The organism is Bhargavaea ginsengi, assembly GCF_900109165.1.
Classification (GTDB): domain Bacteria; phylum Bacillota; class Bacilli; order Bacillales_A; family Planococcaceae; genus Bhargavaea; species Bhargavaea ginsengi.
In genome coordinates, this window is sequence record NZ_FNZF01000002.1 from 57,672 (window position 1) to 115,342 (window position 57,671).

A 57,671-nucleotide genomic window follows, 5' to 3' on the forward strand; every position below is an offset into this window, starting at 1 on the left:
ATGACGACTTCCCGCCATCCCTTGAGTTCCGAAACCATCTCCCTCCTGGCTTTCTCACTTCCTGCGTCCAGGCTGCCCATCTGCTTAAGGATGGCATCCCTGCCGTGATTGTCTGAAGTGGTGAACTGCATGACTTTGACGATAAAGAGCCGTTCCTTGGGATCAGCGGGGTTGAAGCCGTAGCACATGGCAATGTCCTGGAGAGTCTTGAGCTGTAATCCGAGAAGGACCGGAATATCCAGGGAAAGGGTGAAGATGCCGCCGAATCCGGTGGATGCCCCCTGTACGGTCGCGATGTTCGTTCTTGTGCCGGCGACGCGGTCCGCGGCTTCATCCATTGCTGAGACCGGCATCATCGCCGCATCGTCGATTGTACGGACCTGCTTGTTATTGAAGTAGTTGGCAACCGCTTTTTCAGAGCTTAAGTAGCCGCCCCCTGTCTGGACAAACTTCCCAAGCTCATCCAGGGCTTTTCCGAGCTTGTCCTGGATAAAGTCCGGAGTCACTTTGTCCAGCAGGGCGAAGGGGATCCGTCCGATCCGGTCCCAAATCCTCACCTTTCCCTGGGAACGCTCCCATTTATGAATCTGCTCCAGTTCCTGTTCGAGCCATTGTCTTGATTCCATAAGCATCCTCCCCGTACGGTTTGTCTGTTCCTGTATACGTCCTATATACCCGAAATGTTTCATGGAAAGCGGAGCCGGGGGTTGGACGGCTTGCCTGTGTCTGCCATTCGGATACAATAGGAGAGGAATCCAAACAGAAATCAGGTGTCAGTCTAATGAAACATGTCATTATTATCGGCGGAGGAATCCTGGGAGCATCCGCCGCCTACCATCTTGCAAAGTCCGGCCTGCGGGTGACGGTCATTGACCGCCATGAGCCCGGCCAGGCGACCGGAGCCGCGGCAGGCATCATCTGTCCATGGCTGTCACAGCGGAGAAACAAGGCATGGTATGCGCTAGCCAAAGGCGGAGCTGCCTATTATCCGGAACTTATCGCCTCTTTGGAGCAGGATGGTGAGGAAGATACCGGCTATCGCCGTGTCGGGGCAATCAGTGTCCATCCGGATTCTGCAGTGCTCGACCTCGCGGAAGAACGCGCGTTACTGCGTCGGGAAGAAGCCCCGGAAATCGGGGAGATCCGCAGACTCAGCGAAGAAGAGACCCGAAAATTCGTCCCGATGCTGGGCGAGGGATTTGCTTCGGTCTGGATCAGCGGTGCAGCACGGGTAAACGGCGGTCAGCTTCGAGATGCCATGCTGTCTGCGGCACAAAAGCACGGAGCGGAGCTGCTTAGCGGTTCGGCAACAGTTTCGGCCGCAGAAGGTAAGGTAAATGGTGCCCTGGTCGGCGATAAATTGGTGACTGCGGATGCTGTGCTCGTTACAGCGGGCGCATGGGCACGGGAGGCGGTAGCACCGCTAGGGGTTAACTTGGATGTCCACGCACAGAAAGCCCAAATCCTGCACCTCCGCCTGGAAGGCGAACCGACCGGGGAGTGGCCGGTCATCATGCCGCCACGCAGGCACTATATCGTGCCTACCGATGGGGGGAAGGTCATTGTCGGAACAACCCACGAGGACGAGCATGAGTTTGAGACAACGCCGACTGCCGGGGCGATCCATGAAATGCTTGATAAGGCGTTTGTCACAGCACCTGCACTAAAAGAAGCGGTGTTTGAGGAAGTGAATGTGGGTTACCGGCCGTTCACTGCGGATAATCTGCCTGTAGCCGGCCTGCTCGGCGGAATCGATGGGCTGTACTTTGCGAATGGCCTTGGTTCTTCGGGGCTTACCGTAGGTCCCTATCTGGGCGTCCAACTCGCCAAGATGGTGACTGGTGAGCCGCTTTCGATCGATCCGTCATTGTACAGTCCTGACAAGGCGATTACCGGGGAATAAGGGGGAATTCCATGACGGCCAAAGCCGCTACCATAAAACGGGCGCCGGATCCCGTTTATCCGGTCATGTTCGCTATCGGCGGCTGCCATCTGCTAAATGATGCCATCTCGGCTGTTGTGCCTGCGATGTATCCGATTCTTCAGGCAGAAAACGCTTATAGCTACTTCCAGTTGGGACTCATCACTTTTGTTTTGCAGATGCTTTCGTCGGTCATGCAGCCTGTCGTCGGGATTATCAGCGACAAAAAGCCCAGGCCATGGATGCTGCCGGCAGCAATGGGGTTAGCGTTTATCGGCGTTCTGCTTCTGGCGTTTTCCCCGCAATACTGGATGCTGCTCGTCGCGGCGATGTTCCTCGGTCTTGGATCGGCAATCTTCCACCCTGAGGGATCCCGCGTGGCATTCATGGCGGGAGGGTCGAAGCGGGGAATGTCGCAGTCAATTTTCCAGGTCGGCGGAAACAGCGGACAGGCCCTGGCTCCGGTCATCACCGCACTGATCCTGATCCCATTGGGACAGACAGGGGCTGCCTGGTTCCTGATCCTCGCTGGGGCAGGAGTGGTGATCCTTGGCAGGGTTGCCCGCTGGATGAATGCCAGACTCAGTGAAGAAAACGCATTAAAGGGCAAGAAACGCCAGATTTCAGGTATTTCCGGGCTGACACCGGGCAGAGTCAAAGCCGGTCTCACGCTGCTCATGTTGGTTATTTTCGTGCGATCGTTTTATGTGGTGAATATGCAGGGGTATTATGTCTTCCATCTGACCGGAGAATATGGACTGACTGTGCGGCAGGCACAGTATTTCATCTTCATGTTCCTGGCTCTTGGTGCAGCGGGGACATTTTTCGGAGGGCCCTTCGCTGACAGATACGGCCGGAAAAGAGTCATTGCTGCCTCTGCGCTCATTCCGATCCCGCTCGCTGCGGTACTGCCCCACCTGCCAATTTGGCTGGTCGGGCCGGTATTGGGCATAATCGGATTCGTCCTAATGTCGAGCTTCTCAGTGGCGGTCGTCTATGCCCAGGAACTTGTCCCGGGCAAGATTGGAACGATGGCCGGGCTGACCGTCGGTTTCGCATTCGGCATGGGGGCAATCGGCTCGGTCGCAATCGGTGCATTCATGGATTATGCCGGAGTCTATACGACGATGATCGTCATCAGCCTCCTGCCTATTCTTGGTTTAGTCTCTCTATATCTTCCGGATGAACGTCTTTCTGCACCGGCATAATATGGATGAGAGTCTTCCTTTTGGCAGAAAACAATAAAGGAAAACGTTTACCGTAGTCGCGAAATTTCGTCTATTTATGACTTGCTTGAAAACTTCCGATGCCATGATATACTTAGCCCAATCAATATCAGACGCTCATATAATCGCAGGAATATGGCCTGCAAGTTTCTACCGGCCCGCCGTAAACGGGCCGACTATGAGAGGCAGCGGAAAACAGGGATGGGGGCGTGCCCCCGTCTTGTTTCCTTTTCCACCGGAGTCAGATCTGCCGGCGGCTGTGCCCCTCAAGAGGGGGGCGGCCGCCGGTTTTTTTGTTCCATGCCGGATTGAGCGCCGTGGTAAACAAACGGAGGAATCGTTTTGAAACAACTTCGCGAAAAGATTGCTTCGGAAGGCCGTGTGCTTTCCGGGGAAGTGCTGAAAGTAGACTCTTTCCTGAACCACCAGATCGACCCCAAGCTCATGCAGGCGATCGGGGAAGAATTCTCCCGGCGGTTTAAGAATGACGGCGTTACAAAAATCCTTACAATCGAGTCATCAGGAATTGCACCTGCGGCCATGGCCGGTCTTACGATGGGAATTCCTGTCGTCTTTGCCCGAAAGCGCGCATCCCTGACGCTCACTGAAGGGCTGATCAGCTCGGAAGTCAAGTCGTTCACCAAACAGACCGTGAACACCATCTCCGTCTCCGGAGATTATGTGACTGCTGACGACACACTCCTTATTATTGACGACTTTCTTGCAAACGGGCAGGCTGCGTTAGGATTGCTCGATATCTCCGGACAGGCTGGTGCCAAGGTGGCCGGTATCGGGATCGTCATTGAAAAAGGATTCCAGAACGGCGGTAAACTGCTTCGTGAACAGGGCGTGCGTGTTGAATCGCTCGCCATCATCGAGTCGCTCGCAGACGGGAAAGTAGCTTTCCGAGAGGAGAGTGAAGTCCGTTGAAACAGGGAATCCGCGAGACTACATTAGGCATCCAGCATCTTCTCGCTATGTACGCAGGGGCGGTTCTCGTTCCGCTCATCGTCGGCGGCGCAATCGGCCTGAACGCCGAGCAGCTGACATACCTCGTCGCGGTCGACATCTGCCTCAGCGGTGTGGCCACGCTTATGCAGCTTGCTTCCAACCGTTTCTTCGGCATCGGGTTGCCAATCGTGCTCGGTTGCACCTTTACTGCAGTGGGGCCGATGATCGCCATCAGCGGCGAATACGGGATTTCCGCACTTTACGGATCGATTATCCTGTCCGGTTTGTTCATTGTACTGATCAGTCCATTTTTCAGTATGCTGAGTAAGTTCTTCCCGCCGATTGTCACAGGCACGGTCGTTACGATCATCGGTCTGACACTGATTCCTGTCGCGATCAATAATATGGGCGGTGGGCAGGGGTCTGCGGACTTCGGTTCCGCCACTAACATCACCCTTGCATTCGCGACACTGATGATCATCATCCTGATCTATAAATTCTCGACAGGCTTTGTCCGCGCCATTTCAATCCTTCTCGGTCTTATAGCCGGAACGCTCATGGCGGCTGCAATGGGAATGGTCAGTTTCACAAATGTCCGTGAAGCATCCGTGTTCCATATGATCGAACCCTTCTACTTCGGCACACCATCCGTTGTCTGGCCTGCGGTCATCACGATGTGTCTTGTCAATATCGTATCTCTCGTCGAATCGACCGGCGTCTATTATGCGCTGAGCGATATCACCGGCAAAAAGATCACGAGGAAAGACCTGTCTCGCGGATACCGGGCGGAAGGGCTTGCCGTCATGCTTGGCGGTTTCTTCAACGCCTTCCCTTATACGGCGTTTTCGCAGAACGTCGGCCTGGTACAGATGACAGGCGTCAAGACGCGCCGTGTGATCGTGATCACCGGCATCATGTTGATCGCGCTCGGTTTCCTGCCGAAAATCGCGGCACTCACGACAGTTATTCCAACCTCCGTTCTTGGCGGGGCGATGCTGGCCATGTTCGGCATGGTCGCGACCCAAGGCATCAAGATGCTGAGCAAATGCATGGGCGAATCGCAAGAAAATGCGCTGATCGTGGCTTGCTCGGTCGGTCTCGGCCTTGGAGTGTCCGTCGTACCGGATCTGTTCAGCTCGCTGCCGCAGGGCGTGCAGCTGCTGACAAGCAACGGGATCGTCGCCGGAAGCTTTACAGCCATTTTGCTGAACATTGTCTTTAATATGTTACCCTCTAAAGCAACTTTGCCGACGGTACAAAAAGACACGGCTCCTGTGAAGGAAAGCCCTCAGGAAGCATCCTGATACAGCAACAAACCGCACTGCCATTCCGGTAGTGCGGTTTGTTGTATTGAAGGGCCTCACAGTCTGTTATCTCATCAGATTACTAAAGGAATTCAGAACTTCCAAACATATTGGGACTGATAAAATAGAGGAAGTGCAACAGGGGGGATCTGACTTGAAGAAAGCTATATCCAATGACTATCTGCTGATCATCTTCGGTTCGGTACTGGTGGGACTGAGTTATAATCTGTTCCTGCTTCCGGCCAGGCTTGCGGCCGGAGGCGTGTCCGGAATCAGTACCATCACTTATGAGCTCTATGGCTTCAACCCTGCCTATATCCAGTGGCTGGTGAACATTCCGCTGTTTATCCTTGCGATCATTCTTGCCGGGAAAGATTTCAGCATGAAGTCACTTGTAGGCACCATGTTTGTCCCATTTACTATCTGGCTGACAGGCGGTCTTGAACTTGGAGTACAAGACCCTCTTCTGTCATCCATTTATGGAGGCATCATCCTCGGAGTTGGCCTGGGAATCGTCTATAGGGGAAATGGTTCAACAGGAGGAACAGCGCTGATCGCGCAGATTTTGAGAAAGTTCACAGGGATATCCAGTGGCTTTGCCCAACTGATCGTTGACGGGGCCGTCGTACTGACATCTGCGCTTGTATTTGATTTTGAACTTGCCTTATTTGCCCTCATGTCCATCTATGTGACAAGTAAGGTCATCGACTTTGTCCAGCTCCGGACCTCCCCGCAGAAACTGATTCTGATCATTACTGAAAGGGAAGAGGAGGTCAGGACGATCATACGGGATGAAATAGATCGTGGTCTTACTAAATTGCGGGTGACAGGCGGCCACTCCAACAAGGAACGGACAATGATCCTTTGTGTAGCGGAACAGGCTGAAGCGGTGTATCTGAAAAAGATGCTGAATGAAAAAGAACCATCGTCTTTTGTCATTTTCGTGAACGCTTCCGAAATTTTGGGCCATGGTTTTTCAAAGGAACGGATTTACGAATAAAGCCGGCAGATGGGCTTCCCAAAAGGAAACCGGACTGTCGGCTTTTCCTGTTTATGGGGCTCTTAGGAAGGGAATGTTGAAGTTGTCATACTTTCCGATGGTTTGCGCAATTGCGGAAATGAATTAGTAGGACATTAAGCATTTACAATCGTATGGCCTATTTGATACCTTTAATAACGAAAATGTCTGAGGTCAGACAACAATAATCGATCCGCCTTCCATCCCGCGATTGCCGGATCTGAAATGATAGGGGATTAGCCATGAATATTTTGTGGGGCCTGTTGGGTATGGCTGTCGTGCTCGGTATCGCTTTTCTGCTGTCGACAGGGAAAAAGTCGATCAACCCGCGGACAATCTTCGGCGGGCTGGCACTTCAGCTGTTGTTTGCATTTATCGTTCTTAAGTCGGAAATCGGGCGGAAGGTACTTCTTAATGTAACCGATGCCGTCAACAATGTGATCGGCTATGCAGGGGAAGGGATATCGTTCCTGTTCGGGCCGCTCGCCGACGGCAATGGAGAATTGGGTGTCATATTTGCATTCCAGGTACTGACCATCATCATCTTCTTCTCGTCTTTGATTTCGGTTCTGTATTACCTGGGGATCATGCAGTGGATCATCAAACTGCTGGGCGGAGGCCTTTCGAAGCTGCTCGGTACGAGCAAGACGGAGTCCACGTCCGCCGCGGCGAACATCTTTGTCGGTCAGACGGAAGCACCATTAGTGGTCCGGCCGTTCCTGAAGAACATGACCAACTCGGAACTTTTCGCGGTCATGACCGGCGGGTTGGCTTCCGTAGCCGGCTCCACGCTGGCGGGCTATGCGCTTCTGGGTGTTCCACTTGAATATCTGATCGCTGCAAGCTTCATGGCTGCTCCCGCCGGCCTGATCATGGCGAAAATCATCATGCCGGAAAAAGAAAAGCCGAAAGATGATGAATTCGTTATGGAAAAAGACACCGGCGCAACCAACGTCATCGATGCTGCAGCAAAAGGGGCAGGGGACGGAATGAGCCTCGCGCTCAATGTCGGCGCAATGCTCCTTGCATTCATCGCACTTATCGCGCTTCTGAACGGTCTTCTGGGCGGAATCGGGTCCTGGTTCGGAGCGGAAGATCTTACGATCCAGAGCATTTTGGGCTATGTGTTCGCACCTCTGGCATTCGCCATCGGTGTTCCTTGGCAGGAAGCGGTGCATGCGGGAAGCTTCATCGGTCAAAAGCTTGTGCTGAATGAATTTGTTGCTTATGCTTCGTTCGCACCCCAAATTGGTGAGCTTTCCGACAAGACAGCCATGGTCGTCAGCTTTGCGCTCTGCGGCTTTGCAAACTTGAGCTCGCTAGCAATCCTACTCGGCGGCCTCGGCGGCATGGCGCCTGAACGCCGTCCGGACATCGCTCGCATGGGAATGCGTGCAGTAGCGGCGGGTATGCTTGCTTCATTGCTCAGTGCATCGATCGCCGGCATGTTCATTTAATCGTGTATAGGAAATGGAAAAGGGATGCGTCCGCACTAGCGGAGCATCCCTTTTTTTAAATAGGCAATGTTCAGTTGAAGCCAATCGTTTCCGTTTTTCTCCCCCGTTTTGCTCTGGGGGTTCTTTGCCGCGGTATGAATCCACTCACATGCTAACCCAAGCAACGCAATCCCTACCTGCTATTGCGTCCTTGCGGCCCTATAGCCGCGCCAGCGTGAATGAGTGTCCTCCGCATCATGCGAATGGACGCCAGTTCAAACCGATTCCGTTCAAAATGAATCATCACAAGTATTAATATTAACAGATATAGGAAGTGTAGTCAAGAGATTGATTTCAGATCAACTGTTGCTCTGCGTATTCCCTATAGACCGGGTGAGTTTCATATAATTCCTGATGGGTACCGCTCCCGGTCACACGGCCGCCTTCGATAAAAACGATGCGATCTGCATCGACAATCGTAGACAGGCGGTGGGCAATTGCGAATGTCGTGCGTCCGGACATGAGCCGCTGCAGGGCTTCCTGGACAACACCTTCGGAATGGCTGTCAAGGCTTGCCGTGGCTTCGTCCATCATGAGTATCTTAGGATCCCTGAGAAATGCCCGGGCGATGGCAATACGCTGTCGCTGACCGCCGGACAGCCGAATGCCACGCTCGCCGATTTCGGTCTCCATACCTTGAGGGAAGCCTTTGATGAATTCTGATGCAAACGCCATGTCGGCCGCCTTCCACAATTTCTCATCAGGAATTTCATTCTGTTCTATTCCGTATAGCAGGTTGTCACGGATGGTACCGGACATCATTGCGCTTTCCTGTGGAACATAACCGATCTGGCTCCGCCAATTCTCAAGCGACAGGGCGGAAATCGGTGTATCTCCGACACGGATCGTGCCGTTCTCAGGCTCATAAAATCGTTCAAGCAAAGCGAACATTGTGGATTTACCGCCTCCGCTCGGACCGGCGAAAGCAATCATTTCACCGGGATTTGCCCGGAAGGAGACGCTATTCAGTACAGGTTCTCCAGGCTGATAGGAGAAACTGACGCTTTCCACTGTGATGGGAAGACCGGAAACATCCATCGTATCTCCCTGTTGTCCCGGTTCCGGATCGAGGCTAAGGATTTCGATAATCCGTTCTGTCGCGCCTTTCGCTTTCTGCAGCTGGGTAAAGAACATGGCAAATGTCGTGACGGGAAAGACAATCTGAAAAAGATACAACAGAAAGGCGACAAGTGTCCCGGTGGACATTGATCCATCCGCCACCCTGACACCGCCATACACGATGATGAAGGCAATGACTGCCCACATGATCAAACCCATCAGCGGCCCGATGATGGCATTGATGCGCGCTTCCCGAAGTCCGAAGTTAAACAGCCGCCGGATGCCGTCCATGCCTTTCTGTTCTTCTTCTCCCTCTGCGTTTGACGCCTTCATCAGACGGATCTCACTGATGGTCTGCTGGATGCTGCCGCTGAAAGCGGCAGTCTCATCTTGCATCCCCCGGGAGATTTTGGCCATCCTGCGCCCGAGAGGGATCATGAGTGCCATCGTGACAGGGATCGAGACCAGCATGACAAGAGTCATCTGCCAATCGAGGATCAGTAAAAGAATGATCGCCCCGATGATGGATATCAAGCCGCTGATGAATTGCGGCACATGGTTCGAGATGAGTTCCTTCACGATGCCTGTATCATTGACGACACGGCTGACTGTACCGCCGCTTGCCTCCGTTTCAAAGTGCGAGACCGGAAGCCGGAGCAGCTTGCGCCACATGTTCCCGCGCAGATCCGCCACCAGTTTCTGGCCGGTGTAACTGAGCAAGTAAGTCGAAAAGCCATCAATGACAGTTTGTATAAGGAAAGCAGCGACAATGGCCGCAACAAGCAGTGGGCTTAAAGACTCTAAGGAGAACCCGTCCACCAATTCTTTAGTGAGAAGCGGGATGACGAGACCGACAAGCGTTGTGATGAGGAATCCTGCAATGCCAAAGCTGAGTGCGGCTTTTGGAATGCCGGTCGTTCGCAATAGGCGGATGAACGGCTTTAGTCCGTCCTGTTTTGATGGTTTCGGTGATGTCATGAACAGGCTCCTTTCAAGCGATATTCTCTATACGGAAACGGATATGTAAAAGTTTCGGCTCTGCGGGAAACAGCCGCTTTCAGTCTTTTCCGCCTTCAGTGGGGTTTCCTTTTTTTATGGTATGATAATTAACATTGTGCACTATGAATCGGGGGGACGCACATGCGCTGGAAGGGGCGGCTGGCTGCAGCCGGGATCGTCGTGCTCTTTAATATCGTGCGTTATTTCTATTATCATGTCTATCTGGACGTTCCGTTCGGTGCTTCTTTCTTCCTGCTGACAGTGTTCTTTCTTGTAGTTGCTTATGTCGGCGGTTATCAGTACGACCGCGCGGACTATCTGTCGAGACGGGATCCGCTCACCGGCGCCTACAACCGTCGCTCGCTGATCGAATATGTCAGAAAGCTTCAGCAATCCGGACATCCCGGATACGGGGTTGTCCTGTTCGATCTTGACGATTTTAAGGAGATCAATGATACGTGGGGACATGAAACCGGTGATGCCGTGCTCCGGGATTTCGCAGAGACCCTTTCAGAGTTCGTCGGCAACCGGGGAATCATTGCGAGATGGGGCGGGGATGAATTCCTCGCCATATTCAGGAAGGCGGATCACGACTTTAAGATCTGCGGAGCCCGGGAAATCTCTGCCAGGATGAGCTCCCTCGGATATGCGGGTGGCAGGTCGATCGGCGTGTCGTTCGGCATTGCGGTCTCGCCGACAGACGGCAAGGATCTGGAGGCGTTGGTGGATGCTGCCGACCATGCCATGTATGTGAATAAGACCGGAAGGAAGAGTCAAGTCTGAATACTTGTCGGATCTTCCGGCATCGTTTAGGATAAGAAAAGAATTTTCAACGGAATGAGGCAGAATATACAATGAAACAATCGGTCTACGGATTGACCTTCGAACAGCTTCAGCAGTGGATGGCAGACCAAGGCCAGCAGAAGTTCCGCGCCGCGCAGGTGTGGGACTGGCTGTACAAAAAGCGGGTCAAATCGTTTGATGAAATGAAAAACGTCAATAAGGATCTGCGGGCTCTTCTCGACGAAGCGTTCACTATTAAGACGATGGACATTGCCGTCAAGCAGGAATCCAATGACGGGACGGTCAAGTTCCTGTTCCGCCTGGCGGATGGAAACCTGATTGAAACCGTTCTGATGCATTTCAGCTACGGACAATCGGTTTGTGTGACGACACAGGTCGGCTGCAACATCGGCTGCAGTTTCTGCGCGAGCGGGCTGCTCCGCAAGAGCCGTGACCTGAGCGCAGGCGAAATCGTCGAACAGATCATGAACGTCCAGGAGCATCTTGACGCACTCGGCGGAGGCGAGCGGGTATCCAATATTGTCGTCATGGGCATCGGGGAGCCGTTCGATAACTACGATAACCTGATGAACTTCCTCCGTGTCGTCAACGACGGTAACGGACTTGGAATCGGAGCGCGTCACATTACTGTCTCGACGAGCGGCCTCGTGAAGGGCATCCGCAAGTTTGCCGATGAGGACCTACAGGTCAACCTTGCGCTTTCGATCCATGCACCGAACAATGAACTCCGCACGAAAATCATGAAGATCAACAAGGCGTTTCCTCTTGAACAGGTCATGGATGCGATCGACTACTTCCTGTCCAAGAAAAACCGCCGCATCACGTTCGAATACATCCTTCTTAGTGACGTAAACGACCACGTCGAGGAAGCTCAGCAGCTTGCCAGGCTCCTGCAGAACAAAAAGCACCTCAGCTACGTCAACCTGATCCCTTACAATCCGGTTGAAGAGCATGACCGCTACAGCCGCAGCACCCCTGAGGCGATCGCTGCCTTTGAAAAGACACTTAAGTCCAGGGGCATCCAATGCGGTGTGCGCCTTGAGCAGGGCACTGACATCGATGCCGCATGCGGGCAGCTCCGCAGTAAGCAAATCAAAAAGGACGTCTCCTGACGTCAACGGCACGGAAATTCATTTTCCGTGCTTTTTTCTTTGTCCGCATTCCGGTATCGTTGAAGGAAAGGGGGGCTTTCAATGAAAGATGAAAATCTGAAATTCCGTCCTGCCGTGCGTGCCGATCTCGAGGGGATCGTCAGCATGCTGGCAGACGACAGTCTGGGCCGGAACAGGGAAAATCCGGCCTTGCCGCTGGAACGGTCTTACGAAGAGGCGTTCCTCGCCATTAGCGAGGACCCGAATGATGAGCTGATTGTGGCTGAAGCGGATGGTCAGTTGGCGGGAGTCCTGCAACTCACCCTTCTTCCTTCCATCACGCACAGGGGAAGCTGGCGGGCGATGATCGAAGGTGTCAGGACCGCTTCAACCTTGAGGGGCAGGGGAATCGGAAGAGAACTGATCCGGCACGCCATCGGGCTTGCTGAAGAAAGAGGGTGCAGGCTCGTCCAGCTGACCACTGACAAGAGTCGTCCGGATGCCATCCGGTTTTATGAAGGCCTTGGATTCAGGCCGACGCATGAAGGCATGAAACTGCGTCTGGATAAAGAGGTGGTGAAAGAGTGAAATCAGTTTTCGCTTTTGAAACTCCTGGAGAAGGGACTGCTTACGAAACAACAGCCAAACGGCTCATGATGCGGCTCGGTTCCTACGAAGTGTTTCTCCGCAATGCATTCGGCCTCACAGAAGTGCCAAAGGCCGTAGTGTGGACAAGCGGGGACCTGGCAAGGGATGTGTTCGGTAATGTTCCGATTCCTGCCTATACCCGGGAAGATCTAATTTTCATGTGCCCGGATCAGGAGGAATGGAAGCAGATCATGTTTGAACAGATGGACGGGGTGGACCTTCCGGAAGTGAGATCGTTTTATGAATCGGTCGGAGAAGCCCAGCTGCTGGATATCCTCGCCCATGAACTGACCCATCACCTCGACCTGTTCCCCGACGATTTTGAGGATGAACGGACGGACGCCATCTGGTTTGAGGAAGGCATGTGCTTCTACCTGCCGCGGCGCCATCTGCTCGGGGATCCGTACTTCAAGGAAGTGACAGCAACCGAGCGAACTCTGTACCATGAGCTGAAGAATCGTTACGGAAAGCATCCGCTTGATGACTTTGGTGCGGCATCCTATGAGGGGACATTGCCTTCAATCATGTTCGATTACTGGCGCAGTTTTCTTGCGGTCAGTGAGCTGGTGGAACGTGAAAACGGCAGCGCCCATGCGGTGTTCAGAAAGTACAACAACTGGCATGAAGAGGGAAGGGAACTCCCACTAACCGAATACTTCGAAATAGAAATCTGATTGAACTGAAGATTTCGACTATCATAGATTCTGTAATAATCCGAACCGCGCCACATATGTATATATGGGCTGCGGTTCTATTTCTTGGTGCGCGGCAACCTGCTTTACACTAAAAAGAAATAGAGGTTGAAAAGTTCAATGCTTTCTGACAATATAGGTAATAGCAAGAAGAAAGCGCATACAAGAATGGGAGGAATGAACAAATGGTACAAGTGATCAAGTCCCGGGTTTATGCAAATCCCAACACGGAAGGTGCGAAAGTCAACTTCCGGGAGAAGTACGACAACTATATCGGAGGCCAGTGGGTGCCCCCGGCAAAAGGTGAGTACTTTGATAACATCACCCCGGTGACGGGCCAGGTGTTCACGAAAGTGGCGCGTTCCACGGAAGAGGATATCGAGAAGGCGCTTGACGCCGCGCATGCCGCCAAGGATGCCTGGGGCAAGACTTCCGTCCAAGAAAGGTCCAGGATCCTCCTGAAAATCGCGGACCGCATGGAAGAAAATCTCGAAATGCTGGCGGTTGCGGAAACATGGGACAACGGCAAAGCGGTCCGAGAGACGCTTAATGCCGATCTCCCACTTGCCATCGATCATTTCCGTTACTTTGCGGGTGCGCTGCGTTCTCAGGAAGGCGGCATCAGCCAGATTGACGACAATACGGTCGCCTATCATTTCCATGAGCCGCTCGGCGTGGTCGGACAGATCATCCCTTGGAACTTCCCGATTCTTATGGCGGTCTGGAAGCTCGCTCCGGCGCTTGCCGCAGGCAACTGTGTCGTCCTGAAGCCGGCCGAGCAGACACCGGCATCAATCATGGTGCTGGTCGAACTAATCGAAGACCTGCTCCCTGCGGGCGTGATCAACGTCGTCAACGGATTCGGCCTTGAAGCCGGAAAGCCGCTCGCGTCCAATCCGCGCATCAGCAAGATCGCATTCACGGGCGAAACGACAACCGGCCGCCTGATCATGCAGTATGCATCGCAGAACCTGATTCCGGTCACGCTCGAACTGGGCGGCAAGTCGCCGAACATCTTCTTTGAAGACGTGTTCGATGAAGACGATGCCTTCCTCGACAAAGCGGTAGAAGGGTTTGTCATGTTCGCACTCAACCAGGGTGAAGTATGCACATGCCCATCGCGTGCGCTGATCCAGGAATCCATCTATGACAAATTCATCGAGCGTGCCATCAAGCGCGTCGAAGCGATCAAGACCGGCAACCCGCTTGATCCTGATGTCATGATGGGTGCCCAGGCATCCAATGAGCAGCTGGAAAAGATTCTCTCCTACCTGAAGATCGGCAAAGAAGAAGGCGCAGAATGCCTGACAGGTGGCGAGCGCAACCAGCTCGAGGACGACCTCGCCGAAGGCTACTACGTCAAGCCGACCGTCTTCAAGGGCGACAACAAGATGCGCATTTTCCAGGAGGAGATCTTCGGTCCAGTCGTCGCTGTCACGACATTCAAGGATGCCGAAGAGGCGCTTGAAATCGCTAATGACACGCTCTACGGCCTTGGAGCAGGCGTATGGTCCCGTGATATGAATACCGCCTACAAGATGGGCCGCGGCATCCAGGCCGGCCGTGTGTGGACGAACTGCTACCATGCCTACCCGGCACACGCGGCATTCGGCGGATACAAAATGTCCGGCATCGGCCGCGAGACGCACCAGATGATGCTCTCGCACTATCAGCAGACGAAGAACCTCCTCGTCAGCTACGACGAAAGCAAGCAGGGCTTCTTCTGATCCGGAAGGAGGATGCTACATGGTTGAACGCGTCACCGCAACGGATGAAGCGATCGAACTGATCCGCAAACTGCAGGAAAAGCACGGCCCCGTCATGTTCCACCAGTCCGGCGGCTGCTGCGACGGATCATCCCCGATGTGCTACCCCGAAGGCGACCTGCTGATCGGCAGCCAGGATGTCCTCCTCGGCGAAATCGGCGGCGCCAAGTTCTACATGAACAAAAACCAGTATGACTACTGGAAGCACACCCAGGTCATCATCGACGTCGTCGACGGACGGGGCGGCATGTTCTCCCTGGAAGGGGTGGAGGGGAAGCGGTTCCTCTCCCGCTCCAGGGCCTTTACGAAAGATGAGACTGAAGTGCTCGGCATCTAATAATAGCGACACCCGCCATTTGTGGATGGCGGGTGTTTTTGTGTTTGTGTACGGTCAGCCTCCGATCTTCCTTGCCAATGTGCGCACATCTGTTCTACCATGAAGAACAAGAGAGAGGTGATTCCATGGCAGAACATATTTTTAAACTAAAAGCCGATTGGCCCGGTCTTCGGAATGATGTCGGCGTCATCGAGTCCGGGAATCTGAAGACGAAGATTTCCATCCCTCCGGAAATGGACGGACCGGGAGTCGGGACGAATCCTGATGAGATGCTTCTGGGGGCGGCGGCGACCTGCTATATCATCACGCTTGCTGCCATGCTGGAGCGTTCCGGAATCGACAAGGAGTCGCTCACGATGGATTCCGAGGCGACCGTGGATGTGACCAATGGTGTCTTTACCTATAAGAGGATTGTGCACAAGCCTAGGCTCGTGCTTGCTGCGGGGACAGACGAAAAGAAGATTTCCTTTGCAAGGCGCATTACGGAAAAGGCGGAGACGTCCTGCATGATCAGCCGTGCCATCAAAGGGAATGTTGAGATCGGCCTCGAAGCGAAAGTCCTGCGGTCCGGGGAAACTGACTGAGCTGAGCTGGAAAACCGGTCCTGTATGACAGGTCTGAGATGGTATAATCATTTAATAGAAAAAGACTCGGATGAAAAGGTGGGAAATAGATGAAAATCTTCCATACGGCCGACTGGCATTTGGGCAAGATCGTCCAGGGGGTGCATATGACGGAGGATCAGCGCCATGTGCTTGAGCAGCTGACCGAAGCCGCACGGACGGAACGGCCGGACGCCATCATCATCGCGGGCGATCTGTACGATCGGGCGGTACCGCCGACCGATGCGGTCCGCCTGCTGGATGACGTCCTCTCGGAAATCGTGCTCGGGCTCGGAATTCCGGTAATAGCGGTAGCGGGCAACCATGACTCCCCGAACCGCCTTCATTTCGGCAGTGGCTTTATGAAGGAAAAAGGGTTTCATATGAGCGGAATCCTGGAATCGGATGCCGCTCCGGTCATCCTGGAAGACGAGCACGGTGAAGTTCACTTCCACTGTGTGCCGTTTGCCGACCCATCGGTTGTCCGGGCGCTATATGAAGACGATTCGGTTACAAATCATGATGAGGCGATGCGTTGCTTGCTTGACCACCGCTGCGGCGGTTTTGACCCGGCAGCACGCCATGTGCTGATCGGACATGCCTTCGTGACACCAGGCGCGGAGCCCGAGGAGAACACAAGCACATCCGAACGCCCGCTGTCTGTCGGCGGGGCGGAATACGTGGATGCGGGGCGCTTCGGCAAGTTCCATTACACGGCACTCGGCCACCTTCACCGTGCCCATTCGGTCGGGAGCCCGGTGGTCCGCTACTCCGGATCCCCTCTGAAGTATTCGATCTCCGAAGAGACCCACAACAAGGGCTTCCTTTGCGTGGAACTGGACGGTGAGGGGCAGGTAACTGTCGAACACCGGCCGCTGAACCCGCGGCGTGACATGAGAACAGTGGAGGGGACGCTTGCTGAAATTCTTGAGATGCCGCATTCGGAAGACTATGTGTTTGTCCGGCTGCTCGATGAAACGCCTGTCCTGTACCCAATGGAGCGGATCCGATCCGTTTTCCCGAACGCCCTCCATGTGTCCCGGGTGATGCCTGTCCGGCCTGACGGAACGGACAAGCCGGGCAGACGGACGGAAGAGATGGATGATGCCGCCATGTTCCGGGCATTCCACGAGGAAATCACGGGCTGTGCGCCTGATGAGGAGACAGAAGAACTTTTCCGTAGCGTGCTGGATGAGCTGCTTGCGGATGAGCGCGAGACAGTGAAGGAGGCGGTGAAACGATGAAACCGCTGAAGCTGAAGATGACGGCATTCGGCCCCTATAAGGAATGCGAAACGATTGATTTCACTGAACTGGGGGACCGGGGTCTGTTTGCCATCTCGGGTCCGACTGGTTCAGGGAAAACCTCGATTTTTGATGCCATTTGCTACGCCCTTTACGGCAAGGCGAGCGGTGAAGAGCGCGAAGACCGGAGCCTCCGCTCCGACTTTGCGGACGATAAAGTACATACGGAAGTCGAGCTTTGGTTTGAATCGGCTGGAGATACCTACAGGATCATGCGCCGCATGCCCCATGTGAAGGCCGGAAACAAAAGCGCGACGGGTGACCGGATCGAGCTGTTCAAGATCGACAGTGAAACAGAAAAGCCTGTCACCGATCGCCAGATGACAACCGAGGTCAATGCCAAGGTGGCCGAGCTGATCGGTTTTAGCCACGACCAGTTCAGCCAGATCGTCATGCTACCGCAGGGGGAGTTCCGGAAACTGCTTACATCCGATACGGAAAACAAGGAAAAGATCTTCCGGAGGATTTTCCGCACGAAGAAATACAAAGACATGGAAGCGGCTCTGAAAGAGAGGAAATCCGCCGTCGAGGTGGAATGGAAAAAATCTTCGGGCCAAATTGCCTGGCAGGCCAAGCATCTTCTGGATACGCTCCCGGACCTCAGCGAAGAACTGGCAGCCAGCCTTTCCGATGAACATCCGAATGCGGGGAAAGTCATCGAGGGGTTGTTCGGTGAACAGGAACGTCGGCTGATCGAGACGGAGCGGCTGACAAAAGAAGCGGAACAGCTGGAGGCCGGGCTCATGGAAGCCAACCGGCGACTATCCGCTGCACAAGAGCTGAACAGCAGGCTGGCAGAGTGGGAAGAGAAAAAGCGTCAATTGTCCGGATTGAATCAACGTCTCCCAGAGATGGAGGAAAAACGCCGCGCGGTCAATCTTGCACGCCTCGCGGCAAGAATCCGTCCTGCTGAGGAAAAAATGGCGGATGCAAAGCGGGAGCAACAACAGGCGATAGAGGCTGTGAAACAGGCGGAGCTGACTCTCTCCGCATCACAGGAAGCCGAAAAAGCAGCCGTTGCCAGAGCGCTGGAAGCTAGGGAACGAGATCCCCAGATCGACGCCAAGCGCCGGGAAGCGGAGCGTCTCGAGGAAGCACGACCCCGACTCGATGAGCGTGAACAGGCACTTCTTAAACTGGCCGTTGAGCAGGCCGGACAGAAAAGGCTGTCGGATGAGGCGGAGTCCCTCCGTGCTGGCGCCGTAAAGCTCCGAGAAAGACAGGAATCCCTCCGCGAAGAAATCGCGGCCCTTGAAGAAGCCCTTGCTGGCACAGATGAACTTCATGAACAGCTCACGGCAGCCGAGCGGGACTGCGAACTTCTTGAGGAACATCTCCGCCTCCTGGGGATTGTCAGGAAAGCAGGGGAGGATGCAGAGCGTGACGAGTGCCGGAAGGATGAAGCGGAAGCCGTGTTGCATCGACTGAAACAACAGCTTCGGGACAGCCAGGCGGCTTCACTTGCCATTCATCTCCATGACGGGGCGCCCTGTCCGGTATGTGGTAGTACCGAGCATCCTGCACCGGCTGGCTCCACTGACGGTCCGGATCACTCCGCACTTGAAGAGGCCGAGGCGGTATTTCTTGCAGCGCAATCAAATGCGGTCAGCTCGGCAAGCATCCTTAAGCTTCAGAACGGACAGCTGGAGCAATCTGCAGACCGCCTGTCAGGGCGCGGACTGGAAGTAGCCGGAGCCGCCGAAATCCTGGCCGCCAGGAAGGAACAGTCGGAGCAGTTTCAGGAAGCCATTTCAACTGCCAAGTCACGCCGAAACCAGCTTTCGTCACTGCGAAAGGACGAGGAAAGCCTCCGGATAAAGGTAGATGAAGTTGCTGCCAAGCTGACGAATCATACAGAAGATCTGGCGGGCACGACAAGCCGAATCGCCTCCCTCGAAGCGACCATCACCGGACTGGAGCGTTCGATTCCGGAAGGCTACGGTGATGTCCGATCACTTGATATGGCTCTGGCAAGGCTCCGCGAAATAATCGGAAAGCATGACCGCATGAAGGAACAGCTGGAAACAGCCGCCACAGAGGCGGCGGACCAACGGAAAGCTGCCGAACAATCGTTGACTTTCGCTGTCAGGCAAAATGAAAAAGCGGAGAACCAGCTCCAGGAGGCAGAAGCTGCCTTCCGGGAAAAGCTTGCCGCTTCCACTTTCAGTTCTGCGGAAGCGTATCATGCAGCGCTCATGTCTGATCACCTGGCGGATGAGACAGAAGCAATCATCCGGACGTTCGAGAATGACTTCCATGCCGTGAAAATTAGAGAAAGCGAACTCGCCGCAAATCTTGAAGGCAGTGAGCGTGCGGATCTGGAGGGTCTCAGGCTGCTGGCACAAGAAGCGAAGACTGCATGCGACCTGGCACAGGAGCGGCTCATCCATTCCCGCAATACACTGAACACGATCAAAAAAGGTATTGCCGCTATGCGGGAAGCGGCCACTGAAGCCGAGACGCTTGAGAAGAAGCTCGGTAAAGTGGCGGGTCTGTATGATCTGATCCGCGGACAAAACGCAGACAAGCTGTCGTTTGAACGCTACCTGCAGATTGAATACCTGGAGCGAATTCTGCTTTCGGCAAACGAGCGGTTGAAGGACCTGTCGAATGGCCAATTTGAACTGCTGCGCAGCGACCGGCAGGAAGCCCGCGGACGGCAGAGCGGCCTTGGCATTGATGTGTATGATGCCTACACGGGACAGGCAAGGGACGTCCGTACACTTTCCGGGGGCGAGAAGTTTAATGCATCGCTTTCCCTGGCCTTAGGGATGGCGGATGTCATCCAGGGATTCGGGGGGAACATCCGTGTCGATACGATGTTCATCGACGAAGGGTTCGGCTCACTTGATCCGGAATCGTTGCAAAAGGCGATCGAGGCGCTGATCGGACTGCAGCGGAACGGCCGTGTCGTCGGCGTGATCTCCCATGTCGAAGAACTCAAGTCAGCCATGCCGGCGGTCCTCAAAGTCACCAAGTCAAAAGCGGGCCACAGCTCGACTGAATTTGTATTGAAGTGATCAGAAGCCTTCGTTCGCATAAAGCGGATGAAGGCTTCCTTTTGTTTAGGGAAGGACACCGGGTTCCTCAGTCGAATAAGATTAGGAAAGGGGGAAGAGTGCATGGATTGGCAGGCATACGAACAATTTGCAGAGAGAATACGGGGTGGGGAAGAAATTCCGGGAATGGCAATCGGTGCCGCGCGGAACGGGGAGCCGCTTTTTGTGAGCGGCTTCGGAACAATTGACGCGGGGGGAGCAGCGAACGTAACACCCGATACGGTGTTCGGAACGGCGTCCGTGACCAAGTCGTTTACGGCGCTTGCCATACATATTTTGACCGCGGAAGGAAAACTTTCACTCACGGACCCGGCAGTCATGTATGTGCCGGAAGCAGAATTGGTTCCCGTAATCAGGAATGCAGAACTCCGTCACCTTCTCTCACATACTACCGGCATGCCGCCGGTGAGACGGCGTGAAGAGATAGAGGGATTTGATGACCATATCAGGTACCTGGAAAGTCTGGACATGGAACCGATTGGTGCTCCCGGCGAGCAGATCAGTTATTCAAATGATGCATTCCTGCTTCTTGGCGCAATCATCGAACGGGTGTCAGGCATGGATTACCGGGAATTCATCATGGATCGCATTGTCCGGCCTGCCGGTATGATGAGAACTACTTTCACGCCGCCCGAGCAGGGAGTGCATGCGAATACCGCTGTTCAATACTCGGAAAAGCTTTTGCCGGTGGACTGGCCGTCACTCGGCAATTATGCAGTCGGCGGAGGCGTCCGCTCAACGGTGAATGACCTCCTCATCTACGGAAGATTGTATACGGACCGCTCGTTCCGTGAATCCGTGATTGGAAATGTCGATACATCGGGAATGCAAAAACGTGTGGCCATGGTCGATGGAACCACTTTCTACGGCCATGGTTTGATGGTCACGCCTGACTTTGGTGGCTCAGTCCTCGTCCACCACGGGGGCGGCCAGCCGGGTGTCTCTTCCTCAATTGGCTTCCTTCCCGATCAGGGGATCACTGTTGCCGTCCTGACGAACAGGACCGGTGTGTCCGCGGAAAAGCTGATGAAGGGTGCCATCTATACGGCGCTCGGGCGATCTCCTGAGGAAGCGGCAGTCAGCCTTCCTGATGTTCCGGTATCCCCCGATGAATTGAAGACATTCACCGGCCATTACCGGAACGATGAAGACCCGGACGGCTTCCGGATCGATGCGGCTGAAAGTGGATTGGTAATTTTGACTGATGGGCGCACAGACCATCTGCGGCCGGTGGCACCTACACATTTCCAAAATGACCGTACCGGAAAATTTGTCCGGTTGGAAGGATCCATGGCATTCACAGGGTTGCGGGTGTATTGGAAAGAGACCGGAAATAAAGAGTGAACGACGCGAAATGGTGGGTTGCAGTCGCGAAATAAGGTACTGAAGGCGCAAAATCCCGAGTTGCCGACACGAAAAATGATATTGTCGACGCGAATTTCGGTGTTGCCGTCGCAAAAGCCTTCACCACATGAACCAATTAAAAAGGACGATCCGAAGCCTATTAGCTTCGGATCGTCCTATTGCCTATTCAGTTCTCCGGCACCGGCTCGTATCGGGAAGGATCCGGAACGAAGTACAGGATGATACCGCCGATGATGAACAGCACGATGAGGCTGAAGACACCGGCGTTTGTGTTGCCGGTCATCTGTGCCGTGATACCCACGAGGAGCGGTCCCATGATCGAGGCGAATTTCCCGAAGATGTTGTAGAATCCGAAGAATTCGTTGGAGTTCTCTTTCGGGACCAGGCGTCCAAAGTACGAGCGGCTAAGTGCCTGGATGCCGCCCTGGGAAGTGCCGACAAGCATCGCAAGCACCCAGAAGTCGGCGACGGAATCCATGGAATAGGCGTAGATGCAGACAAATGTATAGACGGCGATGCCGACGTACAGGATCTGCTTCGTGCCGAACCGGTCGGCGAGCCGGCCGTATAGGATGGCAAACGGAGCGGCGATGACCTGCGTCACAAAAAGGATGATCAACAGGCTGTTGGCTTCGATGCCGAGGTCGGAGCCGTAGGCGGTCGACATGGAAATGATTGTGCCGACGCCGTCGATATAGAAGAAATAGGCAAGCAGGAACAAAAACAGGCCGCGGTATTTCCTGATTTCACGGAAGGTATTGGCGAGACGCTTGAAAGCTTGTGCGACAGGTTTCGGATCCGGTTCGATAAAGTGGATCTGGTGCACATGCCGGAACATCGGCACCGAGAACAGGATCCACCATGCTGCGGTGATCAGGAACGCGGCTCGGCTCGCATTCGTCACGGAGAGCGGGATGACTCCGGACTGCGACAGCAGGATGATGGCAATCGAGATGATGAACGGAATCGTGCTCCCGATATACCCGATCCCATAGCCAAGTGCCGATACGCGGTTCATGCGCTCAGAGGTTGATACATCTGTAAGGAAAGAGTCATAGAACACATTCGCCCCGGTCGACCCGAGCGCGGCAAATGTATAGACGACTAGCAGCATGAGCCAGTTGTCAGCGGGGATAAAAGCAAGAGCGGCAGTGGCCCCGGTCCCAAGGATGAAAAAGGCGGTGAAGAATTTTTTCTTCATGCCACGGTAATCCGCTATTGTGCCAAGTATGGGGGCGAGCAGCGCCAGAATGAATGTGAAGATCGAGATTGTATAGCCGAGGTAGGCCGTCGAGTCGGTGGCGCTTACTCCCGCATTGGTAGCCGCGGCTTTATAGAACAGCGGAAAAACAGCGGTTGTAATGATAATGGAATAGGCGGAGTTGGCCCAGTCGTAGAACGCCCAGCTTTTCTCTTCTTTGGACAGCCGGAATTTCAAGTCGTTCCCCCCTTGAGATGAATCGTCACTTGCTACCATTGTATCAATATCGCTAACCGGAAAGGTTAAGTTTCTGAAAATTTTTCCTTTACAACGGGAGGAAACTCCCTGAAAATCAGCGGATTGGTTCCGGCACTGTATTTTTAGTATGATGGAATTGTCTATATACCGGATAGGAAGTGGGTAACATGGGACATCTCATCGTGTCGGGCCTGACGAAGACCGTCGGCGACAAGACACTGTTCAACGATATCAGCTTTACCATTTATGAAGGCGACCGGATCGGCCTCATCGGCATCAACGGAACCGGCAAGTCGACGCTTTTGTCGATCATCGCCGGATCACTCGATGCGGACTCAGCATCGTTGGATCATCCGAACGACTACCGGATCGCCCATCTGCCGCAGGATCCGCGTCCGGACCCTGAACTTAATGTGCTTCAGATTGTTTTTGGCGGGGATTCCCCGCTGATCCGGCTGAACCGGAAATATGAGGAAGTGCTGCGCGCGCTCGGGAACAATCCGGAGAATGCTGCGGCACAAGACCGCTTCACGACCCTGCAGAACCGGATGGATTCGGACGGGGGATGGGACCTGAACGCCAGAGCAAAAACCATCCTTTCAAAACTCGGAATCACCGATTATGAGGCAAAGGCGGGCAGTCTTTCCGGCGGCCAGCGGAAGCGGGTAGCCCTTGCCAGGGTGCTGCTCGAGCCGGCAGATCTTCTGCTCTTGGACGAACCGACCAACCACCTGGATGTAACATCGATCGAGTGGCTGCAGGATTACCTGAAGCAGATTGGCGGTGCCATTCTTTTCATCACGCATGACCGCTACTTCCTGGATTCGGTCGCATCCAAGGTGTATGAGCTCGCCGACCGGACGCTTTACAGCCACAGAGGAACCTACTCGGACTTTCTTGAGGCGAAGGCGCTCCGGATCGAGCAGGATGCCGCCACATTCGAGAAAAACAAGAACCGCTACCGGAACGAACTGAAATGGATCCGGAGAGGTGCCAAAGCCCGATCGACCAAGCAGAAAGCACGGATCGGGCGTTTTGAGGAACTGTCCGAGAAAGTGAAAAAAGATGACGGACCCGATCCGCTCGACCTGTCGCTCGCAGCTTCCCGCCTCGGAAAGAAAGTGCTCGAAGGAGAGCGTGTGACTAAGGGATACGGCGGAAGAGAGGTCATCAAAGACTTTTCGTTCCTTCTCCAGGGTGGAGACCGTGTGGCGGTCATCGGGCCGAACGGAGCGGGTAAGTCCACGCTCATGAATCTGCTTGCAGACTCCATCAAGCCGGACAGCGGAGAGATCATCCGTGGCGAAACCGTGAGAATCGCTCATTTCACTCAGCACTTGCCCGAGATGGATCCGAACCAGCGGATCATCTCTTATGTCACGGAGGCTTCGAACGATATTCGCAGACAGGACGGCACAAGGTACTCTGCTGTCCAAATGCTTGAACAGTTCCTGTTCCCGTCGAATGTCCACGGCACGCTGATAGGCAAGCTGTCCGGCGGTGAACGGAAGCGGCTATACTTGCTCCGCCTGCTCATCGAGCAGCCGAACGTCCTGCTTCTGGACGAGCCGACAAACGACCTGGACCTGGAGACACTGTCGGTGCTTGAAACGTTCATCGACTCATTCCCGGGAGTTGTCGTCACGATTTCCCACGACCGCTTTTTCCTTGACCGCACTTCGCGCAAACTGTGGATACTGGATGGTTCCGGGGAGGTCACGCAGGAGCTCGGACTCTACACCGACTACCTTGAAAAAGCGGCATCGAAAGATAAAGAATCTGCCGTTCCGCCTGCCGGTGCAGAAAAGGTGTCACAACAGCCGGACAAGCCGAAGAAAAAGAAGATGACTCTCGGGGAAAAGAAAGAATGGGAAGAGATCGGCGCCAAGATCGAGAGAACCGAACAGGAAATCATGGAAGCTGAAGAAGCGCTTGCCGATGCCGGAGCCGACTACGGGAAAGTAAGCGAGATTTCCGCGCGGCTGGATGAGCTGAATCAGCAATATGAGATTCTCATTGAGCGGTGGAGTTATCTTGAAGAAATTGCCGAAGCATGATCGACACAGGAGGCATGGGAACATGAAAATTGTAACTATAGAACCGACGCCGAGCCCGAACTCGATGAAAATCGTCATCGACAGGGAATTGCCGTTCGGCAAGGCTCACAACTATAAAACAGATAATCTTGAGGAAGCACCGGACTTTATCCGCCAGATCTTCGGCATTGAAGGAGTGAAGGGGATTTATCACGTCATGGACTTCCTGGCCATCGAGCGCAACGGCAAGTACGACTGGGAGCCGATTCTTGCAGGAGTCCGGGAAGTGTTCGGCGAGGAACAGGAAGCCGGCACGGAAGCCGCCGAAGCGGATGAGCACTTTGGTGAGGTGTACATTCATGTCCAGCAATATAAGGGTGTCCCTCTCCAGGTGAAGGTGTTCGATGACCGTGGCGAAGAACGATTTGGCCTAGGCCAACGGTTTGTCGATGCCATGAATGCGCTTATGGAAGGGGATGACGAGAACTATATCCTTCAGCGCAAATGGGCGGATTACGGCATCCGTTACGGAGACAAAAAGGAAATCGGCGAGGAAGTCGTAAAGGAAATCGAAGCTGCCTACCCGCAGGAGCGGCTGGACGCCATCATGGAGGCCGGCAGCGAGACGAAAGAAGCACCGGTCCTCGGCCGCCGCAGGGTGACACTGGAGGAATACCAGGCGGCCGCAAGCTGGGAAGAACGGTTCCGCCTTCTCGACCAGCTGCCTGACCCGGACATGTCGGATGTGCCGCTTCTGATGGAGGCACTGAGAGACGAAAAGATGTCGATCCGCCGTTTGGCCGTCGTTTATCTCGGCATGATCGAAGATCCTGCCGTCGTCCCCTATATCGAAAAGGCGATGGAGGACAAGAGCGCACCGGTCCGTCGAACTGCCGCAGATGCGATGAGTGACCTCGGCTTCCCTGAATTCGAGGACCTGGCTATCCGCACGCTCAAGGACAAAAGCAAGATTGTCCGCTGGCGGGGAGCGATGTATCTGTACGAAACCGGCACCGAAAAAGCGCTGCCTGCCCTAAATGAGATGGAAGACGATCCGGAGTTCGAGGTCAAGCTCCAGGCGAAAATGGCCGCGGCCAGAATCGCAGGCGGGGAGGAAGCGAAAGGGTCGATGTGGAAACAGATGACCGAGATGAGAACAAAATCGAAAGGGGAATGAAAAATGGAAGCATATGAGGCATACATGAAGCAGGTGGCGGAACCAATGCGCCGCGAACTGACGGAAAATGGTTTCCGTGAACTGACGACGGCGGAGGATGTCGATGCATTCATGTCGTCCGCAAAAGGCACGTCACTTGTCGTGATCAACTCCGTCTGCGGATGCGCGGCGGGACTTGCGCGTCCGGCAGTGGCAGCAGCACTTGAGGAAATTAATCAGAAACCGGAGAACCTCGTTACGGTATTCGCCGGACAGGACCGTGAGGCAACCGAGAAAATGCGGGGCTACTTTGAGGAAGTGCCGCCAAGTTCCCCTTCGATCGCTGTACTGGAGGGCTCCGAACTCAAATATTTCATTCCGCGCGAACAAATCGAAGACCATGACCTCGAGCAAGTTCAGGCACACCTATCCGGCGTTCTCCGCCAGATGGTGAAGTGAACTTGCCCATTGTAACCACCGGCCAGCATCCGGACGAAGAAAGTGTCCGGCTTGCTCAGCACGTGGCCGGGGAGCTGGGCACAGATTTTGTGCCGAGGAAGAAACGGTCCGTCCGCAAACTGATGGGGGAATTCGGCCGTCCGGTCGTCGTGGCCGGAAAAGAACGGTACGAGTACCATACCGACCCTGATGTAAAGCCGCTGTTCTTCCATCCGGGCCTCGCTGCCATCCGCATCAAGCGGCTGCAGAGTGGAGGAAATGATGCCATGGTGGATGTATGTGGTCTCAGACCGGGGGACACCTTCCTCGATTGCACAATGGGACTTGCCTCCGACAGCACTGTTGCCTCATTTGTCACAGGTCCCTCCGGGCGGGTGACAGCCTGCGAGGCCGACCCGATGGTCACCTATATCGTGGGCCACGGATTGGCAACTTACAGCGACTCGCCGGAAGAAGTGCTGGAATCCATGCGCCGGATCGATGTGCGGAATACCCAGGCGTCCGATTTTCTGCAAAATTGTGATTCCAAGAGCTACGACATCGTTTATCTTGATCCGATGTTTGAGGAGACGATCGAGGAAGCAGCCGCTTTTGCGCCGCTCCGTTCAGCGGGCGTCCACAATCTGCCGGATGAACGGCTCTTCAGGGATGCTGTCCGGGTCGCCCGGAGGCGTGTCGTGCTGAAAGCCCACTTCAGGTCTGAATTGTTCGACCGGTACGGATTCACCCGCATCGAACGACCCAACACAAAATTTCATTACGGCTTTATCGGGATTTGATTATTATTAAAACTGCCACACGGATAGTCCGTGTGGCAGTTTTAACGTCAGTCCTGAAGATGAATCAAAAAAGTGTAAACAAATCTACGCGTTCTTGTATAATCAAAGTATTACAAGCTTGGAGAGTTGCCGTGCAAATACAGCCGGCTGTCTCCTGAAGGAGATCACTGGTATGACTGACCGCCTCGAACAAGAAATTGCACGCCTGAATCAGATTCATGATGCCCGGGAGCGGACGAGGGCAAAGATGGAATTGCTCCTTGAACGGATCCCGAAAGGAATCGAGGAAGCAGAGTCGGGAAATGCTGAGGCTGCAGCGGCATATCTGTCCGCAACCCAAAAGATTCTTTCTGCCGCGCTGTCAGAAGAAGAAAATGGCTATCATCGGCTTATCGGAAAACAAGCGGATACCGATGAGAAGCATGAAGAAACTCCCTGAGCCTATCGCTCAGGGAGTTTCTCGGTTTCCCCCGGGAAGGGGATTGAATGCTGATCAGTGCGTGAAGTTAAAGTAGCTCAGATAGGCAAGAAGCCCGAGGAAGCCGATTCCAATCCAGATGCTTGCGTCCATCATAGTACCTCCTTTGGAGCTTGGGAACTATTTATATTGAGTCCCCGTCTATTGTACAATGAAACCAGCGAGAAGAAAACCACTATACATACAGACGGCGGTTTCGCCGATTGATTGATCAAACGGGGGGAAAGATCATGAAAAAGTGGATCCAGAAATCTCTGATGGCTGCAGTAGCGCTTGTCACGCTCGGTTTTATCACACCGAGCCATGAAATCTGGGATCAGCTCCTGGATGAGCGGGGCCAGAAGGAGATTGCGGGCAGCACCGGAACCGCTGTTGCTGCTGAACTGCCAACAACGTTTACAGAAGTGGAAGATGCGCCATTTTCCGAACTGGCTAAGGCAACAGCACGAGACCGGGCCTATGAGAAGTTCGGTTCGAAAATCGGCCCGGCCATCTCGGATGAGTTCGATCAGGTCATCCTCCCGAAAATCGAAGAAGCGATCGAGATAACGCTTGTTTCGATCGGAGATGATGGAGGCCGTTCACTTTCGATAAGCGAACAGCCCGCTGGCGGATACTCAGAAAAAATCTTTCACATTTTTGACACAGAAAGCGGAAAAGACCTGATCCGATTCCATGTGCGCACGGACAAGCGGCCCCTTGACGGCTATTACTTCAACTTCCATTACCACACCTCAGAAGACGGCTACAGCCGCCATATCGAGCTCGGTGATATTTTCTGGTCCAAGAACACACCCCCAAAATGGCTTTCCTAAAAGACCGGCATGGACTTCGACATCCATGCCGGTCTTGGTGTTTCTAAAATAGAATGAGCGTGGCGGGCGTGTTAGAATTGGGTAGAACAAGAATACATAGATGACCCGGCGAATCAACGAAATCATAAGGAGGCGTACGGGATGGAACAATACCAACAGCTTTGCAGAACAATCTTGGAGAACGGGACGGACAAGGGGGACCGCACAGGAACCGGAACACGCAGTATTTTCGGGCACCAGATGCGGTTTGACCTGAGTGAAGGGTTCCCGCTCATGACGACGAAAAAAACGGCGTTCCGCCTGATCGTGTCGGAACTGCTCTGGTTCATCAAAGGGGACACGAATGTCCGGACGCTTATCGCTGAACGCAACCCGATATGGGACGAGTGGGCATTCGAAAAATACGTGAATAGCGGTGAATACAGCGGCCCTGACATGACAGACTTCGGCAGGCGGGCAGCAAAGGATCCTGTATTCAAGGAAGTCCTCGGCCTGGAAATGGACAAGTTTCGCGAAATGATCCTGTCGGATGACGAATTTGCGGAAACCTACGGAGATCTCGGGCCGGTATACGGCAGGCAGTGGCGCTCCTGGCCGGACGGCCGCGGAGGGACGATCGACCAGCTTAAGAATGTCATCGGTTCAATCCAAAACAACCCCGATTCCCGCCGCCACATCGTGAGCGCGTGGAATCCGGCAGAAGTTGAGGATATGGCTCTGCCGCCATGTCACACGCTGTTCCAGTTTTATGTGGCGGACGGCAAGCTGTCCTGCCAGCTTTACCAGCGGAGTGCGGATGTTTTCCTCGGTGTGCCGTTCAATATTGCTTCTTACGCGCTTCTGACTCATCTGGTTGCCCGCGAGACAGGTCTTGAACCGGATGAGTTTGTGCATACGCTCGGCGATGCGCATATTTACTCCAATCATTTTGACCAGGTGAACGAGCAGCTATCCCGTGAGCCTAAAAAGCTGCCGGAACTTGTAATTGAAGCCGACGGAAAATCGATCTTTGAGCTGGAGACAGCGGATATCCGAGTGGAAGGATATGACCCGCATCCGAAGATCAAAGCACCGATTGCGGTCTGATCCAAAGGAGGACAAATGATGATTTCCTATATTGTGGCGCACGATCCGGATCTCGTGATCGGGAAAGACAACCAGTTGCCCTGGCATCTGCCGGGCGACCTGGCTTATTTCAAGAAACAGACGATGGGCAAAGCGATGGTGATGGGACGAAAAACGTTCGAATCGATCGGCCGTCCCCTCCCGGGCCGCCTAAACATCGTCGTCACCCGCAATCCTGACTATAAAGCCGAAGGAACTGTTGTGGTAAACACAGTTGAAGACGCCATCAGCCGTGCGGAGGAATATGCCCCGGAAGTGATGGTCATTGGCGGCGCAGGTCTTTTCAATGAGCTAATGGACAAGGTTGACAGGCTCTATGTCACGCTTGTTAAGCAGTCATTCGCAGGGGACACGTATTTCCCCGAATACAAGGACGGCTGGGTCCTGGTTTCCCAGTCCGAAGAACACCAGTCCGACGATGGGGTTCCTTACGATTACCGGATCTATGAAAGGAAGCAGACACTTTGAATGCGGTCCGCAGCATCAGAACGTATGGCTACCTTTTCGGTTATCTTCCTTTTTCAATCCCCGCATTGAGACAGATCCGCAGGATGAAAAGTACCGCTGCCTCCGAAGTATTGGCGGATACGGTCAGCAGGGAACCGAGAAAATGGGCTGCCGGAATTCTTAAGCGGACAAACAGCGAAATCAAGATGACTGTCAGAGGGGATTTGCCGGAAGGCCCGGTGCTGTTCGTCAGCAATCATGAGGGAAACTTTGATATCCCGGTCCTGATCGCACATCTTCCGAAGCCGTTCGGGTTTATGTCGAAAAAGGAAGTCAAAAAGCTTCCGGTCATCCGGGACTGGATGGAGGAGATGAACTGCGTATTCATCGACCGCTCGGACAGGCGCAGCGCCGTCCGATCAATCCGTGACATGGCTGAAAAGCTCCGATCCGGCCATTCCATGCTTATTTTCCCGGAGGGGACGAGAAGCCGTGGAGGGCAGCCGGGGGATTTTAAGTCCGGATTTGTCCGGATTGCCATGGAAGGCGGTGTCCCAATTGTTCCGGTCGCCATCCATGGCACATCCGAAATCATGGAACAAAACAATAACCGGATCAAACCGGCATCTGTAACGGTCGATGTTCTGGAGGCGGTTAGCCACCAGGAGATGCTTGACCGCTCCGCGGCTGAGATTACCGGAATCGTGCAAGAGAGGATCCGTGAAGCTGCGGCTGAAAGGGCCGCCCGGAAACCACGACAGGAGACTGTCAGAACCGCGTGAACCGCAACCGCACAAATAAAAAAAGCAGCCGGAAATCCGGCTGCCGGTCAGGCATAGAGCAATATGGAAAAGTACATCGCGGCACTTCCTCCGATTACAAACAGGTGCCAAATGGCATGATTGTACGGGATGCGGCGCCATGCATAGAAGATGGCACCGAAGGTATATAACAGCCCGCCGATGACAAGCAGTACAATTCCTTCTGTCCCGATCACGGCATGCAGAGGGCGGAGAGCGAAGACGATCAGCCAGCCCATCGCGATATAGAAAACAAGTGATACCGCTTCATAACGGTGGATAAAGAATACCTTGAACAGGATGCCGAGGATAGCAAGTCCCCAGACGATTCCAAACAGGGTCCAGCCGAGCTTGCCACCCAGTGACGTCAGGACCAGCGGTGTGTAAGTCCCTGCAATCAGAATGTAAATCGACGAATGGTCGAGGATTGAAAAGAATCGCTTATATTTGACAGGCATACTATGAAGCAATGTAGACATGAGGTACAGCACAAGCATCGAGACGCCAAAAATGGTATACGCGGTGATATGGAGTCCGGAGCCGTACTCGCTGCCCTTCAGGATGAGGAAGACCAATGCGGGGATGCTCAGGATAAAACCGAGTCCGTGTGTAATCGCATTCCATAATTCTTCCTTTTTGTTTTTGTAATCGAAGGCCAACGCCTCCACCTCTCTTTCCTTGACTTAGCTGTCCGCCGAATTCTATTCTTCTTTTACCACCAATAACAGCAAGCGAATCAGCAAAATCTGAAAGGGCGACAGTATGACAACCATTCATATCGTAACAGACTCAACAGCAGATATCAGCAAGGAGACCGTCAGCGAGCTCGGCATCCATGTCGTGCCGCTTTCCATCCAGATCGGAGGACAGACATATGTCGATCGGGTCGACCTGTCTCCGGAAGAGTTCCTGGACATGATGAAACAAAACGAAGAACTGCCCAAAAGTTCACAGCCGCCTGTCGGTGTTTTCAAGGAACTGTACGAGTCCCTTGGAAAAGATGGAGGAAAGATTCTCTCCATCCATATGACCGGCGGAATGAGCGGAACCGTAGAATCCGCCAGGGCCGCAGCGGAACTGGCGGATGCCGATGTTACCGTTGTGGATTCGGAATTCATTTCCTTTGCACTTTCGTTCCAGGTGCTCGAAGCCGCAAGGATGGTGAAGGACGGAAAAGACTTCAATAAAATTCTTGAGCGTGTCGACACCGTCAGGAAAAACACCGCATTGTATGTGGTAGTAGATACACTTGAGAACTTGGTCAAGGGAGGCAGGATCGGCAAGGGGAAGGCGATGATCGGTTCCCTTATGAATATTAAGCCGATCGCAGCACTGAAAGAAGGTGTCTACACGCCCGTCAGCAAGGCGAGAAGCCATAAGCAGGTTGTCCGTCAGCTTTTCAAGGACTTCAAGGAGCAGACGGTCGGCCGGAAGCTGCGTGCGGTCGGTATCTCCCACGCCAATGGCATGGCGATGGCTGCACCGCTTAAGCAGATGATCGAAGAAGACGGATTCCAGGACGTGAAGCTGATGTTCACATCTCCCGTCATCAGCACCCATACCGGTCCCGGGGCAATTGGATTCATGTACTACTGGGATTGAGCATGGATGGCGGGGAGCCTGGGGTTCCCCGCTTTTTGGTTCGAAAAGGGGTAAATAGAGATGAAAAAAAGGATTTGGATTCTTGCCGCGGCCCTTTTCCTGACCGGTTGCTTACCGGGCAGTGACCCCGTAAGCTTCGGCACAATGGAGGATCGCGGCTTTGGGCAATACGAAGTGCCTCCGACTTTCGCTCCGAGAACGGTCGTGCTGGTCGGCCTTGGAGATTCGCTTACTCAAGGTGTCGGTGACGACCGGAAACGGGAAGGATACGTCGGCCGTCTCGCGGTTAAGATGGAGGAATGGAAAGGTGTAAAGGGTGTCGTGGTCCATAATCTGGCAAAACGAGGCAGACGGAGTGATCAGCTTGCAGAGCAGCTGTCAGATCCCAGGGTTCGTGAAACCATTGCCGAAGCGGACATTCTCACTTTGACGATCGGTGGAAACGATCTTATGAAGGTCGTCAAGGAGGATTTGTTCAGCCTGGACGCGAAAGCGTTTGAAGGGAAACTGGAGCCGTTCATGGACCGTCTCTCAACTTCGCTTTTCCAGGTGCGGCGGGCAAATCCGGACGCGGTCCTCATCGTTCTCGGTCTTTACAACCCGCTGACGGTCGTGACTGACGAGGAAAGTGAATTTGACGGGATTCTGTCCGACTGGAATGCGGTCCTTGAAGATGCCGCGGTGGCAGATGGAAGGGCTTGCTATGTTCCTGTGGACGACCTGTTCATCACCAACCGTGATCTTGTTTATCATACGGACTTTTTCCACCCGAACGGCAAGGGGTACAGCAGGATGACGGACAGGATCATGGACGCACTCTCACGGTGCGGTTTGAACCGGCTGTCCGGAGGGGAATTGGAATTTTGAGAGGTGGATGCCGGTGAATAAATGGAAACTCGCTTTCTTTCTTTTGGCGGCGCTGATCGTGACAGGCGCCCTGGCATTTGTGTTCTGGATCAGCCGGCCGGTCGAGGGAACCCCTCTTCCGCTGGCCGCTCCGGCTGCTGACGGGGCAGACAGGCTCACGGTGACCGCCTCCCGCGAGGATCTGGAGGGAATCGCGAATACGTATATCAGGCAAGCCATCAACAATGACCGGATTCCGGTCAAGCTTGAATTTGAGGATGATGTGCTCCTCGTGTCCGAACTGACCGTTTTTGCCGTCCAGCTGCCGGTTACGATGCACTTTGAACCGGAGGTTCTTGACGACGGCAACCTGACGCTTAAACAGAAATCGGTGGAAGTCGGCAACTTGACGATTCCGCCATCCACCATCCTAAAGCTTCTGGGTGATACAGTAGGACTGCCCGCCTGGATGGTTGTCCGGCCGAAAGAAGAAGAACTGTTTATCGATTTGTCCAGGCTGCCGGTTTCGGGCGGCATCCAGGTGAGGGCAAAAGAAATCAATCTTCCGCAGGATGATATCGAACTTGAAATTCTCATCCCGCGAAAATAGGAGGCATCGTATGGCAACCGAAAAAGCGATTTTTGCAGGGGGCTGCTTCTGGTGCATGGTGAAACCGTTCCACAAGTATGAAGGGGTGGAATCAGTCATTTCCGGTTATACGGGCGGCCATGTCCCAAACCCTACTTACAGGCAGGTGTGTTCTGAAACGACCGGCCATTATGAAGCCGTTGAAATCACCTTCAACCCTGAAGTCATTTCGTATGAAGAGCTGCTTGATATTTTCTGGCGGCAGATTGATCCGACCGATCCCGGCGGCCAGTTTTTCGACCGCGGAGACTCTTATCGGACAGCGATCTTCTATCTTGACGAAGACCAGCGCGCGGCGGCCGAGCAGTCCAAAGCAGAACTTGAAGCAGCCGGTAAATTCGACGGGCCGATCGCCGTACAGATCCTTCCCGCCAAAGAATTTTATCCGGCAGAGGAGGAGCACCAGGACTATTACATGAAGAACCCTGCCCATTACAATCGCTACTTTGCGGGATCGGGCAGAAAAGCGTTCCAGGAAACCATGTGGGAGGAGTGACATGATGAATAAAGAAGAACTAAAGAAGAAGCTGACTCCGATGCAGTATCAGGTCACCCAGGAAAACGGCACTGAGCCGCCATTTCAGAACGAATACGATGCACACTTTGATGAAGGGATCTATGTCGATATCGTATCCGGAAAACCGCTCTTTTCATCAAAAGATAAGTACGATGCGGGCTGCGGGTGGCCCAGCTTCACCAAGCCAATCGAGGACACCGAAGTCACAGAGCACTTTGATACAAGCTACGGAATGAGACGCACGGAAGTTCGGAGTAAAAGTGCCGACTCCCATCTGGGGCACGTCTTCCCAGACGGGCCGATGGAGGCGGGCGGACTTCGCTACTGCATCAACTCGGCAGCTCTCCGGTTTGTACCGAAGGACAAGCTGGAACAGGAAGGGTACGGCAACTATCTGAAACTGTTCGGGGAATAAGTACCCGGTTGATATCAGATTATGAAACATTCAGGAAGGCGGTGGTCCGGTGAGGCGGACATTTTATCAATTCCTATTGTCCCACCGGGGAGGCCCGCAGGACGACCCGCGCGCGGTTTTCGCGGAAGCGGCTTTTCTCGATCATGAATTCCCGAAGGACGAAACAGGTTTCGACCCGCTGTCGCGCTATCTGGAAGTGCGCGCGGACCCGGATATGCCGTCGCGGGTTTTTGATGAACTTTGGGAAGAATATCGGGAGACCGACTAAAATCTGGCGTCCGTTTCAAGCGGGCGCCTGTGTTGTGATTGCGGGCGGTAGCAAAACACGATATGATTGAAAAGAATTTGTGAAAGCGGGGTTTGACTAAATGAGCATACACATCAATGCAAAAAAGGGCGATATCGCCGACACGATCCTATTGCCGGGCGATCCGCTCCGCGCAAAGTACATTGCAGAAACATTCCTGGAAGATGTCGAGCAGTTCAACGAAGTCCGGAACATGTTCGGCTACACCGGAACCTACAATGGAAAGCGGGTTTCCGTAATGGGTACCGGGATGGGCGTACCGTCGATCTCCATTTATATCACAGAACTGATGCAGGAGTATGACGTACAGAAGCTGATCCGCGTCGGCACATGCGGTGCGATCCAGAAAGATGTCAAGGTCCGTGACGTCATCATTGCACAGAGCGCGTCAACGAACTCCAAATTTAACGAGATCACTTTCAAGGGTATCGATTATGCTCCGACGGCAGATTTCGATCTCCTGCTCAAAGCTTACGAAGCAGGACAGGAAAAAGGCCTGAACCTGAAAGTCGGCAACGTATTTACGGAAGATCTCTTCTACAGTGATGATTCGGATCACAAACAATATGCTGAATACGGCGTCTTGGCCGTCGAGATGGAATCGGCTGCACTTTATACACATGCTGCAAAATTCGGTCGTCAGGCGCTTTCAATCCTGACGGTGAGCGATCATATCCTGACAGGCGAAGCGACATCCTCCGAGGAGCGCCAGACGACATTCAACGAAATGATCGAAGTCGCCCTGGAAGCGGCTATCCAGTAATGAAACGGATTGACCGCCATCGTACGGTGGCGGTCTTTTCCGTATATCGGCCTGCCGCAAACGCAGCGGGCTTTTGGTTGAAAGTGGTGAATCAACATGGACGAAAACGAAAATCGAAATGGCAACGGTCATGAAGACAAGCAAGAGACGCCTGCTGGGCGCTACCTTCGCATCAAGCCATTTTTCCTGCTGATGCTCATGTTCGGCCTGGTTCTCCTGACTGCGGGTGTGACGTTTTTCGCGCTGACTGTCGGAGAAGACAAAGTGGTCGAGGTCGTCTCTCCAAAATCCGAGCGGGGCGAATTCAGCAAGCTTTACGACGCGTACGACGCGGTGAAAAAGCAATACTTCGAGGATGTCACTGATGAGGAGCTTGTGAACGGGGCGATCAACGGCATGGTTGACGCCTTGGGTGATCCTTACTCCGATTATCTGGACCAGACCGAGGCTCAGCATCTGAATGAAAGCATTTCATCCAGTTTTGAGGGGATCGGCGCAGAAATTCAGGAACGGAACGGCCAGATCATGATCGTCTCCCCGATCAAGAACTCACCTGCAGAAAAAGCCCATCTGCAGCCGGATGACATCATCATGGCTGTAGACGGCGAAAGCCTGCAGGGCAAATCATCGACAGAGGCAGTCACGCTCATCCGCGGCGAAAAAGGGACGGAAGTCACCCTGCAGATCGAGCGTGCGGGGCTGGAAGAGCCGATTGATGTGTCAATCACCCGTGACGTGATCCCGATCGAAACGGTTTATGCCGAGATGGTCGATGATGAAGTTGCTCACATCCAGATCACGAGTTTTTCGGAGAACACATTCGATGAGCTGATTGAAGCCATTACGGCAATGGAAAAAGAAGGCATGAAGGCGATGGCCATCGATGTCCGGCAAAATCCGGGCGGCCTGCTCAGCACAGCGATTGAAATTTCGAACCTCTTTATCGAGGAAGGCGAAGGCCTGTTCCAGATTGAAGAGAAAGGCCAAAAGCCGCAGATCACCTACGCGACAGGCGGCAATAAGGTGAAGCTGCCGGTCGTCCTGCTGATTGACGGCGGCAGCGCATCGGCCTCCGAGATCCTGGCAGGCGCTCTGATGGAGTCCGCCGACATCCGCACTGTAGGGGAGAAGACATTCGGTAAAGGCACCGTCCAGTCGCCGCAGGACTTCCAGGATGGTTCGAACCTTAAGCTGACGACAGCCAAATGGCTGACGCCTGACGGTAACTGGATCCACGAAAAAGGGGTCGAGCCGACGGACCCGGTCGCCTATCCGGAATATGTGAAGCTTCCATATATCGATCCGAAAAAACCGATGCAGGACGGGGATACGTCAATGACGATCCTCTCCGCCGAACAGATGCTGGAAGCGGTCGGCTTTGATCCGGGTGAAGCAGACGGAGTGTTCGACGAATCGACAACGGATGCGGTCCGCGACCTTCAATCTGATGCCGGCCTTGAGGAAAGCGGCATTCTTGAAGGGGACACGACATTCGCTCTCATGGACAAGCTCCGTGAAAAGATCGAAACCGACGACCCGATGCTGAAGAAGGCGGCGGAACTTCTCCACGAACAACTGAAATGACGACATCGGGCGGGATCCAAAAGGATCCCGCCCGCTTCATTGAAAGGATGATCAATCATGACAGAAGTATATATTCTCAGCGGTTTTCTCGGGAGCGGGAAAACATCCCTGCTCACTGGGCTGATCAGGCAGGCGAAAGAGGAAGGGCTGAAGCCGGGGGTCATCATGAACGAACTCGGCGAACTCGCTTTTGATTCGGAAGCGGTGGAGGACGGGGTGCCTCTAAAAGAAATCTTGAACGGGTGCATCTGCTGCACCGGCTCAGAGAAGACGGAATCCCAAATGCAGGCGCTGCTCCATGAAGATGTTGATATCATCTTTATCGAGACGACCGGAGCCGCGCATCCGGTGGAAGTCCTAGATGCCGTCCACTCGCCGCTGTTTGGAGAAAAACTGGATGTGAAGGGAATCGTCACCGTGGCGGACGGAAGGCGTTATCTTTCCGCTGAAGGCATGACTCCTCAAGTCCGGATGCTGTTTATCGAACAGATCCGTCATGCGGGGTTCATTCTCCTGAATAAGAGCGATCTTCTGTCGGATTCCGAAAAGGCGGAAGCCGTGATGGGCATCCAGTCCCTGAACCCCGGTGCACAAATCATCGAAACAGTGAATAGTAAGGTTTCCCTGGCCACACTCCGCAGCATGGCACAAAAACGGTCCGGTATTCCGGTGCAGAGTGCGGGCATCGGCAGCCACCTCCCGATCGGCACTCGCCTTGTGACATTCAGCGAACCGGTCGCCCGTGAAGCATTTGAGAATTGGGTCCGCACACTTCCGGAAACGGTGTACCGGATAAAAGGATATGTACCGCTTGAAGGAAACAAATACCCGTCGCTGTTCCAGTATGCCTACGGGATGGTCCAGTGGATCCCCGAGTATATGAACATGCCGGCAAACCTTGTCCTGATCGGTGAGGGCCTCTCTGAAATCCGTGTGCCGGGTACTCATCATGAATGAGCAGGATCAACTGGTCATAGCTTACCGCAAGCTTTGGCCGGGGAGGGCAGCGGCACAGAATGCCACTTCCTCTGACGAAATCAGGAAGCTTGCCGAAGACGAGCTATCAGACAGGCTGACCCATCCCCGGCTGAGGAAAGACCTTCCATCCAAGCTGGCAGAAATAAAAGAACGCATCCGGACTTCCTCTCTTTCCGATGCGGACCAAGATATTCTGATCCGCTTTTATCAGTCCCTGATGCCCTGATGTCAACCGCACATGAAATGAAATAGTAGGGCGTCCTGGCGGAGATTTCCTATGAATCATCCGCTGGGACGCCTATTTTCAAAGGTTTCGGGAGTGGTTGGTCTTTAAGGAAAGTGCTGGAACGATATGCATGACGGCCTGCGTGTACGATGGTGCCGAAGGGAGGAATTGAGAATGAAAAAAACGATTTCCGTTCTCGCCATGAGCGCTGCACTTCTTACGCCGGGGCTCACTGCGCAAGCACAGCAGACAACAGAAAGCGAACAATTCCAGAAGATCAATGTGGAAGGGGTGTCCCTGCACACATATGTTGCCGGAGAGGTAATCCGCTATAACGGCGAAGACCTGTCCAAGCTGGACATCCAGAGCCTGATCCAGAAAATCCTTAAAGAATATGGCTACAAGCTTCCGGTACAGAATGCCGGACTGGAAGAGCCTGAAACAACTAAGCCGGAAGCTCCTGCAGCAGAGGAGAAACCGGAACAGTCTAAACCTGCTCCGGCTCCAGCTCCAGCACCGGAACAGCCTAAAGAGGAAAAGCCTGCTCCGGCTCCTGAAAAGCCTGCAGAGCAAAAGCCTGAGGTGGAGAAGCCTGCGGCACCTGCCCCGGCGCCCGCTCCTCAGCAACCGTCCCAACCATCGGCTGAGCCGACTGAGCAAGCACCACAGCAGACTGCCGGCCTGAGCGCGGTAGAACAGAAAGTCCTTGACCTGACAAACGCCGAGCGTGCCAAATCCGGTCTCAAGCCGCTTACTGCAGATGCGAAACTGATGGATGCGGCACGGGTAAAATCCGCAGACATGCGCCAGAACAATTACTTCTCGCATACTAGCCCGGTCCACGGTTCCCCGTTTGATCAGATGAAAGCAGCCGGAATCAGCTACAAGAAAGCTGCAGAAAACATCGCCATGGGTCAGCGGACTGCTGAAGAAGTCGTGAAAGGCTGGATGGAATCGCCTGGCCACCGCCAGAACATCCTGACGCCGGAATTCACTCATATCGGTATCGGATATGACTCGAATGGACATTACTGGACTCAGATGTTCATCCAGAAATAAGCTGAGCGAATCTGAATAAGATCAGTTAAACAGAAGACATCCCCCTGTCTCCATCGGAAATTCCGGCGGAGACAGGGGTTTTGTATGTTTTAGTGAACAAGCCTTCATCAGCACACACTCGAATCGAGGAATAAATTTCTTTTTTGGGGCGGATACTTTCTTGAAGAGGTGATTCACTATGAATGCCGAGTTTGTGCAGTCCATTCACAACTTTTTTAATAATTCCGTGGACTTTGAAGTGAAGGAACGTGAGGTTGCGGGAGTCCCCGCGGTTCTCTGCTACTATACAACGCTGATCGATACTGCACTTGCCGACCGGCATCTGGAGAGTCTCGAGAAGCGGGCGATGGCAGGAAGCGAGAAATGGGGAAATTCAGCCACCTCATCGGCGGAGGCCTTCAGTGAGGAAAAGCTTGCAGAACAGGTGTGTACCGGTAATCTGGTCATCGTCTTCCCGGAGACCAACATGATGCTGGGAATCCAGGTCAACAATGCCCCAAAACGTTCACCGGAAGAGCCGAAAAACGAGACGGTCGTCCGCGGGGCGCATGAAGGGTTTGTGGAAAGTATCACCGACAATGTTGCGCTGGTCAGAAATCGGCTTCAGCGCAAGGACCTGGTGATGGAAAGCTTCCGGATGGAGAACACCCATGCACACATCAATATCCTTTATCTTGCGGATGCCATCGACCCGGATGTGCTGGCCCAAATCCGCCAAAGGATCAGAGATATACCGTACAAGGAGTTCTACAGCATGGGACAGACCGAGGATTATCTTGAGGACCAGGTGTATTCACCTTTTCCTCTGTTCCTGAATACCGAGCGGCCAGACCGTGTGATCTACAGCCTACTGGAAGGGAAAGCGGCATTATTAACAGACAGTTCACCGACAAGCATTATCACGCCGACCAATTTTTTTGCATTTTACGAGTCACCTGATGACTACAATAGCCGGATCATTGTCGGCTCCTTTTACCGGATGGTCCGGGTCGTCGCTTTTTTCACGGCCATCCTGCTGCCTGCATTCTATATTTCCGTCATCAGCTTCCATTCGGAAATCATGCCGATTGAGCTGGCGAAGACGGTAAAAATGCAGATCAATGACATTCCTTACCGGCCGCTTTTGGAAGCATTGATCCTGGAACTGTTCATTGAGCTTATCAGGGAAGCGAGCGTCAGGCTGCCGCAGCCGATCGGCCAGACTGTAGGCATCGTCGGCGGGATTGTCATCGGGGATGCGATCGTCAGCGCGGGTCTTGCCTCAAATCTGATGGTAATCGTCGTCGCGATGACGGCCATTGCCAGCTTCGTCATTCCCTCCGCTGAGATGAATATGGCGGTAAGGCTGATCCGGTTCCCGTTCATGCTGCTGAGTGCCGCACTCGGATTCCTCGGGATGGTGCTTGGAACCCTATTCCTGTTCATCCATCTGCTGAATCTTTCATCTCTCGGACAGCCTTATCTGTCTCCACTTGTCCCGTTCGATCCGAGCCGCTTCAAGGATGTCTTTTTCAGGGTGCCGTTTTATCGTCCGGATAAGCAGCAGCAAACGTTTAATCATGGTGGTAAACGCTCGTGATGAAAATCCGGATTACGCAAACTCAGTTGTTTCTCATGCTGTTCATTGTACAGACCGGCACGGTGTTCATTTCTTTCCAGTCTCCTCTGATCAGGGTGGCCGGCAGCGATGCCTGGCTGGTGTTTTTGTGCCTGGGACTGACTTTCCCCCTGCATCTTTGGCTGTTTGAACGGTTTATCGATCGTTTTATCTGGTCAAAGCCGGTTTGTGTGCTTTATGGCCTGTACTGGTATTTTATTTGTTCGAGTCTCATCGGCAAGACCGTATATACGCTTAATGTGTGGGCTTTCCCTGAAACGCCCATGCTTTTGGTCATCGCACTGATGACGTCGGTGCTTTTGGCAGTTGTTCTCAGTAAACCGACGACAGCCATCAATCTGGGGGTCATTCTCATCCCCCTGATTCTGATTTTTGTCTTGTTTGTTTCTTTGGCGGTCAATGATCTGATCTGGACCAACCTGTTGCCAGTCGCGCATCTTTCACTTTCCGAACTGCAAAAGGCGCTCCAGCCGGCGCAGCTGCCTTTTGTCGGGATCGAGTTGTATCTGCTCTTCAGGCTCCTGTTGCCGGAAAAGGTGAGTTTTCGCAATTTGGCAATCTACAGTTCCATCTGGTTAGCCTTTTTCATGTATATGCTGATTTTTCCGCTTGCCTACTTTTCCCTGAAAGAATTCGACCTGTTCCCGGACCCGATCATGTATCTGCTGAAATCACAGGAGGTCACATTTGTCGAACGGCTTGATCTCTTTTTCATTTATATCTGGCTGGCATGGTCGATTGTCACGGTGTGCATATATGCATTTGCGGTCGTCCGTCTCCTTACGCTGATGGGGATTGCCAATTACAAGAAGCATGCCGTCTGGATGGCCGTCATTTTCATATTTATCACGAATACCATGGCGACGAAAAGCGCCGTTGAGATGAATGCCATTTTAATCCCATATCTTCATACTGTGTTTGCCATGGCAATTCCGGCGTTTATCATCATATCCAATCAACTGAGGAGGCGGAAAAGAACCGGGGAGGGGGCAAGCGGATGAAGCGTTTGATGTTTTGGGTGCTGCCAGCCGTGCTGCTGCTTTCAGGATGCTGGGATGAGCTTGTCTTCAGGGATATTCAGGTTGTGACTATGGCGGGAATCGACGGAAACCAGGATGAAGTGACCGTCTATTACGGCTTTCCTGAGTTGCTGGACAGCCAGCCAGTACCACAGTCACTCGAGTCGAAAGGGCGTACCTACTCAGAAGCGAGGAACATGGCCAATGAGCGCTCCGATGAAGTGCTTGACCTTAGCTATCTTCAGGTATTCTTAATATCAGAGGAGGCGGCAAAGCACAGGATCTACGATTTCATGGATTCCTTTTTCCGCGTTCCCAGGAACCGGGTAACCGGGCATATGGCAATCGCACAGGGAGACATGAAACAATACTTCGATAATCCGGGATCATCCGGCGCGCCAAAGAACGAGTCCGAAACGTTCGGAAAAAAGATCGATACGTTCCACAAGTATTCTCTTTCCACCATGTATGATCTCCAGCAGGTCTGCACGATTCTTTTTGATGATGGGATGGACTTGTCACTTCCCGTACTTAAAATCGAGGAACAGACCGGAGAACCGGAGCTTGCGGGTACCGGGCTGTTCAGCGGCATGGAGTACACGGGAAAAGTTCTGAGTCTCGACGAAGGCCGATTACTCGCCATGCTGAAGAAGGAGACGGGCACCATTCTCAGGCTGAATTATGATGTGGAAGTGGAGGGGGAAAAGACGCCCATCCAGATCGAGATCATCTCCAATAAGCAGAAGATCAAAATCAAAGGGGAACATGTGGATATCGAGATGCGCATCAAAGCGGAAGTCGAAGAATTTGCACATGGTGCCGTCTATAAAAATCAAAAGCAGATGGACCGGCTGGGCAAGGAACTTGGCAAACTTGTTGAAGAAGATGTCAACAAGCTAATCGGCAAACTTCAGGAGGCGGAAAGTGACGCGATCGGAATCGGGCGCAGGGTACGGGCGTTCCATCACGATCTCTGGGAAAAAGCGAAGTGGAGTGAAACCTATCCTTCACTAGAGATCGATGCGAGCGTCGAATTGAAAATCGAGCGGACAGGCATCCTCGAGTGAGAAGGGCAACACGAAAACCCCGTTGCAGTGTTGGCAACGGGGCTCTTCTATGCGGCTCATCGGGTAGTCCGGAGAACGGCTTTCTTTTTCTGGATGAGCAGAAGACGGATGGACAGAGTAATCGCTCCTGCTGTCAAACCGGTGATCAGTCCGATCCAGTAGCCGAACGGTCCCAGGTCCGTGTTGTTCGCGATCATATAGCCGACCGGAAGGCCGATGACCCAGTACGAGATGATCGCCATGATAAAGGTGACATTAACATCCTTGTAGCCGCGCAAAGCGCCCTGAACCGGGGCCTGTACGGCGTCCGAGAGCTGGAAAAATGCGGCAAAGATGAAGAACTGGACCGCAAGCCGGATGATGGCTTCGTCTTGCGTGTACAGTGAGGCGATGCCTTCGCGGAATGCGACTAGAATGAAGATGGATATCAGGCTGAAGAAAATGGCCATTGCCACACCGAGCCAGCTGTACTGCTTTGCTTCTTTCCATCTGCCCGCGCCGGCTTCCTGGCCGACGAGGATCGTCGCGCCCATCGAGAGGCTGAGCGGGATCATATAAAGAAGCGAAGTGAAATTGAGCGCGATCTGGTGGGCGGATATTGTCTCGGTCGAGTAGCCGCTCATAAAAAGAGTGACGACCGCGAAGATACTCGTCTCGGTGAAGATCGAGATCCCGATCGGAACTCCCAGGAAGATGATCTCCTTCCAGCGGGGGAGGGAGATCCCCTGCCATCCGCGGTAAAGACGGTACCGCTGGAACGGCCGATTCCTATGGGATACGAATATCGCGATAGCCAGGATCAGCCAATACGTAATAGCAGAGGCGACTCCTGCACCGATGCCGCCGAGTTCAGGAAAACCTGCCTTTCCGAAGATGAACAGCCAGTTAAGCAGAATGTTCACCGGAGCGGAAATGAGCGTGATCAGCATCGTGACACGCGTCGCGCCAAGTGCGTCGATAAAGGATCGGATGACCGTGTAGGCGAACAGTGGTACCAGTCCGGCGCTCATCGCCATGAGGTAGCCCGATGCCACCTCACGCACCTGTTCCTCCACCGGCACCTGTCCCAGTCCAAGACGGATGACCGCCTGCAAGAGGATGAAAACCACTGCTGACAGTGCCAGGCTGATATACAGTCCCTGCTGGACAGCCGGTCTCGCCTCTTCTTTCCGTCCCGCACCGATGGCCTGTGCAACGATCGGTGTCACGGAAAGCAGGATGCCTGCCAATCCGGTATAGACCGGATTCCAGAAGGAGGAGCCGATCGTCACACCGGCAAGATGCTGGGAATCATATCGGCCGGTCATGAGGATATCGAAGAACGTCATCAGGTACATGGCCACCTGCGTGATCAGGATCGGCCCGATGACTTTTGCCATGATGCCCGCTTTCAGGCGAAGCGGTTTCTGTTTTTCCATCCTGCCCGACCTCCTGTCTGTTAAAATACTTGCGTGCAGCTGTGTTAGGATGGATAATGCGTTCATATGTATGAAACACTGTAAATGAATTGAGGGAATAGCATGAAACGACCGAACATCATCCTCACGGGCGGAGGGACGGCCGGGCATGTTTCTCTGAACCAGGCAATCATCCCATCTTTGTCTGAACAGGGTTACGACGTCCATTATATCGGTTCCCGGGATGGAATTGAAAAGAATCTCATTACTGGTTCTTTCCCTTCCGTTCCTTACCATGAGATCTCGAGCGGTAAGCTTCGGCGCTACTTTTCGATGAAGAACTTTTCCGACCCGTTCAAAGTGGGAGCGGGCGTGCTTCAGGCATACCGGATCATCCGGAAGCTGAAACCGGCGCTTATCTTTTCCAAAGGGGGGTTCGTCTCCGTACCGGTTATTTTGGCCGGCCGGATGGCAGGAGTCCCGGTGGTTATCCATGAATCGGATGTAACGCCCGGCCTGGCCAACAAACTGGCGATGCCGTTTGCCGATCATGTTTTCACTGTGTTTCCTGAAACGGTCCCATATGTCAAAAAAGCGGAAGCGACCTGCACGGGTCCGGTCATCCGCCAGGAACTATTTGAAGGGTCAAAGGATGAGGGGCTCAGCATTGCCGGGTTTTCCGGCCGCAAGCCGGTCCTTCTCGTCATGGGAGGCAGCCAGGGATCTGCAGTGCTGAACGAAGCGGTGAGGTCGGGTCTGCCCGAGCTTCTGAAAACGACAGATATCATCCATCTCTGCGGTAAGGGCCATCTTGACACGGCACTTGAGCAGATGGAGGGCTATGCTCAATTTGAGTATGTCACGGATGAATTGAGCCACCTGCTCAAGGCGGCTGATTATGTCGTGTCCCGGGCAGGTTCAAACTCTATTTTCGAATTCCTGGCGCTGCGCATTCCGATGCTTCTTATCCCTTTGTCTGCCGAGAAAAGCAGGGGGGACCAGATTCTCAATGCAAGACTGTTTGATAAATCCGGTTTTGCAATCGTTCTGCAGGAAGAAGAGGTCGGTCGCCAATCATTCCTCGACTCCGTCCGGTCCCTGCAGACCAATTCTCAGGATATCATTCTCAGGATGGAACAGGCAGAGCCTCCGAAAACACCCGGCGAGATGGCTGAACTGATCCTATCAAACTCCAAAAAAAGGACTGAATCCGGCTAAAAATGTTTAGTGATGCCGGTTCTCTGGTATTCTTAAGGCATGTATCCGCTTACAACGGACATGCCTTGTTTTTTTGTAAAAAAAGATTGTATTTTGTCGGTACAGTAGTAAGATTGAATTGGACAAAAACGCAGGCGTTGCCTTATATGCCGTTTGCTTTAAGTGTCAGGAACGGCATGCTAAAATTGATGCGGACCATTACAATAGAGCTAGACGATGCCAGCGTAAAAAGTGGAGGGTATCTACATGTCAAACAATTTTGGTGCTCCCGGTTCGCCTTGGGGATCTTTCTCCGGGCCTAACCTGGGGTATGTGATGGAACAGTATGACCTGTTCCAGAACGAACCGGATCAGGTCGATCCTGATCTGGCGGAACTTTTCAGGAGTTTTGGTGCTCCGGTATTGCCGGACTCCGCTGCAGGCACATCCGAGGCGGCAACAGGCGCTTCACCGGTACAATTCGGAAAAATCGTGGCCGCGGCGCAGTTGGCGGATTCTATCCGACACAACGGCCATCTTGCCGCGAACATCTTCCCGCTCAAGGACCGTGAACTGGATAATTCCCGGATTGTCCCTTCCGCTTACGGCCTCACTGAGGCGGATCTCGTATCGATGCCGGCATCGATTTTCTTCCACGAACAAGTTCCGGAAGGTGTATCGAACGGCCTTGATGCCATCAACCATCTGACGCGCATCTACACGGGCAAGGCGGCCTATGAATTCACACAGGTCATCAACCCGGAAGAACGCAGATGGCTGCGTTCGTACATCGAGTCAGGCAAGGTAAAGCCTGGGCTGGATGACAGCAAACGCCAGGAATTGCTTGACAGGCTTACGAAAATCGAAGGATTTGAAAAATTCATTCACCGTACATTCGTCGGTGCGAAACGCTTCTCCATCGAAGGCTTGGATTCTCTTGTCGTCCTTCTCGACGAGCTCGTCCATAGCGCACATGAAGAAAAGATGAAAGAAGTTCTTATCGGCATGGCACACCGCGGCCGGCTGAACGTCCTAACGCATGTGCTCAACAAGCCGTACGAGGTCATGCTTGCCCAATTCGCAGGTCTTGATGAAGAACCATTCGTTCCTGAAGATGGTTCCTTGGAACTGACTCACGGTTGGTTCGGTGATGTGAAGTACCATATGGGCGCCACTTACACGGCTCCGGACGGACTTAAAGTCAAACTGGCCTATAACCCGTCCCACCTTGAAGTCGTCAACCCGGTCATTACCGGCCAGACTCGTGCGGCTCAAGAAGAAACCGGCCAGCCCGGCATTCCGGAACTGAATGAGAAAGACGCATTGGCCGTTCTTGTTCACGGGGACGCCGCATTCGCCGGACAGGGCATCAATATGGAAACAATGAACTACAGCCGAACAAACGGATACAAGACGGGCGGTTCGGTCCATGTCATCGCAAACAACCGGATCGGCTTCACGACTGAATTCTTCGATTCCCGCTCGACCCGATATGCCTCCGACCCGGCCAAAGGCTACGAGGTACCGGTCATCCATGTTAATGCGGACGATCCGGAAATGGTCATCGCCATCGCGCGGTTTGCATTTGAATACCGCAACCAGTTCGGCAAGGACATCCTGATCGACCTCGTCGGCTACCGCCGCTATGGACATAACGAGATGGATGAGCCGCTCGTGACCAACCCGATGATGTATCACAAAGTGCATCAACACCCGACAGTTCGTGAGCTGTATGGCAAAGAACTGTCTGACAAGGGTATCGTCAAGCCGGAAGAAGTTGAGAAATTAGACGAAGACACATTCACGCTGCTCCAGGAATCCTATGACAGGGTGAAGGAGACGTCCAAGAAAGAGACAATGGACAACAGCACACCGGAAGCCATCATGAACGGTTATCCGGGCGTTGAGACCGGTGTGTCCGAAGACCGTCTTCGCAAGATGAACGAAGAACTGCTGAACTATCCGGAAGACTTCAATGTCTTTAAAAAGCTTTCCCGCATTCTGAAGCGACGGGAAGAGCCATTCAACGGCAAAGGCAAGATCGACTGGGCACATGCTGAGACACTTGCATTCGGTTCGATTCTTCAGGATGGTCATCCGATCCGCCTGACCGGACAGGATTCCCAGCGTGGGACATTCGCCCATCGCCACGTCGTCCTTCACGATGAGAAGGATGGCAAGGAACTTGTTCCGCTCCACCACATCAGTGATGCCAACGCATCTTTTGCGGTCTATAACAGCCCGCTTAGCGAAGCATCGATCGTGGCTTATGAGTTCGGCTATACGCTCGAGAACAAAAATGCTCTCGTCCTCTGGGAAGCCCAGTACGGCGACTTCGCCAACATGGCCCAGATGATGTTTGATCAGTTTATCTCTTCGAGCGCTTCGAAGTGGGGCCAGACTTCAGGACTTGTCATGCTTCTTCCACACGGTTACGAAGGTCAAGGACCGGAGCACTCCAGCGCGCGCCTTGAGCGTTTCCTTCAGCTTGCCGGGGAAAACAACTGGACGGTCGCAAACCTTTCGAGCGCAGCGAACTACTTCCATATTCTCCGCCGCCAGGCAGAGCATCTTGGTGAAGAATACAGCCGCCCGCTCGTCATGATGTCGCCGAAGTCCTTGCTTCGCCATCCTCTCGTAGGTGCAGATGTCGAAGATCTGACTTCCGGCAAGTTCCAGACTGTCATCGAGCAGCCGGGTCTCGGGAAAGATCCTGAGAAGGTTGAGCGAATCGCATTTGCCAGCGGCAAAATGGCGATTGACCTCGCGGAACAGATCAAAGATGGCGAAGGCTACGAGTGGCTTCATGTGATCCGTGTCGAGCAGCTTTATCCGTTCCCTTCGGACCGCATCGCAGAGATCATCGAGCGCTTCCCGAATGTAAAAGAATTCGTTTGGGTTCAGGAAGAGCCGAAGAACATGGGATCATGGTCGTTTGCAGAACCGTTTGTGCGAGAACTTGCACAAGAGAAGCCTGTCCGCTACTGCGGCCGCATCCGCCGCTCGAGCCCGTCGGAAGGCGACGGCAAGTCGCATAAGATCGAACAGGACCGCATCATCAAGGAAGCACTGAGCAAATCCTAAGATTTGCCTGATTATAAGGAGGAATCCACCGTGGCAGAAATCAAAGTGCCAGAACTTGCAGAATCCATCACGGAAGGTACGGTCGCCCAGTGGCTGAAGCAGCCCGGCGACACTGTCGACAAAGGCGAATTCATCGTCGAACTCGAAACAGACAAAGTCAACGTTGAGGTCATCTCCGAAGAAGCGGGCGTCGTCCAGGAACTGCTTGCAGAAGAAGGCGACACAGTAGAAGTGGGCCAGGTCATCGCTGTTGTCGGCGAAGGTTCCGGCGCTGCCGCTGCTCCGGCTGAAAAGCCTGCAGCAGAAGCTGCACCTGCTCCTGAAGCGAAAAAAGAAGAAAAGCAGGCGGCTCCGGCTGCGTCTGTTGAAGCAAGTGAAGAAGCAGGCGCGGCTGACCGCACGATTGCAAGCCCGGCTGCACGCAAACTTGCTCGCGAAAAAGGCATCGACCTCGCTTCGATCACGCCGGTCGACCCGATGGGCCGCGTACGCGTCCAAGACGTAGAAGCGGCTGCATCAGCTCCGAAGCAGGCACCTCAGCAACAGGCTGCCAAGCCTGCGGCACCGGCTGCCTCCTCGGATGAAGAATCCGGCCGCGTAACACGCGAGAAAATGTCGCGCCGCCGCCAGACCATCGCGAAGCGTCTTCTGGAAGTCCGCCAGAACACGGCGATGCTCACAACATTCAACGAAATCGACATGACCAATGTCATGGAACTGCGCAAGCGCAAAAAAGACGAGTTCGAGAAGAAGTTTGGCGCACGCCTCGGCTTCATGTCGTTCTTCACGAAAGCGGTCGTCGCTGCTCTCAAGCAGTACCCGTACGTCAACTCCGAGCTCGACGGCACTGACCTTCTGCTGAAAAACTACTTTGATGTAGGCATCGCGGTTTCCACCGAAGAAGGCCTTGTCGTACCGGTAGTTCGTGACGCAGACCGCAAGAACTTCGCTGAGATCGAAAAAGACATTGCAGACCTTGCAACAAAGGCACGTGACAAGAAGCTTGCCCTGTCCGACCTTTCCGGCGGTTCGTTTACGATCACAAACGGCGGCGTCTTCGGATCGCTCTTCTCCACACCGATCCTCAATGGCACGCAAGTCGGAATCCTCGGCATGCACACCATCCAGAAACGCCCTGTGGCAGTCGGCGACAACGTGGAAATCCGCCCGATGATGTATGTTGCGCTCTCGTATGACCACCGTGTCATCGACGGCAAAGACTCCGTCGGCTTCCTGAAGACTGTTAAGGAAATGATCGAGAATCCGGAAGATCTGCTCCTCGGTTCTTGATTAGATCATGATGAAAAACGTCTCTTTATGAGGCGTTTTTTGTTTGGGCTCTTTTCGGGCACTGGGTTTGAGTCTTAGGTGGCGTGTAGATCAGATATTGTTGCGATTTCGTCATTTGTCCTTTCAGTTTCGTCATTCGGCCTTCTGATTTCGTCATTCAGACGAGTAATCTCGTCATTGGAGCGTTTGGTTGTGGCGAATGATGAGATTTTGGGCTCGAATGCAGAGACCGGAGCCATGAATGACGAAACTTCTCACTCGAATGAGGAAACGGCGATACCCACAAACATCTTTTCCCGATGCACTCCTCCTGCATCGTTGAAAACAGGACCCTATTTTGTCTATAATGGAACCATGATAAAGGAGGCGGCAGCCGATGGATTTTAAGCAGTGGAAAGACGCTCCGGCGATCCGCACAGTCACGTGCAAGCATACGGACGCGGATAAGTATCTGGTGTCGAATGTCCTGACACCCGGCAAGGAGTATGAAGTGAAAAACGAAACCGAAGAATTTATCTTTGTCGTGGACAACACGGGCAAAGTCGGCGGATTCTATAAAACGTATTTTGAATGAACCGGAGGTCCGGCGGGAAAACCGCCGGGCCTTTTATTGAGGGAGGACTGTTTATGCTGGCGATCATCGAAGAAGAGCGGAAAGAACGGAATGGACGAGATTATCCGGCTGAAGAGGCGGCGCTGATCGGCCAGGGAGGCTATGTGGCGCCTGATGAACATCTGTGGGAGGATGTGCTGACGGCGGTGGTCATCCGGCGTCCCGTGCTCCTGAAAGGGCCTGCAGGATCTGGGAAGACGAAACTTGCAGAGTCGGTGTCGGCATTTTTCGGCCAGCCGATGCACCAGGTAAACTGTTCCGTTGACCTGGATGCCGAATCGCTGATCGGGTTCAAGACGATCATCCGCCAGGACGGGGACACGGTCATCGACTTTGTGGACGGGCCGGTGGTGACGGCGATGAAGGAGGGCCATGTGCTTTACATCGATGAGATCAACATGGCAAAACCGGAAACCTTGCCGATCCTGCATAGTGTGCTGGATTACCGCAGAATGCTGACAAACCCGTTCACCGGGGAAGTTATCCATGCCCATCCTGATTTCACCGTCATTGCCGCGATCAACGAGGGCTATGTCGGGACGGTTCCGATGAACGAAGCGCTGAAAAACCGTTTTATCGCATTCCAAGTGCCATATCTCGGTCAGGAACAGTCAAAGGCACTCCTCGAGAGGGAATTCCCCGATGCACCCCGCACACTGATCACGACGATGCTGAGCATCTCTGAGGATCTGAAGGATCAGGCGAAAAGTGGCCTCTTGGCTGATGAAGCGGCATCGATACGAAGTTTGATCGACGCCACTGAACTGGCACTCCACATCGGGCCGGAGCGCGCCGTGCGCTATGCCATCGCGGAGAAACTCGAGGACGCAGGCGAACGGCAGCTTGTCATGGACCTCGCCGCCACGTGGATCCGGTGATTGGCAATGACATCGATTAACCGATTTATCGACTTTAACGACGAATTGATCGATGCAGGGGAACGGCTCAGACTCGAACGCCTTGCAAGAGCGCTAACCGGCATGACTGATATTGGCCTGGCTGAGAGGCAGCATATCGAGTTCCACCCTGCCTCCAATGAGCTGGCCATGAGTGTCTTCTGGCGTCACAGGGAACCGGAAGTGACCGAACAGGGCAGACTGTCCGACCTATATCTGCTGGCCGCGGGATTTTGGTCCAAGTTCGATCTTCCAGTATGGCAAAAATACCGGTCCGTTACGGAACATCATCCTCTCCGGGAATTCCTGCGGTCGGCTGTCCTGCTGTTTGAGGAATTGCGCATTACCGACGCAGTCATCTCGGAACGGCCAGGTACAGAAGCCGCATTCTCACTGAGGAGACGGATGTATGGTGAGTTTCATACCGGACAGCAGCCGGTCAATCTTCGCAGGGGTTTCCGTGCCGACGCACTTTTTAATCATCTGTATGCAGTACTGCACAGCTTTTCGGATACATACGGTTCGTCCGGCGAAGAACTGGCCGAGCTCGTTGACCCGGTCCTCTTCAGTGTGTACGATGCACGTTCGACTGCGGATGCTGTCCGTCTTGCGGAGCGCCTTGCCCCGTTGCTTCACGGTCGGCTGGATGAAGACCTTCGGCATTCCTATTATGCGGTAGGTGACGGGCTGACGGGTCCGGGTCCTGACTTCCATTACCACAGGGGAACCGAGGACAGGGAAGAAGGGGAAGAAGGGCAGAAAGAGTCGGTCGGGGAATTGTTCTCGACATGGCATGCAGCCAACCGCTCCGAGAAAGGCATGCACCTGAATTACGAGCTGGAACATGGCCGGATAGGGGAGGGCGACGGCGACGGTGCCAGGGAAGGCCGTGAGGGGGCGGAAGCCACGTCTACGGGCCGCGGCCAGTCGTCTGCGGATGAGCGCACTGGTATCGCACATGAGGCGGGCAGCGAAGCGTCTGCTCCCGACGCGGGAGCCTGGATGAAGGCGGATGGCTTTGGCCCGGCCAATGAATCGGTCGTTTACCGCGAACTGCTTGCCGAACCTGACAGCAGCAGGGAAGCCCATGAACGCATTCTTAGTTGGCGCGATGAAACCGTTCCCCATGTGCGGGCCATCGTCAAAGAAATGCAGAAGCGGATCGAAAGGAAAAGGGAAGAGCGAAGGGAAGGTCTCCCGAAAGGACGGCTTTCCAAAAATCCGATATCTGTCCTGACGGATGAGCGTCCTCGGCCGTTTTTTCGGAAACAAAGTCCGTCGAAGCGACTGGATGCCGTATTCGGCCTTTTGGTGGACGGATCCGGATCGATGGCGGACAAGCTGGATGAAACGAAAAAGGCGGTCCTCCTGTTTCATGACATCCTGCGTTCGCTGGATACGGCGCATGGCATTGCCGTGTACCAGGAGGATTCCGCAGCTGCGACGAAAAAGCGCCAGCCCAATACATTTCAATGGCTCCACCGTTTCCGGGATGCCGGCAGGGATGACGGTGAAAGAATCCTTTCAATGGAAGCGGGGGATGACAACCGGGACGGCTTTGCTGTCCGCTGGATGTCATCTCAGCTCCTCCGCCGACCCGAGGCCCACCGATTCCTGCTTGTATTCTCGGACGGAGAGCCTTCTGCATTCGGCTATGGCCAGAATGGAATCGTTGACACGGCAGAAGCTGTCAGGGAGGCCGAGAAAAAGGGGATTACGGTCATTCATCTGTTCCTTTCATCCGGACCCGCCACCGCAAGGCAGCAGGAACTTTTCAGGATGATGTTCGGCAGCCGTTCAGTATCGGCGGATTCGATCGATCGCTTTTCAGATGAGACCCAGCGGATTCTCAGGAAGCTACTCGTCCTGGCCTCAGGAAATATGTAAGAAAAAAACCGTCCTCATTGGGGACGGTTTTCCGCTTTTTCGGCGACGGCAATCAGCCGCTGCTTGAGTTCCTCTTCCATGCGGGCAATCTCGACTTCCGCTGCCTTTCTCTTGGCGCGGCCGTCTGCCTGGATGGCGAGAGTTTCTTCGATTGTAGTAATGAGATTTTCCTGCGTCTTTTTCAGCGTATCGACTTCGACGATGCCGCGCTCGTTTTCCTTGGCTGTCTCGATGCTGTTCATCTTCAGCATTTCGGAGTTGCGGAGGAGGAGCTCGTTTGTCGTTTCTGTGACCGCCCGCTGTGATTCTACCGCTTTTCGCTGGCGGTTCAGGGTCAGCGCGATGGCAATCTGGTTTTTCCAAAGTGGAATCGAAGTCATAATCGATGACTGGATCTTCTCGGCCAGTGTCTGGTTTGTTTGCTGGATCATGCGGATCTGGGGTGCACTCTGGATGGTGATCTGACGGGACAGCTGAAGGTCGTAGATGCGTTTCTCAAGCCGGTCCACAAACTGTGCCATGTCGTTTACTTCCTGGAAGGCCATCTGATCGTTTGACGCCTCGGCTTTTTTCCGCATGGCCGGAATGATTTCAGTGACGATTTCGTCCCGTTTCAGTTCGGCAGCTGCGATATAGACGTTCAGCGCCTGGAAGTAGGCTTTGTTCTGGTCGTACAGCTGGTCGAGCATCTGGACATCTTCGATAAGGCCCCGCTTGGCGTGCTCCAGCTGGATGCCGATCCTGTCAATCTGGGTGCTGAGCTTCTGGTACTTGGTCATGAGTTCCTGGACAGATTTTTGTACCCGTCCGAACCATTTGCGGATACCGGTCTTTTTCTCGACCGACAAGTCTTCGGGGTCGATTTCATTCAGTTTCCCCATCAGGTCTTTCAGGACATCTCCGACAGGGCCGATGTCTTTGGACTGGACATGATCGAGCATCTTATGGGAGAACGTCGACAGCTGATTTTGTGCATTGGCTCCGTATGTGATGATGGCCTCATAGTTTCCTTCGGGAATCTGCTTGGCCAGATCTCGTGCCTTCTGCTGCTCTTCCTCGCTGAGGCGTTCCATCAGCTTGACACCCGGCTTTGCAGGTGCCTGATTCGCCATTTCATCGGGGAGGAGTGAGGTTTGGGGTTTCAGGTCGAACGGATTGTCGAGCAGGTCGTCCATTGTAAGGTCTGCCGTTTCACGGGGTCTGTTTTCTGTCATCAGTGTCTTCTCCTTTCACCGGCGCTTGCCCGGGCTGTTCGAGTTGTTTTCTTTCCTGCATCTCGAGCTGCTTCTTTTCCTTACCCGTCAGGACCTCTGCGTAGTCCAGCTCGAACCTGAGGGATTCAAGGTCGGTCGCAAGCGCGCGCTTAACATCTTTGCGGATTTCGACATTCAGGTCCATCAGCGTTTCGCGGGTGTCCTCGAGCGCTGTCTTCATTTCCTCATCTTTCGTCGGCTGGTTCGCCAGAAGAGCATATTTGGAAGAAAGCTCAACCGCGGAGTCGAGGTGGGCATAAAAAAATTTCTCGACGTTATAGAACTTTTTCGGGTTCTGCTGGACAATCCCGATGATGCGTTTTGAGAGTTTGTTGAGGTCGTTCAGCTGGCGGAAGGCCTGCACAGAACGGATGCTGCCGTAATGGGTATTCAGCTGACGGAGCTTCGTCTTAGCCTGGCCCAGCTGGTGGACGATATGTTTGTATTCGGACCTTGTCATGCCGAGGCGCTTTACCGTGGAACCGACCTGCACCTGCCTGATTCCGAAATCACCGGCGAGGTAAATGGCGATCAGCAGGCCGGTTGCAGGGACGAAGCCCATGCCGGCGCCCAGCAGAAAATAGAGCCAGGATCCGAAGCTGACCGGCAGCATGATGGCGTGCCGGGTCAAAAATTGCTGGAATGTATTCATGTGGCCGGACCTCCTATAGAAATCTTACTATTTTTACGTCCGGATCGGCCGAAAAGTTTCATTTGTTTCCGGCTCGGTCTAACCCCATTATATCGCATACCCGCCGAGCATACATCCGAATCGCATAGTGTCTGTGAGCGTAACAGGTGGAGAATGGGGAATCATTTGCTACAATGGGTCTCAAGTCAGTATCACAACGATAAAGAAGGTTGATCGGTATGTATGAAATCATCTACATGAGAGCAGACTATGAGCCATGGTGGCAATTTGATGGCTGGGAAGAACATGTCCGGGAAAGGTTGGCTTTTGACTGCGCAGAAGCGGCAGAAGCGGGCCTGGATGAGATGATCTCCCGGTTGCGGCAGGAGTGTGAGCACGAAGCGGAAAAGGACAGGATGTACTGGGCGTTCTGGAACGTCAAAGAAGTGTGCTATTGCGAGGACTGCGCCGAGGACCTGCAATTGTATCATGGGATCATCTGCATGAAAGACGGGAAGCCGCATCCCTTTTCGAAAAAACAGAAAATTATCAACGCTGATCATTGACATGCTTCCTGAAGATGGTATAATGGCAATAATTGAACACGAGGACTGGAAACACGGATTCACCTATTATAAAAAGTGATCGGTTCAGGTCGGTACTTTTTATAATATGTGAATTTTTTTGTTCCTCAAGAAAGTTCCATATTAATATTATCATTTTTAGTTGGGGGTATTATCCATGAAACAAGGTACAGTGAAATGGTTCAACGCAGAAAAGGGGTTCGGCTTCATCGAAGTTGAAGGCGAGGACGACGTATTCGTACACTTCTCCGCCATCCAGGGCGAAGGCTTCAAAACACTTGATGAAGGCCAGCGTGTCGAGTTCGAAGTTGTCGACGGCAACCGCGGACCACAAGCTGAAAACGTCGTCAAGCTCTGATCGGCGGATTCATATGAGAGGCTTCCGGAAATCCGGAAGCCTCTTTTTCATGCAGCCAATCAAGGATGTTCCACCGTTTCGAGAGATGAACTGACTGTGAATGTCTCACCTTTATCTGTTGTCATCATGGATTCTCGCTTTACCTCTCCGTAACCGGGTACAAACCAGATCCGGTTCGTGTAGTCCGATGTTTTCTCGGCGGCCATGACGGCTCCGGAAAATGTACGGAACGGGGTGTCGGCAGTAGCGTCGGTTGCTTCCACGGTGTAATGGCCGATTTTGGTCCCTGTTTCCGCAGGGAAGAGGAAGTACGTCTGCTGCGGCTCCATCCCGTCCAGCAGGTCACCATCAGGCAACGCATCCCATTCGCCGGCAGGCTCGCTCGAAAGCAGATCAATCCGGTCTTTTCCAATCCTGTAGATGCGATGCAGCGTGACGCCGCCATTGTCCTCTTGAAGGATGGCATATTCACTATCTGATCGGAGGACCGTGATTTTCAGCTGTGCGTATTCATTGCCTTCGCCTTTGTAGCGGAGAATTGTTCCTTCGGCGGGAAAAAAGGCTGCCGGTGCGGCTATTTTGTGTTCATGATCCGGTGCTTTTTCAGACTGCTGTTCTTTTGGAGAATCGCTTTC

At 53.6% G+C, this 57,671-nt stretch carries 55 protein-coding genes and 1 riboswitch (2 of these 56 cut by a window edge); of the genes, 47 read left to right on the forward strand and 8 right to left on the reverse strand.

Annotated features, from left to right (window positions below):
- On the reverse strand, positions 1 to 632 hold the 5' portion of the coding sequence (locus BMX91_RS05490; protein ID WP_177168290.1) for an EcsC family protein. The gene continues 193 nt to the left of window position 1, outside the view; the window shows 632 of its 825 coding nt (coding positions 1-632); its start codon is at positions 630 to 632; the stop codon falls past the left edge of the window.
- Between the two features lie 149 nt (positions 633 to 781).
- Here BMX91_RS05490 and BMX91_RS05495 point away from each other — a divergent pair, with 149 nt between their 5' ends.
- The 6 genes from BMX91_RS05495 to BMX91_RS05520 all read left to right on the forward strand — a co-directional run bounded on the left by BMX91_RS05495 (position 782) and on the right by BMX91_RS05520 (position 7,877).
- Complete coding sequence (locus BMX91_RS05495) at positions 782 to 1,903, forward strand: NAD(P)/FAD-dependent oxidoreductase (RefSeq protein ID WP_092050928.1); 1,122 nt, start codon at positions 782 to 784, stop codon at positions 1,901 to 1,903.
- Between the two features lie 11 nt (positions 1,904 to 1,914).
- A complete protein-coding gene (locus BMX91_RS05500) occupies positions 1,915 to 3,129 on the forward strand; it encodes an MFS transporter (RefSeq protein WP_092050930.1) in 1,215 nt (404 codons plus the stop codon).
- 115 nt (positions 3,130 to 3,244) lie between these two features.
- Positions 3,245 to 3,346: riboswitch (purine riboswitch) on the forward strand.
- 143 nt (positions 3,347 to 3,489) lie between these two features.
- Positions 3,490 to 4,077, forward strand: a complete 588-nt coding sequence (locus tag BMX91_RS05505) for a xanthine phosphoribosyltransferase (RefSeq protein ID WP_092050932.1) — start codon at positions 3,490 to 3,492, stop codon at positions 4,075 to 4,077.
- Entirely contained in the window at positions 4,074 to 5,402 is a 1,329-nt protein-coding gene (locus BMX91_RS05510; protein ID WP_092050935.1) for a nucleobase:cation symporter-2 family protein, read from the forward strand. The genes BMX91_RS05505 and BMX91_RS05510 overlap by 4 nt, the downstream gene beginning before the upstream one ends.
- Positions 5,403 to 5,556: 154 nt before the next feature.
- Positions 5,557 to 6,402, forward strand: a complete 846-nt coding sequence (locus BMX91_RS05515) for a YitT family protein (protein ID WP_092050937.1) — start codon at positions 5,557 to 5,559, stop codon at positions 6,400 to 6,402.
- Between the two features lie 260 nt (positions 6,403 to 6,662).
- On the forward strand, positions 6,663 to 7,877 hold the full coding sequence (locus BMX91_RS05520) for a NupC/NupG family nucleoside CNT transporter (protein WP_092050939.1): 1,215 nt from the start codon (positions 6,663 to 6,665) through the stop codon (positions 7,875 to 7,877).
- 333 nt (positions 7,878 to 8,210) lie between these two features.
- Here the strand turns inward: BMX91_RS05520 and BMX91_RS05525 are convergent, their stop codons facing one another.
- Positions 8,211 to 9,953: an ABC transporter ATP-binding protein gene (locus BMX91_RS05525; protein ID WP_092050941.1), complete on the reverse strand. Its 1,743-nt coding sequence runs from the start codon at positions 9,951 to 9,953 to the stop codon at positions 8,211 to 8,213.
- Positions 9,954 to 10,115: 162 nt separating this feature from the next.
- On the opposite strand from BMX91_RS05525, the gene BMX91_RS05530 reads away from it, so the two are divergent.
- The 10 genes from BMX91_RS05530 (at position 10,116) to BMX91_RS05575 (ending at position 21,621) form a co-directional block, all read left to right on the forward strand.
- On the forward strand, positions 10,116 to 10,757 hold the full coding sequence (locus BMX91_RS05530; RefSeq protein WP_092050942.1) for a GGDEF domain-containing protein: 642 nt from the start codon (positions 10,116 to 10,118) through the stop codon (positions 10,755 to 10,757).
- A gap of 71 nt (positions 10,758 to 10,828) precedes the next feature.
- Positions 10,829 to 11,890 carry a 23S rRNA (adenine(2503)-C(2))-methyltransferase RlmN gene (gene rlmN, locus BMX91_RS05535; protein WP_092050944.1) on the forward strand — a complete coding sequence of 354 codons (1,062 nt, stop codon included), beginning with the start codon at positions 10,829 to 10,831 and terminating at the stop codon, positions 11,888 to 11,890.
- An 81-nt stretch (positions 11,891 to 11,971) separates the two neighbouring features.
- Positions 11,972 to 12,457, forward strand: a complete 486-nt coding sequence (locus BMX91_RS05540; protein WP_092050946.1) for a GNAT family N-acetyltransferase — start codon at positions 11,972 to 11,974, stop codon at positions 12,455 to 12,457.
- Complete coding sequence (locus tag BMX91_RS05545) at positions 12,454 to 13,191, forward strand: hypothetical protein (protein WP_092050947.1); 738 nt, start codon at positions 12,454 to 12,456, stop codon at positions 13,189 to 13,191. The genes BMX91_RS05540 and BMX91_RS05545 overlap by 4 nt, the downstream gene beginning before the upstream one ends.
- A 203-nt stretch (positions 13,192 to 13,394) precedes the next feature.
- Positions 13,395 to 14,936, forward strand: a complete 1,542-nt coding sequence (gene adh / locus BMX91_RS05550; protein ID WP_092050949.1) for an aldehyde dehydrogenase — start codon at positions 13,395 to 13,397, stop codon at positions 14,934 to 14,936.
- 19 nt (positions 14,937 to 14,955) lie between these two features.
- A complete protein-coding gene (locus BMX91_RS05555) occupies positions 14,956 to 15,312 on the forward strand; it encodes a DUF779 domain-containing protein (RefSeq protein WP_092050951.1) in 357 nt (118 codons plus the stop codon).
- Between the two features lie 125 nt (positions 15,313 to 15,437).
- Positions 15,438 to 15,896: an OsmC family protein gene (locus BMX91_RS05560; RefSeq protein WP_092050953.1), complete on the forward strand. Its 459-nt coding sequence runs from the start codon at positions 15,438 to 15,440 to the stop codon at positions 15,894 to 15,896.
- Positions 15,897 to 15,985: 89 nt separating this feature from the next.
- Entirely contained in the window at positions 15,986 to 17,158 is a 1,173-nt protein-coding gene (locus BMX91_RS05565) for an exonuclease SbcCD subunit D (protein ID WP_092050955.1), read from the forward strand.
- On the forward strand, positions 17,155 to 20,238 hold the full coding sequence (locus BMX91_RS05570; RefSeq protein WP_092050956.1) for an AAA family ATPase: 3,084 nt from the start codon (positions 17,155 to 17,157) through the stop codon (positions 20,236 to 20,238). Before BMX91_RS05565 ends, BMX91_RS05570 begins: the two co-directional genes overlap by 4 nt.
- Before the next feature lie 102 nt (positions 20,239 to 20,340).
- A complete protein-coding gene (locus BMX91_RS05575; RefSeq protein WP_177168291.1) occupies positions 20,341 to 21,621 on the forward strand; it encodes a serine hydrolase domain-containing protein in 1,281 nt (426 codons plus the stop codon).
- Positions 21,622 to 21,808: 187 nt separating this feature from the next.
- On the opposite strand, the gene BMX91_RS05580 is transcribed toward BMX91_RS05575, so the two are convergent.
- A complete protein-coding gene (locus BMX91_RS05580) occupies positions 21,809 to 23,080 on the reverse strand; it encodes an MFS transporter (protein ID WP_245744292.1) in 1,272 nt (423 codons plus the stop codon).
- Between the two features lie 188 nt (positions 23,081 to 23,268).
- On the opposite strand from BMX91_RS05580, the gene BMX91_RS05585 reads away from it, so the two are divergent.
- The 9 genes from BMX91_RS05585 to BMX91_RS05625 all read left to right on the forward strand — a co-directional run bounded on the left by BMX91_RS05585 (position 23,269) and on the right by BMX91_RS05625 (position 31,178).
- A complete protein-coding gene (locus BMX91_RS05585) occupies positions 23,269 to 25,158 on the forward strand; it encodes an ABC-F family ATP-binding cassette domain-containing protein (RefSeq protein WP_092050960.1) in 1,890 nt (629 codons plus the stop codon).
- 22 nt (positions 25,159 to 25,180) lie between these two features.
- The gene (locus BMX91_RS05590) at positions 25,181 to 26,314 is read left to right on the forward strand and encodes a conserved virulence factor C family protein (protein WP_092050962.1); all 1,134 of its coding nucleotides are present in this window, start codon (positions 25,181 to 25,183) and stop codon (positions 26,312 to 26,314) included.
- Between the two features lie 3 nt (positions 26,315 to 26,317).
- Positions 26,318 to 26,752, forward strand: coding sequence for a BrxA/BrxB family bacilliredoxin (locus BMX91_RS05595; protein WP_092050964.1), 435 nt, complete (start codon positions 26,318 to 26,320; stop codon positions 26,750 to 26,752).
- A 2-nt stretch (positions 26,753 to 26,754) separates the two neighbouring features.
- Positions 26,755 to 27,531 carry a class I SAM-dependent methyltransferase gene (locus tag BMX91_RS05600; protein ID WP_092050967.1) on the forward strand — a complete coding sequence of 259 codons (777 nt, stop codon included), beginning with the start codon at positions 26,755 to 26,757 and terminating at the stop codon, positions 27,529 to 27,531.
- Positions 27,532 to 27,703: 172 nt separating this feature from the next.
- Complete coding sequence (locus BMX91_RS05605) at positions 27,704 to 27,970, forward strand: hypothetical protein (protein ID WP_177168292.1); 267 nt, start codon at positions 27,704 to 27,706, stop codon at positions 27,968 to 27,970.
- Positions 27,971 to 28,239: 269 nt separating this feature from the next.
- On the forward strand, positions 28,240 to 28,824 hold the full coding sequence (locus BMX91_RS05610) for a YpjP family protein (protein ID WP_092050969.1): 585 nt from the start codon (positions 28,240 to 28,242) through the stop codon (positions 28,822 to 28,824).
- 141 nt (positions 28,825 to 28,965) lie between these two features.
- Positions 28,966 to 29,910 carry a thymidylate synthase gene (locus BMX91_RS05615; protein ID WP_092050971.1) on the forward strand — a complete coding sequence of 315 codons (945 nt, stop codon included), beginning with the start codon at positions 28,966 to 28,968 and terminating at the stop codon, positions 29,908 to 29,910.
- A gap of 18 nt (positions 29,911 to 29,928) precedes the next feature.
- Positions 29,929 to 30,417: a dihydrofolate reductase gene (locus BMX91_RS05620; protein WP_092050973.1), complete on the forward strand. Its 489-nt coding sequence runs from the start codon at positions 29,929 to 29,931 to the stop codon at positions 30,415 to 30,417.
- Positions 30,414 to 31,178 (forward strand): lysophospholipid acyltransferase family protein, encoded by a 765-nt coding sequence (locus BMX91_RS05625; protein WP_092050975.1) that lies wholly within the window; start codon positions 30,414 to 30,416, stop codon positions 31,176 to 31,178. The genes BMX91_RS05620 and BMX91_RS05625 overlap by 4 nt, the downstream gene beginning before the upstream one ends.
- Before the next feature lie 47 nt (positions 31,179 to 31,225).
- Here BMX91_RS05625 and trhA read toward each other — a convergent pair whose 3' ends face one another.
- The gene (gene trhA / locus BMX91_RS05630) at positions 31,226 to 31,855 is read right to left on the reverse strand and encodes a PAQR family membrane homeostasis protein TrhA (protein WP_092050977.1); all 630 of its coding nucleotides are present in this window, start codon (positions 31,853 to 31,855) and stop codon (positions 31,226 to 31,228) included.
- A 103-nt stretch (positions 31,856 to 31,958) separates the two neighbouring features.
- On the opposite strand from trhA, the gene BMX91_RS05635 reads away from it, so the two are divergent.
- From BMX91_RS05635 to BMX91_RS05700, 14 genes are all read left to right on the forward strand, one after another.
- On the forward strand, positions 31,959 to 32,798 hold the full coding sequence (locus BMX91_RS05635; protein ID WP_092050979.1) for a DegV family protein: 840 nt from the start codon (positions 31,959 to 31,961) through the stop codon (positions 32,796 to 32,798).
- 60 nt (positions 32,799 to 32,858) lie between these two features.
- A complete protein-coding gene (locus BMX91_RS05640; RefSeq protein WP_245744294.1) occupies positions 32,859 to 33,665 on the forward strand; it encodes an SGNH/GDSL hydrolase family protein in 807 nt (268 codons plus the stop codon).
- Between the two features lie 7 nt (positions 33,666 to 33,672).
- A complete protein-coding gene (locus BMX91_RS05645) occupies positions 33,673 to 34,254 on the forward strand; it encodes a YpmS family protein (protein WP_245744296.1) in 582 nt (193 codons plus the stop codon).
- 10 nt (positions 34,255 to 34,264) lie between these two features.
- A complete protein-coding gene (gene msrA / locus BMX91_RS05650) occupies positions 34,265 to 34,789 on the forward strand; it encodes a peptide-methionine (S)-S-oxide reductase MsrA (RefSeq protein WP_092050981.1) in 525 nt (174 codons plus the stop codon).
- A gap of 4 nt (positions 34,790 to 34,793) precedes the next feature.
- A complete protein-coding gene (gene msrB / locus BMX91_RS05655; RefSeq protein ID WP_092052093.1) occupies positions 34,794 to 35,225 on the forward strand; it encodes a peptide-methionine (R)-S-oxide reductase MsrB in 432 nt (143 codons plus the stop codon).
- Between the two features lie 49 nt (positions 35,226 to 35,274).
- Complete coding sequence (locus tag BMX91_RS05660; protein WP_092050983.1) at positions 35,275 to 35,493, forward strand: YozE family protein; 219 nt, start codon at positions 35,275 to 35,277, stop codon at positions 35,491 to 35,493.
- Positions 35,494 to 35,593: 100 nt separating this feature from the next.
- Complete coding sequence (deoD, locus tag BMX91_RS05665; protein ID WP_092050985.1) at positions 35,594 to 36,295, forward strand: purine-nucleoside phosphorylase; 702 nt, start codon at positions 35,594 to 35,596, stop codon at positions 36,293 to 36,295.
- 96 nt (positions 36,296 to 36,391) lie between these two features.
- On the forward strand, positions 36,392 to 37,879 hold the full coding sequence (locus BMX91_RS05670; RefSeq protein WP_092050986.1) for a lmo1851 family serine protease: 1,488 nt from the start codon (positions 36,392 to 36,394) through the stop codon (positions 37,877 to 37,879).
- Between the two features lie 57 nt (positions 37,880 to 37,936).
- Complete coding sequence (locus BMX91_RS05675; protein ID WP_092050988.1) at positions 37,937 to 38,836, forward strand: CobW family GTP-binding protein; 900 nt, start codon at positions 37,937 to 37,939, stop codon at positions 38,834 to 38,836.
- Complete coding sequence (locus tag BMX91_RS05680; protein ID WP_092050990.1) at positions 38,829 to 39,083, forward strand: hypothetical protein; 255 nt, start codon at positions 38,829 to 38,831, stop codon at positions 39,081 to 39,083. The genes BMX91_RS05675 and BMX91_RS05680 overlap by 8 nt, the downstream gene beginning before the upstream one ends.
- A gap of 174 nt (positions 39,084 to 39,257) precedes the next feature.
- On the forward strand, positions 39,258 to 40,142 hold the full coding sequence (locus BMX91_RS05685) for a CAP domain-containing protein (protein WP_245744298.1): 885 nt from the start codon (positions 39,258 to 39,260) through the stop codon (positions 40,140 to 40,142).
- Positions 40,143 to 40,320: 178 nt separating this feature from the next.
- Positions 40,321 to 41,721 (forward strand): spore germination protein, encoded by a 1,401-nt coding sequence (locus BMX91_RS05690; protein WP_245744300.1) that lies wholly within the window; start codon positions 40,321 to 40,323, stop codon positions 41,719 to 41,721.
- Positions 41,721 to 42,761 (forward strand): GerAB/ArcD/ProY family transporter, encoded by a 1,041-nt coding sequence (locus BMX91_RS05695; RefSeq protein WP_092050993.1) that lies wholly within the window; start codon positions 41,721 to 41,723, stop codon positions 42,759 to 42,761. The genes BMX91_RS05690 and BMX91_RS05695 overlap by 1 nt, the downstream gene beginning before the upstream one ends.
- Entirely contained in the window at positions 42,758 to 43,846 is a 1,089-nt protein-coding gene (locus tag BMX91_RS05700) for a Ger(x)C family spore germination protein (RefSeq protein ID WP_092050994.1), read from the forward strand. Before BMX91_RS05695 ends, BMX91_RS05700 begins: the two co-directional genes overlap by 4 nt.
- Before the next feature lie 56 nt (positions 43,847 to 43,902).
- On the opposite strand, the gene BMX91_RS05705 is transcribed toward BMX91_RS05700, so the two are convergent.
- Positions 43,903 to 45,264, reverse strand: coding sequence for an MATE family efflux transporter (locus tag BMX91_RS05705; RefSeq protein WP_092050996.1), 1,362 nt, complete (start codon positions 45,262 to 45,264; stop codon positions 43,903 to 43,905).
- A 102-nt stretch (positions 45,265 to 45,366) separates the two neighbouring features.
- On the opposite strand from BMX91_RS05705, the gene BMX91_RS05710 reads away from it, so the two are divergent.
- The 6 genes from BMX91_RS05710 to BMX91_RS05735 all read left to right on the forward strand — a co-directional run bounded on the left by BMX91_RS05710 (position 45,367) and on the right by BMX91_RS05735 (position 54,210).
- Positions 45,367 to 46,461 carry an undecaprenyldiphospho-muramoylpentapeptide beta-N-acetylglucosaminyltransferase gene (locus BMX91_RS05710; RefSeq protein WP_092050998.1) on the forward strand — a complete coding sequence of 365 codons (1,095 nt, stop codon included), beginning with the start codon at positions 45,367 to 45,369 and terminating at the stop codon, positions 46,459 to 46,461.
- Positions 46,462 to 46,707: 246 nt separating this feature from the next.
- Complete coding sequence (locus BMX91_RS05715; protein WP_092051000.1) at positions 46,708 to 49,524, forward strand: 2-oxoglutarate dehydrogenase E1 component; 2,817 nt, start codon at positions 46,708 to 46,710, stop codon at positions 49,522 to 49,524.
- A gap of 30 nt (positions 49,525 to 49,554) precedes the next feature.
- Complete coding sequence (gene odhB, locus BMX91_RS05720; protein WP_092051002.1) at positions 49,555 to 50,814, forward strand: 2-oxoglutarate dehydrogenase complex dihydrolipoyllysine-residue succinyltransferase; 1,260 nt, start codon at positions 49,555 to 49,557, stop codon at positions 50,812 to 50,814.
- 376 nt (positions 50,815 to 51,190) lie between these two features.
- The gene (locus BMX91_RS05725) at positions 51,191 to 51,388 is read left to right on the forward strand and encodes a DUF6501 family protein (protein ID WP_092051004.1); all 198 of its coding nucleotides are present in this window, start codon (positions 51,191 to 51,193) and stop codon (positions 51,386 to 51,388) included.
- 53 nt (positions 51,389 to 51,441) lie between these two features.
- On the forward strand, positions 51,442 to 52,305 hold the full coding sequence (locus BMX91_RS05730; protein WP_092051006.1) for an ATP-binding protein: 864 nt from the start codon (positions 51,442 to 51,444) through the stop codon (positions 52,303 to 52,305).
- 6 nt (positions 52,306 to 52,311) lie between these two features.
- A complete protein-coding gene (locus BMX91_RS05735; RefSeq protein WP_143059357.1) occupies positions 52,312 to 54,210 on the forward strand; it encodes a vWA domain-containing protein in 1,899 nt (632 codons plus the stop codon).
- Between the two features lie 14 nt (positions 54,211 to 54,224).
- On the opposite strand, the gene BMX91_RS05740 is transcribed toward BMX91_RS05735, so the two are convergent.
- Together BMX91_RS05740 and BMX91_RS05745 are read right to left on the reverse strand one after the other, a co-directional pair.
- Positions 54,225 to 55,424: a toxic anion resistance protein gene (locus tag BMX91_RS05740; RefSeq protein WP_092051010.1), complete on the reverse strand. Its 1,200-nt coding sequence runs from the start codon at positions 55,422 to 55,424 to the stop codon at positions 54,225 to 54,227.
- Complete coding sequence (locus tag BMX91_RS05745; RefSeq protein WP_092051012.1) at positions 55,402 to 56,115, reverse strand: 5-bromo-4-chloroindolyl phosphate hydrolysis family protein; 714 nt, start codon at positions 56,113 to 56,115, stop codon at positions 55,402 to 55,404. The genes BMX91_RS05740 and BMX91_RS05745 overlap by 23 nt, the downstream gene beginning before the upstream one ends.
- A gap of 218 nt (positions 56,116 to 56,333) precedes the next feature.
- On the opposite strand from BMX91_RS05745, the gene BMX91_RS05750 reads away from it, so the two are divergent.
- Together BMX91_RS05750 and BMX91_RS05755 are read left to right on the forward strand one after the other, a co-directional pair.
- The gene (locus BMX91_RS05750) at positions 56,334 to 56,660 is read left to right on the forward strand and encodes a DUF1033 family protein (RefSeq protein ID WP_092051013.1); all 327 of its coding nucleotides are present in this window, start codon (positions 56,334 to 56,336) and stop codon (positions 56,658 to 56,660) included.
- A gap of 175 nt (positions 56,661 to 56,835) precedes the next feature.
- Positions 56,836 to 57,036, forward strand: a complete 201-nt coding sequence (locus BMX91_RS05755; RefSeq protein ID WP_092051015.1) for a cold-shock protein — start codon at positions 56,836 to 56,838, stop codon at positions 57,034 to 57,036.
- Positions 57,037 to 57,095: 59 nt separating this feature from the next.
- Here the strand turns inward: BMX91_RS05755 and BMX91_RS05760 are convergent, their stop codons facing one another.
- Positions 57,096 to 57,671: the 3' portion of a hypothetical protein gene (locus BMX91_RS05760; RefSeq protein WP_092051016.1), read on the reverse strand. It continues 135 nt past the right edge of the window; the window shows 576 of its 711 coding nt (coding positions 136-711); its start codon lies beyond the right edge, outside the window; it ends in the stop codon at positions 57,096 to 57,098.

Bases quoted from the DNA above. Each gene is read 5' to 3' on its own strand.
- BMX91_RS05495 (WP_092050928.1), top strand. From the start codon at position 782: ATGAAACATGTCATTATTATCGGCGGAGGAATCCTGGGAGCATCCGCC.
- BMX91_RS05500 (WP_092050930.1), top strand. From the start codon at position 1,915: ATGACGGCCAAAGCCGCTACCATAAAACGGGCGCCGGATCCCGTTTAT.
- BMX91_RS05520 (WP_092050939.1), top strand. From the start codon at position 6,663: ATGAATATTTTGTGGGGCCTGTTGGGTATGGCTGTCGTGCTCGGTATC.
- BMX91_RS05525 (WP_092050941.1), bottom strand. From the start codon at position 9,953: ATGACATCACCGAAACCATCAAAACAGGACGGACTAAAGCCGTTCATC.
- BMX91_RS05530 (WP_092050942.1), top strand. From the start codon at position 10,116: ATGCGCTGGAAGGGGCGGCTGGCTGCAGCCGGGATCGTCGTGCTCTTT.
- rlmN (WP_092050944.1), top strand. From the start codon at position 10,829: ATGAAACAATCGGTCTACGGATTGACCTTCGAACAGCTTCAGCAGTGG.
- BMX91_RS05540 (WP_092050946.1), top strand. From the start codon at position 11,972: ATGAAAGATGAAAATCTGAAATTCCGTCCTGCCGTGCGTGCCGATCTC.
- adh (WP_092050949.1), top strand. From the start codon at position 13,395: ATGGTACAAGTGATCAAGTCCCGGGTTTATGCAAATCCCAACACGGAA.
- BMX91_RS05555 (WP_092050951.1), top strand. From the start codon at position 14,956: ATGGTTGAACGCGTCACCGCAACGGATGAAGCGATCGAACTGATCCGC.
- BMX91_RS05560 (WP_092050953.1), top strand. From the start codon at position 15,438: ATGGCAGAACATATTTTTAAACTAAAAGCCGATTGGCCCGGTCTTCGG.
- BMX91_RS05565 (WP_092050955.1), top strand. From the start codon at position 15,986: ATGAAAATCTTCCATACGGCCGACTGGCATTTGGGCAAGATCGTCCAG.
- BMX91_RS05570 (WP_092050956.1), top strand. From the start codon at position 17,155: ATGAAACCGCTGAAGCTGAAGATGACGGCATTCGGCCCCTATAAGGAA.
- BMX91_RS05575 (WP_177168291.1), top strand. From the start codon at position 20,341: ATGGATTGGCAGGCATACGAACAATTTGCAGAGAGAATACGGGGTGGG.
- BMX91_RS05585 (WP_092050960.1), top strand. From the start codon at position 23,269: ATGGGACATCTCATCGTGTCGGGCCTGACGAAGACCGTCGGCGACAAG.
- BMX91_RS05590 (WP_092050962.1), top strand. From the start codon at position 25,181: ATGAAAATTGTAACTATAGAACCGACGCCGAGCCCGAACTCGATGAAA.
- BMX91_RS05595 (WP_092050964.1), top strand. From the start codon at position 26,318: ATGGAAGCATATGAGGCATACATGAAGCAGGTGGCGGAACCAATGCGC.
- BMX91_RS05605 (WP_177168292.1), top strand. From the start codon at position 27,704: ATGACTGACCGCCTCGAACAAGAAATTGCACGCCTGAATCAGATTCAT.
- BMX91_RS05610 (WP_092050969.1), top strand. From the start codon at position 28,240: ATGAAAAAGTGGATCCAGAAATCTCTGATGGCTGCAGTAGCGCTTGTC.
- BMX91_RS05615 (WP_092050971.1), top strand. From the start codon at position 28,966: ATGGAACAATACCAACAGCTTTGCAGAACAATCTTGGAGAACGGGACG.
- BMX91_RS05620 (WP_092050973.1), top strand. From the start codon at position 29,929: ATGATTTCCTATATTGTGGCGCACGATCCGGATCTCGTGATCGGGAAA.
- BMX91_RS05635 (WP_092050979.1), top strand. From the start codon at position 31,959: ATGACAACCATTCATATCGTAACAGACTCAACAGCAGATATCAGCAAG.
- BMX91_RS05640 (WP_245744294.1), top strand. From the start codon at position 32,859: ATGAAAAAAAGGATTTGGATTCTTGCCGCGGCCCTTTTCCTGACCGGT.
- BMX91_RS05645 (WP_245744296.1), top strand. From the start codon at position 33,673: ATGCCGGTGAATAAATGGAAACTCGCTTTCTTTCTTTTGGCGGCGCTG.
- msrA (WP_092050981.1), top strand. From the start codon at position 34,265: ATGGCAACCGAAAAAGCGATTTTTGCAGGGGGCTGCTTCTGGTGCATG.
- msrB (WP_092052093.1), top strand. From the start codon at position 34,794: ATGAATAAAGAAGAACTAAAGAAGAAGCTGACTCCGATGCAGTATCAG.
- deoD (WP_092050985.1), top strand. From the start codon at position 35,594: ATGAGCATACACATCAATGCAAAAAAGGGCGATATCGCCGACACGATC.
- BMX91_RS05670 (WP_092050986.1), top strand. From the start codon at position 36,392: ATGGACGAAAACGAAAATCGAAATGGCAACGGTCATGAAGACAAGCAA.
- BMX91_RS05675 (WP_092050988.1), top strand. From the start codon at position 37,937: ATGACAGAAGTATATATTCTCAGCGGTTTTCTCGGGAGCGGGAAAACA.
- BMX91_RS05680 (WP_092050990.1), top strand. From the start codon at position 38,829: ATGAATGAGCAGGATCAACTGGTCATAGCTTACCGCAAGCTTTGGCCG.
- BMX91_RS05685 (WP_245744298.1), top strand. From the start codon at position 39,258: ATGAAAAAAACGATTTCCGTTCTCGCCATGAGCGCTGCACTTCTTACG.
- BMX91_RS05690 (WP_245744300.1), top strand. From the start codon at position 40,321: ATGAATGCCGAGTTTGTGCAGTCCATTCACAACTTTTTTAATAATTCC.
- BMX91_RS05695 (WP_092050993.1), top strand. From the start codon at position 41,721: ATGAAAATCCGGATTACGCAAACTCAGTTGTTTCTCATGCTGTTCATT.
- BMX91_RS05700 (WP_092050994.1), top strand. From the start codon at position 42,758: ATGAAGCGTTTGATGTTTTGGGTGCTGCCAGCCGTGCTGCTGCTTTCA.
- BMX91_RS05705 (WP_092050996.1), bottom strand. From the start codon at position 45,264: ATGGAAAAACAGAAACCGCTTCGCCTGAAAGCGGGCATCATGGCAAAA.
- BMX91_RS05710 (WP_092050998.1), top strand. From the start codon at position 45,367: ATGAAACGACCGAACATCATCCTCACGGGCGGAGGGACGGCCGGGCAT.
- BMX91_RS05715 (WP_092051000.1), top strand. From the start codon at position 46,708: ATGTCAAACAATTTTGGTGCTCCCGGTTCGCCTTGGGGATCTTTCTCC.
- BMX91_RS05725 (WP_092051004.1), top strand. From the start codon at position 51,191: ATGGATTTTAAGCAGTGGAAAGACGCTCCGGCGATCCGCACAGTCACG.
- BMX91_RS05730 (WP_092051006.1), top strand. From the start codon at position 51,442: ATGCTGGCGATCATCGAAGAAGAGCGGAAAGAACGGAATGGACGAGAT.
- BMX91_RS05735 (WP_143059357.1), top strand. From the start codon at position 52,312: ATGACATCGATTAACCGATTTATCGACTTTAACGACGAATTGATCGAT.
- BMX91_RS05740 (WP_092051010.1), bottom strand. From the start codon at position 55,424: ATGACAGAAAACAGACCCCGTGAAACGGCAGACCTTACAATGGACGAC.
- BMX91_RS05745 (WP_092051012.1), bottom strand. From the start codon at position 56,115: ATGAATACATTCCAGCAATTTTTGACCCGGCACGCCATCATGCTGCCG.
- BMX91_RS05750 (WP_092051013.1), top strand. From the start codon at position 56,334: ATGTATGAAATCATCTACATGAGAGCAGACTATGAGCCATGGTGGCAA.
- BMX91_RS05755 (WP_092051015.1), top strand. From the start codon at position 56,836: ATGAAACAAGGTACAGTGAAATGGTTCAACGCAGAAAAGGGGTTCGGC.